We start from the raw sequence: 56,839 nt of genomic DNA, 5'->3' as shown, positions 1-56,839 counted from the left end.
ACGTCTACCCGGCGGGCGCCTCGCTGTACTTCACCGTCGTCGCGGCGCTGACGACCGATCCGGTGACGCAGTGGCGGCGGGGGAAGGATGCCGCGTCCCGCGCCATCGCGGCGGCCGGCGGCACGATCACCCATCATCACGCCGTGGGCCGAGACCACCTCCCCTACCTCGAGGAGGAGGTCGGCGGGCTCGGCATGGCGATGCTCCGCGCCGTCAAGAACGCCCTCGACCCGACCGGCATCATGAATCCCGGCGTGCTCGTCCCGACCGGCGAGGACCGCCCATGAGGGTGACCGTCCTGGTGAACCCCGCTGCCCGCTCGGGCGCGCACACCGACGACGCCGCGCGCGTCGCCGATCGGCTGCGCGCCAACGGCGCGGACACGACGATCGCACGCGGAGGCAGCGCCGCCGAGTCGAGCGCGCTCATCCGCGCCGCTGTCGAGGAAGGCGCCGATGCGCTCGTCGTGGCGGGGGGCGACGGCACCGTGCGCCTCGCGGTGCAGGAGCTCGCCGGCACGGAAGTCCCCCTCGGGATCATCCCGGCAGGCACCGGCAACGGCTTCGCCGAAGCGCTGGGACTCGAGGGGCACGGGGGCGAAGAGGTCGCCGACCTCGTCGCGGCGGGCACCACGCGCGTGGTCGATCTGGCCCGCGTCACGAACACCGACGGGTCGACGACGCACTACGCCTCGGTGCTGGCGAGCGGGTTCGATTCGCGGGTCAACGACAGGGCGAACGCGATGAGGTGGCCGCGCGGCGCCTCGAAGTACACGCTCGCGATCCTCGTCGAGTTCCTCACGCTGCGCGGCATCCCGTTCGAGGTCGACCTGACCCTCGCCGACGGATCCGTCGAGCGCATCGACGGCGAGCTCGTGATGGCCACGATCGGCAACACGAGCACGTACGGCGACGGCATCAGGATCTGCCCGGATGCCGACCCCGCGGACGGCCTCCTCGACGTGACGCTCGTCCGCCCGGCGGGGCGCCTCCGGCTGCTGCGGCTGATGCCGCGCGCCTACAAGGGCACGCACACCACGTCGCCCGAGGTGACGACGCGTCGCGTGACATCGGTGCGCCTCGCCTCGCCGGGGGTCACGGCCTACGCCGACGGCGACCCGATCGGCGTCCTGCCCCTCACGATCGAGGTCGCCCCGCGGGCGCTCACGGTGTTCGCTCCGACGCCGTAGCCGCGGGCGGTCGCTGCGCGGGTGCGAGGCCCAGCGGCGCCGCGAGCGCAGGAACCCCCAGGGCGAGGCCGTCCGTGAGCGCGGCCCCCACGTGCGTCGCGCCGGGCACCGCGTCGAAGACCGTCGTGAACCCGGCGGCTCCCGCCGCGGCGGCGTTCGCCCGCTGCCCCGGGCCGTACGTCGTGTCGAGGGTGCCGGCGGTGAACACGGCGGTGTGACCGGCGTACTCTCCCGGGTGCGCGGCCATGACGGCCGTCGGCTTGGCGGCGGCGAAGGCGGCCCCGTCTCCCGCGAAGACCTTCGCGATCGTCTGCGCGTCGTTTCCGGAGCCGGGGTACTCGTTGCCCGAGACGTCGAGGATGTTCCCCCAGATCTCGGGGTGCTGGCTCCCCCACAGCACAGCGCACGAGCCGCCGTTCGAGTATCCGCCGATCGCCCAGTAGGCGGGATCGGCGATGACGTTCAGATGGGCTCGCGCGTAGGCCGGGATGCTGACGTTGAAGTAGCTCGAGACGGCGCCGTACGTCGTCGAGTCGTGACACGCGGGGTCGAGCTGGGGAGCCGTGAGCTGGTCGGCGACGATCGCGATGGGAGCGAGTCCGCTGTGCGCGGCGGCGAACGCGTCCAGCGCCGCCGCCAGCGTCGTCGGGTCGGGCGAGCCCGGCTGGCCCATCATGAAGACGAGGAGCGGAAGCTTCGGCGGGTGGGCCACGAGGGCGGCCGGCGGCAGGTAGATCGCGGCATCCCGGGGCGCATAGCCCGGAGACGGGATGCGGGTGTCGCCGGAGAGCGCGCCGACTTCGCCCTTCGCGGGCATGCCGGGCGGCGGTGTCCAGCTGCTGTACACCGGACCCGGTCCTGGGGGCGTCGGAGTCCGGGCGGGCAGCGCGACGGGTGCGAGTGCCTGCACGCCGAGGATCGACGCCAGCGTGTGCGTGATGCCGAACTCGCGATTGACTCCCAGTGCGCCGAGCACGAGCGACGTCAGCACGAGCAGTGCGGCCACCGAGCCGCGCCCCCAGGAGGCCTGCAGGAGCGCGGCCACGCCGAGACCCGCCAGCCCGAGGCCGACCGCGACCCAGACCGCCGAATACGGGGGCAGCTCGACATCGAAGATGCGCGACACGTCGCAGAACAGCACGAGTGCGACGCCGAGCGCGATGCCGATCGCGGCTCCTGACGCGAGCCGGCGCGGCCGACGACGACCTCGCGCGGCGACCAGCACGACGAGCGCCGTCGTGAGCACGCCGAAAGCCGGGATCATCCCCCCGTCGATCAGCTCCGCGTCCAGGAGCCAGCTCATCGCCGCCTCCCCTCGGCTTGCGCGCCGGCCGCCCCGGCGAAGATGCTCCGCATGGCGGCGAGGTACTCGCGGGGCGAGGCGTCGGGCAGATACGCGCGCATGACCGCCGATCCGACCGCGGGCAGGGTCACGGGGTCGGCGTAGGCGAGGTAGAGCGTGCGGTACTCCGGGTGGAACTTGCTCTTGAACCGGAAGAGCGAGGCGAATCCGTAGACGGGCTCCATCGCGGTCGCGAGCCAGCCGAGGAACCGCGCGAGCGTGGGCACCTCCGCCGGACCCTCGGGCACCGGCCGCGGGCGTCCGGCCAGCGGAGCACCCGAGAGGCTCAGCGCGGCCGCCCCGCGGGCCTTCATCAGAAGGGCGGCCTTGGCGATGAGGAACTCCATGACGCCGTTGGGGGCGTCCTCGCGCCGCCGCATGAAGTCGAGGGTCCAGCCGGTGACGGCCCCGCGCTCCCACCACGGCATCCAGCTCGTCACGGCCTGAAGGCGCCCCTGCGCGTCCACCGCCAGCAGCAGCACGACGTCGGGGTCGTTGAGCTCGTCCACCCCGCCGATCGTGAAGCCCATCTCGGGCAGGCCCCGGTCGGCGACCCACTGCTCGCTGATCTCGACGATCTGCGCCGCCATCGAGGCGGAAAGGTCCTGCCACCGGGTCCAGTGCGCCGTCATCCCCTCGCGCTCCGCACGATTGAGCGGCTGACGCACCTTCTGCCATTGGCTGCCGGTCAGCTCGAGGTCGCCGAGGCGCATGACGGTCTCCTCCCCGACCGACACCGTGTGCCACCCCATGGCGTGCAGATCGGGCAGGTAGTCCTCGTGGATGCTGTAGAACACCGGCGTCCACCCGCGTCCGTAGGCGAAGTCGGCGAACTCGCGGAGGGTTCTGGCCGCTCGCGCGGACGTGCAGAGCGGGTCCGCGACTGCCAGCGCGACGCCGTTGACCACCCGATAGGCGACGGATGCCTCCAGGTCGGCGCTGATCCAGTGCGCGTTCCCCGGCCAGGTGCCCAGGAACGAGAGGGTGCCCGCGCCGCGGCGGAGCAGCGAGCGGTACACGGTCGCCGAGTGCGGCTCCACGTCGTCGGGGTGGCGCGTCGCGCGGTAGACGTGCAGCATCGCCACGATGACGACCGCCCAGAACGCGACGCCGATCCACTGGTAGACGGCGAGCCCCGCGCCCATGTGCGGATACGGCAGCTCCCCTACGCCCTGCAGGAACGCGGGCGGGACGAACCGGCGCACGGCCTCGTCCAGGAGATCCATCGCCGTGGGCCGCACTCGGAACGCCTTCGGGAAGAGCGACTCGACGAGGAAGAACACCAGAACGCACGCGACGAAGGCGGCGGAGACGATGCCGAGCATCGCCCGCACCGCGCGCCGAGGCGCCGCCACGGCGAATCGCCGACGCGTGATGATCAGGAGCGCAAGCACCCCGGCGGGGACGCCGATCGACGAGACGGCCCACAGCCCCCACTCGAAGGCGGCGCCGTTGTCGGGGTCGACGAAGACGACGCCGCCGAAGGCGATCGAGAGCACCGCGAGCCCCGCGATCGCCGCGTTGACCACGACCCCCAGCATCCACGCCGCGCGGCGGCCGGACCGCAGCCCCCACGCGGTGAGCAGCAGCAGCACGAGAGGCACGACGGCCAGGATCGCCGGACCCGCTCCGCGCGTCACGAGCAGCGCGGCCTGGTGATCGCACAAGCGCGTGTAGTCGGCGTTGCAGCGATCGACGAGGTGCTGATCGAACTGCGCGAACGACATCGCCGCCATCGAGAGCGGGCCCCGCCCGCCACCTGAGATGAGCGCGGCGATGGGCCCGGCCGCCGTCACCGCGACGATCGCGGCGATGAGCGAGCGCGTCTCCCTCGTGGAGCTGCGGTGCCACGGCCGGTGGGGGGCTCGCCGTGCGAACAGCATCCCGATCCCGAGACCGCACAGCGCGCCGATGAGCCGGAACCACGAATCGACATCGCCGGCATAGAGCGCGAACATGCCCAGCACGGCGAAGGCGACGACCCGGATCCGCCGCCGCCACAGCGCCGACGCGAGGGCCGACGCCGCCAGCACGGCGCCCGAGATCGCGATGGCGGGGTCGAGCACCGTCTCCCGGGTCGCGATCTCGCTCACTTCCGGCAGCCCGGTGAGGATGCTCTGCACCGCGGCGCCGACGACGAGGGCGGTGACGCCCGCGACGGCCATCGACACCAGGGTGCGGGCGGATCCGAGGAGCCTCTCGGCGATGGGGAGCACCGTGAGGGCGAGGGCGATGGAGAGGATCGCATCGACGGCGGAGTCGGGCACCGTCAGGGAGGTCGCCGCCGCCCACCACGCCGACGGCGTCTGCAGCGTGGATCGGCCCCAGCCGAGCGCCCCCTGCACTTCGAGGCCGCGGGCCGCGCCCGTCGCGAGCGCCGTGCTCAGGACGACGAACGCGAAGGCGAACGCGACGGGGGTGCGCCGGAGCTGCGCGACGAACGCCGCAGGCCTGCCCGCGCGGACGGATCCGATCCGCTCCGGCGAGAGCCCGCTCTCACCACCCGCAGTCGCAACGCGCATCCCGCCCTCGTTCCTCGAACGAGGCGATGCTAGGAGCGCTCCGCTGAGATGCGGCTAAGAGTTCGCCGAGGCAGTCACGTACGCCCGGGGACGCCGCGCGTCAGTGCGTCGCCTGCACCTCGCGCAGCCGGGCGAGCACCTGATCGCGCAGCTCCTCCGGAGCGCTCTCCTTGCACGCCCGCGCGACCACTTCGGTCAGCGTGCGGGCCACGAGCGCCTCGTCGCGGCATCCATCGCAGTGCTCGAGATGCTCGGCGATGTCGGAGTGCTGGGTCTTGCAGACCTCGTCGCGCAGGTACTCCTCAAGGTCGCGCCGCGCCTTCTCACAGCCGCAGTCGGTCATCTCGTGCTCCTCGATGCGGCAGCCTTCGCGCCGCGCTCCTTGGCGGGCGCGGTGTCGATGCCGCGCTCCTTCGCGTAGTCGGCCAGCAGTTCGCGAAGCATTCGCCTGCCACGATGCAGACGGCTCATGACCGTGCCGATGGGGGTTTTCATGATGTCGGCGATCTCCTGGTAGGCGAAGCCCTCGACGTCGGCGAGGTACACCGCCAGCCGGAAATCCTCCGGGATCGACTGCAGCGCGTCTTTCACGACGGATGCCGGCATCCGATCGATCGCCTCGGCTTCGGCCGAGCGGGTGCTCGTCGCCGTCGTCGACTCGGCGCCGCCCAGCTGCCAGTCCTCGAGGTCGTCGATCGTGCCCTGGTACGGCTCGCGCTGCTTCTTGCGGTAGGTGTTGATGTACGCGTTCGTGAGAATGCGGTACAGCCACGCCTTGAGGTTGGTCCCCTGGGTGAAGGTCCTCCACGACGCGAACGCCTTGACGAACGTCTCCTGCACGAGGTCGGCGGCATCGGCCGGGTTGCGCGTCATGCGCATCGCGGCCGCATAGAGCTGGTCCATGTAGGGCAGCGCCTGCTCTTCGAACTGCGCGCGGGCGTCGGTCTCAGCCGGGGCCTGGTCGTTCATCACGCGCCAGTCTACGTCGGGGGCGTCCCAGGCCTCCTGGGCGTCCACGACGTCACGATCGAGCGTTGCGATCATGGTCTCCTCTGCGGGGTTTCGAACACTGCGTTCGTTAGGGTAGGAACCGATGACAGCCGACGGGTATTCCCCTGCTCCTCCGCGCGGTGCGCGCGGTCCTTGGCGTGCGCCGGTGGCTGAAGGGCCGCTGAGCTCGTCCGTCACGGTTCCCGGGTCCAAATCGCTCACGAATCGCGAGCTCATCCTCGCGTCGCTCGCGGATGCGCCGAGCCGTCTGACGGCGCCGCTGCACTCCGAGGATTCGGCGCGCATGATCGACGCACTGCGCCTTCTGGGCGTAACGATCGAGACCGAGCCCGGCACCGGCTCGTTCGGGCCGGACCTTCTCATCGACCCCGTGTGGCCCCTGCGCGCCGGCGTCGTCATCGACTCCGGTCAGGCCGGCACCGTGATGCGCTTCGTGGCGGCGCTCGCCGGCTTCGCGCAGGGCGAGATCACCCTCACGGCGCACGAGACGGCGCTGCACCGCCCGATGGGCGCCATGATCAAGGCGCTCCGCGACGTCGGCGTCGACATCGACGACGGCGGGCACTGGGCGCTCCCCTTCGCCGTGCGCGGCCACGGGCACATCCGGGGCGGCGAGGTCGTCATCGACGCGAGCGCGTCGAGCCAGTTCGTCTCGGGGCTGCTCCTCGCAGCGCCGCGATTCGATGTCGGCCTGCACCTCATCCATCAGGGCGAGCGACTGCCGAGCATCCCGCACATCGACATGACGGTCGAGTCCCTCGCGCACCGCGGCGTGCACGTCGAGCGCCCCGCCGTCGGCGAGTGGGTCGTTCCCGCTGGTCCGATCCGGGGCAAGGACATCGCGATCGAGCCCGACCTCTCCAATGCCGCGCCCTTCCTCGCCGCCGCGATGATCGCGGGCGGCTCCGTGTCGGTCACGGGCTGGCCGGCGCACTCGACGCAGCCGGGGCACATGCTCGGCGACATCCTCTCGCTCATGGGCGCGCGCGTCGTCCGCCGTGGGGGTTCGCTGACGGTCACGGCGGGTGCGAACGGCATCCAGGGCGTCGACCTCGACCTCTCCGCCGCCGGCGAGCTCACGCCGACGATCGTCGGCCTCGCCGCGTTCGCCGACTCCCCCACGACCCTCTACGGCATCGGCCACATCCGCGGCCACGAGACCGACCGCATCGCGGCGCTCGTCGGCGAGCTGCGCGCCCTCGGCGGCGAGGCCGACGAGCTGCCCGACGGCATCCGCATCGTGCCGCGGCCCCTCCACGGCGGACGCTGGCGCGCCCACCACGACCACCGCCTCGCCACGACGGGGGCGCTCGTCGGGCTCGCCGTGCCGGGCGTCGAGATCGACGACATCGGCACGACCGCCAAGACGATGCCCGAGTTCCCCGAGCTGTGGCAGCGCATGCTCGAAGGCGGCTCGGACGACGCGGCTCCGCGCTCGGAGGCCCTGCAGGCATCGTGAGCTGGCTGGACGACACCGACGACGACGACGAACCGGAGTTCGACGAAGCCGACGTCCGGGTCCGTCCCAATCCGAAGGCCAACCGCCCCCGCACGAAGCGCCGGCCCGCGCACAGCGACGCCGAGATCGCCCGAGTCCTCGGCGTCGACCGCGGACGCTACGCCGTGCTGATCGACGAGGATGCCGACGACGAGCACGAGGCCGTCGCGATGCGGGCGCGCGAGCTGCGCAAGCAGCCCATCGTGACGGGCGACCTCGCCCGCGTCGTGGGCGACACCTCGGGCGACGAGGGCACCCTCGGACGCATCGTCGGCATCGAGCCGCGCACGTCGCTCCTGCGGCGCAGCGCCGACGACACCGACCAGGTCGAGCGCGTCGTCGTGGCCAACGCCGACCAGATGCTCGTCGTCGTCGCCGCCGCCGATCCCGAGCCGCGACCCCGGCTCGTCGACCGCTACCTCGTCGCGGCGCTGGATGCCGGCATCCGTCCGCTCCTCGTCGTGACCAAGACCGATCTCACCGACCCCGCCGCGTTCCTGGCCCACTTCGACGGCCTCGACCTGGAGGTCTTCACGAGCGCCCTCGACGAGATGCCGGTCGAGCGCATCGGCGCGGCCCTCGTCGGCCACTCGACGGTGTTCGTGGGGCACTCGGGCGTCGGCAAGTCGACGCTCGTCAACGCGCTGGTGCCGAGTGCGCAGCGCGCGACGGGGCACGTCAACGTCGTGACCGGGCGCGGCCGGCACACCTCGAGCTCGACCGTGTCGCTGCGGTATCGCGGCGAGGGAGGCAGCGGCTGGGTCATCGACACGCCGGGCGTGCGATCGTTCGGTCTCGGGCATGTGGATCCGGCCAACATCCTGAAGGCGTTCACCGACCTCGCCGAGATCGCCGAGGAGTGTCCGCGGGGCTGCACGCACCTGCCCGACGCCCCCGACTGCGCGATCGTCGAGGCCGTCGAGGGGGGTCGGCTCGGCGATCGCGGCGCGGCGCGGCTCGACTCGCTGCAGCGTCTGCTCGAGACGTTCGCCGACAAGCCCTGACGCACGACGGCCGGGATGACCGTCCGCCCGGAAGCCCTGCGCCGCGTTCGGCCTACGCTGGAGGGATGACCGCTCGCCTCGAACCCGGCCGCCTCGCCCCCGCCTTCACGCTGCTCGACCAGGACGAGAACCCGGTCGCACTGAAGGACCTGCGCGGCCGGCGCGTCATCCTCTTCTTCTATCCCGAGGCCATGACGCCGGGCTGCACGAAGGAGGCGTGCGACTTCCGCGACAGCCTCGCGCCGCTCCAGGCGGCGGGCTACACGATCCTCGGGATCTCGCGCGACCTCCCCGAGAAGCTCGAGCGCTTCCGCGAGCGCGACGGCCTCACGTACGACCTCCTGAGCGACCCCGACCACAAAGTGCATCTCAAGTACGGCGTCTGGGGCGACAAGATGAACTACGGCAAGCTCATCAAGGGCGTCATCCGCTCCACGTTCGTCGTGAACGAGAAGGGGCGCGTCGAACACGCCCTCTACAACGTGCGCGCAACCGGGCACGTCGCCCGGCTCAGGAAGCTGCTGGGCGTCGGATAGCCGCTATCGGGATGCCTCGTCGCCGGCGTCCCGATCGGGACGCGCGCGCCGCGCCGCGAGGATGAGCAGCACGAGCACGACCACCGCCGGCACGGCCAGCGCGAGCCCTGTGAGGGGATGCGCGTACGCGCCGGTCACGGCGCCGAGGGCGATCGCGAGGATGAGGACCTGCGCGACGATGCCGCCGGAACGGCCCCACGACTGGCCCCGCCATACCGCCACGCCGAACGCGGCGAGGGCGACGGCGCCGATGGCGGTCAGCACGATGAGGGCGACCGAGCTGTCGATCGAAGCGGCGTCGCCGCCCGACAGCGCGGCGATCTGCAAGGCCACGACGACGAAGAGGCCCGCGGCCTCCAGGCCCAGCAGAACGCCTGCGGCGCGCGCGACGGCACTTGTGTGCATTGCCCGTGTTCTCCTCGATCCAGCCGCTGCGGCTTGTGCGATAGCTCTATGCCGTTGAGGGAATACTCAGGCACTCCTACAGAATCCACACATTCGACCCTTGATCTGCCCTGTGCGACATGGAATCATAGTCGGAGCCGTGTGCTCCCACAGCGACGTGGGGCGAGCCAGATGCTCGCATCTCCCACAGGGTATCGGACCCGAATCCGGGCTCTGGAACACACCCGACCTCATCCGTCACAAGGAGCACCACCATGGATTGGCGCGACAAAGCCGCCTGCCTGACCGTCGACCCCGAACTGTTCTTCCCCGTGGGGAACACCGGGCCCGCCGTCGACCAGATCGAGAAGGCGAAGGCCGTCTGCGCCCGCTGCACCGTCACCGAGATCTGCCTCCAGTACGCACTCGAGACCGGTCAGGACTCGGGCGTGTGGGGCGGCCTCTCCGAGGACGAGCGTCGCGCCCTCAAGCGCCGCGCCGCCCGCGCCCGCCGCGCCTCCTGACTTCACGGATCGGGATGCCTCGCCTCGAGGCATCCCGATCGGCACGTCCGGGCACCCCTTGTCGTGCGAGGGTTTCGCGCCCCTTCTGCCCGTAGCCCGTGCTCTCGCCGAGAGCCCCCGCTCCGACCTGTGCAGAGCATGGGCTTTCGGCGAGAGCACGGGCTATGGACATGAAGCCGGAATGGGAGCGTGGATGCCGCGGCCGCGGCATCCACGCTCCCATTCCGGCTTCATGTCCATAGCCCGTGCTCTCGCCGAGAGCCCCCGCTCCGACCTGTGCAGAGTATGGGCTTTCGGCGAGAGCACGGGCTATGGACATGAAGCCGGAATGGGAGCGTGGATGCCGCGGCCGCGGCATCCGGGATGCTCAGCTCGCGGCGCGCTCGATGTACCGCAGCGGGATGTCGATCGTGACCTCCGTGCCGCTGCCCATGATCGTGTGCCAGTCGATCGTGCCGCCCAGTTCTCCCTGGATGAGCGTGCGCACGATCTGGGTGCCCAGGCCCCGCCCGACCTGACCCTCGGGCAGGCCCGAGCCGGTGTCGCGGACACGCACCTCGAGGCTCTCGCCGACGCGCTCGGCGACGATCTCGACGTCACCCTCCTGCCCAGCGAGCCCGTGCTCGACGGCGTTGGTCACGAGCTCGGTGAGGGCGAGGGCGAGCGGAGTCGCATACTCGCTCGGGAGCGTGCCGAACCGGCCCGTCGTGCGCGTGCGCGCGCGCGTGTTGGGTGCGGCGGCGACCTCGGCGACGAGCTTGAGGACGCGCGCGAAGACGTCGTCGAAGTCGACGTTCTGCGCGAGGCCTTCCGACAGGGTGTCGTGCACGACGGCGATCGCCGAGACCCGGCGCATCGCCTGCGTGAGCGCCTCACGGGCCTCGTCGGTGTGCGAGCGGCGCGCCTGGATGCGCAGGAGCGATGCGACGGTCTGGAGATTGTTCTTGACGCGGTGGTGGATCTCGCGGATCGTCGCGTCCTTCGTGATGAGCTCCTGCTCCTGATGGCGGATCTCGGTCACGTCGCGGCACAGCACGATCGCGCCGATGCGCGTGCCGTGGTCGCGGAGCGGAATGGTGCGCAGGCTCACGGTGACGCCGCGCGACTCCAGATCGGCGCGCCACGGGGCGCGGCCCGTCACGACGACGGGGAGCGACTCGTCGAACTGCCGCTTGGTCGGCAGGATGCTCGTCACGACCTCGACGAGCGACTCCCCCTCGAGCTCGTCGTCGAATCCGAGGCGGTTGAACGCCGACAGCGCATTGGGGCTCGCGAACGTCGTGATGCCGTCGACGTCGAGACGCACGAGGCCGTCCGACGCGCGCGGAGCGCCGCGGCGCGGCGACGTCGGGGCCGAGAGGTCGGGGAACTCACCGGAGGCGACCATGCCGAACAGCTCGTCGGCGCAGTCGTTGAACGTGATCTGCTGACGCGAGGGCGTGCGGGTCTCGCCGAGATTGGTGTGGCGCGTGAGCACGCCGATCGCCTGCGGCTCGGCGCCCGGCTTGCCCGATCGCACGATCGGCACGGCGCGCACGCGGGTCGGGGTCTCCTCGAACCAGTCCGGCGACGCGGAGTCGATGATGCGCTTGGTCTGGAACGCGTCGCGCACCTGCGTGCGCCACTGCGGGCGGACGCGGTCCGACACGATGTCGCGGTAGAACAGCGTCGCCGCACCGCTGGGGCGCGTGTGCGCGACGGCGATGAACGAGTCGTCGGCCGTCGGCACCCAGATCACGATGTCGGCGAAGGCGAGGTCTGCCAGCAGCTGTCCGTCGCCGGCCAGCCGATGCAGCCACTCGACGTCGGCCTCGCTGGACCGGCCTTGCGCATAAACGAGATCGCTGAGGGTCGACACGCCCCTCAGCCTACGGCCCCGCCCGCGGTGCGCCCGCCGCGCCCGATCCCGTGGTAGGGCCCCAGCCACTGTCCGGAGGTCGGCTCGGTCGCGCCGTGCACAACCGCGGAAGAAGCGACCGACGCGCCGGGCCGCGCCCTGCGCGCCGCGCAGAATCCCCGCAGCTGTGCCCGCCGGCCCGCGGGCGGCGAGGCCGGGTCGGGGTCAGGCCGCGCGACGCGAGGAGCGGAGGAGGCCGCGACGCGGCGCAGCCGCGGCGGCCACGGGTGTCGGTGCGGGGGCGACGGCTTCGCCGACGAACCGGCGCACGGCGAGAGTCAGCGGTGAGCGCGGAGCGACCTCGGCGACGGGACGCGACGCGAGGATCGCGGCATCCGCCGACCGCGGGTCGGTCGGCAGGAACCAGAGGTCATGGACACCGCCGAACCGGTCGAGCGTGCGGCGCACCTGGCCGCGCGCGTCGACGCCGAGCGTGCCCGGCCGGAGGCGGTTCGCGACGACGGCGACGGGCGTCGCGCCGATCGTCGCGCGCAGCTCGGCATGCGCGCGGAGGAATCGCGAGATGCCGACGGGGTCGGCCGACGCGACCGCCACGACGAGATCGACGGCGCGCAGCGCCGCGAGGGTCGCCGCGTTGCGCCGCGGCCCGTCGAGATCCGACACGATCTCCTCGTCACGCTCGAGGGGCGCCGCGACGTCGACGACGGTGTAATCGACCCAATCGCGGCAGGTCGCCAGTGCGGCCGCGACGCGCGCGTCGGAGAGCTCGGGCCACCGCGACGGGCGATTCAGGCCCGTCAGGACGTCGACGCCCGTGCGCCCCAGCGGCGTCGAGATGCGCTGCAGCTCGCGCACGTCGAGCCCGCCGAGCTCGGCCTGCCGGCAGGCGGCGGGGAAGCCGGGCCCTTCGTCGGCGAGCCCCAGCTGGAGCGCGATCGAGGGGGCGTGCGTGTCGGCATCCACCAGCGCGACGTGACGCCCGCCGCGTGCGAGCTCGACGGCGAGCTCGATCGCGATCGTCGTGCGACCGGGCGCTCCGGCGGGACCCCAGACGGCGATGACGCGCGGATGCCGCGGGGCGGCTTCGGGCGCCGCGGCCACGGCCGCAGGGGTCGACAGGGCGTCGGCGAGCCGCCACGGCTCGATCTCGAGGGGCAGCGCATCGCCGAGCCCGAAGGACCCGACGACGCGCCGGTCGGCGTCGTCGGCGACGAGAGAGACGATCCGGATGCCACGCCGGTCGCACAGCCCCACGACGGCGGGGGTGAGCGACCCGCGGTCGGCCTGGAGCACGAGGGTGTCGGCCTCGGCGAGCCCCGTGGCGACGCGCTCGCCGTCGACACCACGCACGTCGTCCGCGACGACGGCGGCGATCGACGTCGCGGGAAGAACTCCCGCGACCCGCACACCCTCGCGTTCGAGGCCTTCTCCGAGCGCGCCGCCCCACGGCTCGTCGACGGCGACCAGGACGGTCATCGCGCGCCCGTCGTGGGGACGACCGACAACGCGGACTCGTCGGCCATGGCCGCGAGCACCCCCGCGACGTCGGCGCGCGGGATCACGACCTCGAGCGCCGCGGCGCCGCCGCCCATCATCGAATCGTCGCGCGTGACCGACACGACCGTGGCATCGGCCACGAGGATGCGCGGCACGTCGTACGACCCGCGCTCGATCAGCGGCGCCTCCCACACCTCGACGACGGTGCCGGCGTCCACGGACGCGGGGACGTCGACGGTGCTCCGCAGCACGACGGTCGTGGTCGCCGCGGCCGCGGCCGCGCCGACGGCGCTGGAGGGGACGAGCTCCCCCGCCTCGACCGTCCTCGTCGCGACGAGACCCTCGTCGAGCGCCTCCGAGGTGAGATAGGAGCCTTCGAGCGTCCCGAGCGCGACGTCGACGAGCCGGAGGTCGCCCTTCGACACGCTCTCACCGGGCACGATCGTGCGGTTCGCCGCGAAGACGGGGACCGTCTGCCGCGAGGCCGAGACGACGAACCACACTCCGGCGACGGAGGCGACGACGAGGAGGATGCCGAGGAAGAACCGTGCGTCGCCCCAGAAGGCGCGAGGGCGAGGCCGCGCTGCGTCGAGTGCCGTCATGCCGACCATCGTCGCTCAGCGCCGGAGAAGGGCACTGTCTTTATCCACAGAGCGGGACCGGCCGGAGCCCCTTCCCCCGGGCGCGGCCATAATGAATGGCATGCCCGATAACCCGACATCGGACGTGCGGATGCTCGCACCGGCCCAGGCGGCCGAGGTGCTCGGTGTGTCCGTCGACGAGGTCATGGAGCTTGTGCACTCGGCGCAGCTCCGCGGCATCCGCGTCGGCTCGCCCGCGCGCTGGCGCATCGAAGAGGCGAGCCTCGCCCAGTACATCGACGATCGGGCCGAAGAGGCACGCCTCACGGCGCTGTGGCGCCAGTCGCAGGAGGCGAGCTTCCCCGAGCTGTGGGGGAAGGGCGTCATCCGCCACGGCGACTGACACCGCACGACGTGCGACCGGCTCAGCGCGGCAGTGCCGCCCCTTCGAGGCGGATCCAGGCGATCGCGGCGAACGGCACCAGTCGATGCCCGCTCACCTCCTCGGCGCGCCGCACGGCGCCGGGCTCGTGCAGCGCGAGGTCGAGATGGTCGGCGCCTGCACGGTCGATCGTGCCCGACAGGGCACGGCCATGCGCGAGATGCAGCGTCACGCCGATCCTGCGGCGCACGAGGTCGCGCAGCGCGAACCCGAGGGTCATGCGGTCGGACAGCGTCGAGGATGCTGCGCGCGGACGCGCGCTGCGAAGGAGATCGGGATGTGGCATCCCGATGCTCATGATGGCCCCGAGCGGCGCGATGACGGCGCCGGTCCGGGCCGTCGCCGGCTGCAGTGCCGCCCAGTCGGCGCCCACGCCGCTCACCTCGGCCGTCACGACCGTTCCGTCGGAGAACTCGAACGACGGCGCGGGCGTCGTCTGGTCTCGGTCGACGAGCGCCGTCAATCGGTCGCGCAGCGGCACACGGGACAGTCTCAGCCGCTCAGCCTCGCTGTCGAGCGCCGCGCGCTCGGCCTCCCACTCCGAGGCGAGCTGATCTTCGAGATCGTCGAAGAACCGGTCCCAGCGCACCCGCCGAGGCTATGGCACATCCGCGGCAACCGGACAGAGTTATCCACACCTTCCCATCTGGGATTTTCTCATCCGGCGTTAATGTGTTGTAATTTCCGCCAGATCGTTCCACCCGACACGATAAGGCCACACATGGCAACGATGCCTGCGGTCCACCCCCGCCACTGCTCCGATCCCTACGAGCTCTCCGAGTTCTTCGCGCCACAGCGCACTTCGGCGACTCAGCTGCCCGATCCCGAGCCCTTCCTGCGCAACCTCACGCGCGGTGTGCTCGAGGTGTTCTCGGGGGTGCGCGAAGTCGAACAACTCGCGCGCTGGGTCACCGAAGACGCCTTCCGCAAGCTCGTCGTGCGCTCCAACCTGGCTGCGCGTGCGCGCAGCGCACGCGGCGTGCCGGCCAAGCGCCCCGTGCACTCGATCCTCTCCGTGCACCATTCCGCGCCGGCGGACGGCGTCGTGGAAGCCGTGATCGTCGTGGCGAGCCCGGCGCGCACGCGCGCGGTCGCCGTGCGGCTCGAGGGCATGGACGGGCGCTGGCGCGCCACGTCGCTCGCGCTGCTCTGACGCCGGTCCGGCGGGTCGGCCCGGCGTCGTGGCCGGCTCCCTCGATTCCCGTCGGCAGGCGGCCGGCTCGCTCAGCTCTCGTCTTCGTCGATGAGCTCGAGCAGGTTCTTCAGCGCATCACGGATCTCGTCGTGGTCGTACTGGCCCGCTCTGCTCTCGCCCGCGATGACGCCGCCGCGGTGCACCTTGCGGAAGTCGCCGAACGGGAAGGAGTAGGCCGCCTTCGTCTCGCGGTTCTCGCTCTTGTCGATGCCGAGATGCCAGTGCGAATACTCGGTCCAGCCCTCGCGCTCGATGAACGCGTTCTCCTCGTCGGCCGTGGGCGCCGCCTCCGACCAGTCGTCCCGCTCGTCGCGCGTGACCTTGCCGTCGCGCACGAGCTTGCGGGCGTTCTCCAGCGCAGGGTTGTTCAACTCGATGGACATGCCCTCACGCTAGGTCGCGCAGGCCCCGTCCACGAGAGGGGTTGACGGATGTCGCTCCCCTGGTTCAGGGAACGCCGTCGTCGGCGCGGCGGGCCGGCTACTGCCGGTACGACGAGAGGAAGTTGCCGAGTCGCTCGACGGCCTCCGTCAGCACCCGCGCCTCGGGAAGCGTCACGATGCGGAGGTGATCAGGCGTGGGCCAGTTGAAACCCGTTCCCGGCACGAGCAGAACGTGCTCGGCCATGAGGAAGTCGAGCACGAGCTTCTGGTCGTCGCGGATGTCGTAGACCTCGGGGTCGAGGCGCGGGAAGGCGTACAGCGCCCCCTGCGGACGGAAGCACGAGACTCCGGGGATCGCCGCGAGGCCCTCCCACGCGGCATCCCGCTGCTCGTGCAGGCGTCCGGTGGGCGCGATGAGGGCGTCGATCGACTGCACCCCCGAGAGCGCGGCCTGGACGGCGTGCTGCGCGGGGACGTTGGGGCACAGGCGCGTCGACGCGAGGAGCGTGATGCCCTCGAGGAAGCCCGCGGCGTGCTTCTTGGGCCCCGTGATGGCGAGCCAGCCCGAGCGGTAGCCCGCGACGCGGTACGTCTTGGAGAGCCCGTTGAATGTGAGGCACAGCAGGTCGGGAGCGACCGTCGCCATCGGGGTGTGCTGCGCCTCGTCGAACAGGATGCGGTCGTAGATCTCGTCGCTCAGGAGCAGGAGCGAGTTCTCACGGGCGACGTCGGCGATGCCCTCGAGCACTTCGCGGGAGTACACGGCGCCGGTCGGGTTGTTCGGGTTGATGACGACGATCGCCTTCGTGCGGGGCGTGACCTTCGAGCGGATGTCCTCGAGGTCGGGCTGCCAGCCGTTGGACTCGTCGCACACGTAGTGCACGGGCGTGCCGCCGCCGAGGCTCGTCATGGCGGTCCACAGCGGGTAGTCGGGCGCCGGGATGAGGACTTCGTCGCCCTCGTCGAGGAGCGCCTGCATCGTCATCGTGATGAGCTCGGAGACGCCGTTTCCGAGGTAGACGTCGTCGGGGTCGACCTTCGGGAAACCGGGGACCTCTTCGTAGCGGTAGACGACGGCTCGGCGCGCCGATGCGATGCCGCGGCTGTCGCTGTAGCCGTGGGCGCTCGGCATCGCCTCGATCATGTCGCGCACGATCTGGAAGGGAGCCTCGAATCCGAAGACGGCGGGGTTGCCCGTGTTGAGCTTGAGGATCTTGTGACCCTCGGCCTCGAGCCGATCGGCCTCGACGAGTGCCTGGCCGCGGATCTCGTAGAGGACGTTCTTCAGCTTGCTCGACTGGTCGAGCGTTCTCAGGGGCGCGGTCGTGCTCATCGGATCAGAATAGCCGGGCCCCCGTCGAGCCAATGGCCGACGGGTGGCTCGGCATCCTGCAGGACTACTTCTTCTGCTGCTGGCGGCGCTGCGCGCGGTTCTGCGGGGCAGGGGCGGGGGCCGAGCCATCCGTCCGCTGTCCGAAGGATCCGCGAGGAGCCTCGCGCGTCGCGGTCTGCGTCTGCGCGGCGGGGGCCTGCTCGCCCTGCGGCTGCGCGGCAGCAGCCGCCGCGGCGGCCTGCCGCAGGCGGTTGGTCGCCGACTGCTGCACCTGGCCGCGCTCATTGCGCACCTCGACCTCGCCCGCGTCGTTCGCGGCGGAGTATTCCAGACGCTGGCCCTCGACGGGCTGCGCGCCCAGGCCCTTGGCCTCGACCTCGGCCGCCTCGCCGTCGGCGCGCCGCACCTCGACCTCGAGGTTGTAGAGGTAGCCGACCGACTCCTCCTTGATCTGCCCCATCATGGCCTGGAACATCTGGTAGCCCTCGCGCTGGTACTCGATGAGCGGGTCGCGCTGGGCCATGGCCCGCAGGCCGATGCCGTCCTTGAGGTAGTCCATCTCGTAGAGGTGGTCGCGCCAGCGGCGGTCGAGCACCTGGAGCACGACGCGGCGCTCGAGCTCGCGCGTCGCGGCCTCGCCGAGCGTCTCCTGACGCTTGTCGTATGCGATGCGCGCGTCGGAGAGCAGCTCGCGCTTGAGGCCCTCGGGCGTGATGCGTCCCTTCGTGCCGGCCTCGGAGACGACCTCGTCGATCGTCACGGAGACGGGGTAGAGCGTCTTCAGCTCGGTCCAGAGCGCGTCGAAGTCCCAGCTCTCGGTGTGGCCCGTCGAGGTGTGGTCGTCGATGACGGCCTCGATGGCGTCCTCGATGAAGTGCTGCACGCGGTCGGCGATGTCGTCGCCCTGCAGCATGTGCCGGCGGTCGGAGTAGATCGCCTCGCGCTGGCGGTTGAGGACGTCGTCGTACTTGAGCACGTTCTTGCGGATCTCCGCGTTGCGCGCCTCGACCTGGCTCTGCGCGCTCTTGATCGCCCGCGAGACCATTCCCGACTCGATCGCGACGTCGTCGGGGAAGTTCGTGCGCGACAGGATGGCCTCGGCGGCGCCCGACTGGAACAGGCGCATGAGGTCGTCGGTGAGCGACAGGTAGAAGCGGCTCTCGCCGGGGTCGCCCTGACGGCCCGAGCGACCGCGCAGCTGGTTGTCGATGCGGCGCGACTCGTGACGCTCGGTGCCCAGGACGTACAGACCGCCGGCCTCGACGACCGTCGCCGCCTCTTCGGCGACGCGGTCGCGCATCGCCTCGTAGACGCCGTCCCACTCGGCCTCGTACTCGTCGGGCGTCTCGACGGTGTCGAGGCCCTTCGCCTTCATCTCCTGCACGGCGAGGAACTCGGCGTTGCCGCCGAGCATGATGTCGGTGCCGCGGCCGGCCATGTTGGTGGCCACCGTGACGGCGCCCAGGCGCCCCGCGCGGGCCACGATCTCGGCCTCGCGCGCGTGGTTCTTCGCGTTGAGGACCTCGTGCTTGATGCCCTTCTTGGCGAGCAGGCGCGAGAGGTACTCGCTCTTCTCGACGCTCACGGTTCCGACCAGCACGGGCTGGCCCGTGCCGTGACGCTCCGCGATGTCCTCCACGACCTGGGCGAACTTCGCCTGCTCGTTCTTGTAGACGAGGTCGGCCTGGTCCTTGCGGATCATGGGCTTGTTCGTCGGGATGGGCACGACGCCGAGCTTGTACGTCGACATGAACTCGGCGGCCTCGGTCTCGGCGGTACCGGTCATGCCCGCGAGCTTCTCGTACAGGCGGAAGTAGTTCTGCAGCGTGACCGTGGCGAGCGTCTGGTTCTCGGCCTTGACCGGCACGGCCTCCTTGGCTTCGATCGCCTGGTGGATGCCCTCGTTGTAGCGGCGCCCCACGAGGATGCGGCCGGTGTGCTCGTCGACGATCATGACCTCGTCGTTCATGACGACGTAGTCGGTGTCGCGCTTGAACAGGGCGAGCGCCTTGATCGAGTTGTTGAGGAACGAGATCAGCGGGGTGTTGGCCGACTCGTAGAGGTTGTCGATGCCGAGGTAGTCCTCGACCTTCTCGATGCCGGGCTCGAGCACGCCGATCGTGCGCTTCTTCTCGTCGACCTCGTAGTCGACGCCGACCTCGAGGGTCTTGGCGATCTTCGCGAACTCGACGAACCAGCGGTTGGCCTCGCCCGAAGAGGGGCCCGAGATGATGAGCGGCGTGCGGGCCTCGTCGATGAGGATCGAGTCGACCTCGTCGACGATGGCGTAGAAGTGGCCCCGCTGCACGAGGTCTTCCTTGCGCCACGCCATGTTGTCGCGCAGGTAGTCGAACCCGAACTCGTTGTTCGTGCCGTAGGTGATGTCGGCGTTGTACTGCTCGCGGCGCACGGCGGGCGTCTGGCCGGCGACGATCGTCCCGGTCGTCATGCCGAGCGCGCGATAGATGCGGCCCATGAGGTCGGCCTGGTAGCTCGCCAGGAAGTCGTTGACGGTGATGACGTGCACGCCCTCGCCGGCGATGGCGTTGAGGTAGGCAGGAAGCGTCGCGACGAGGGTCTTGCCCTCACCCGTGCGCATCTCCGCGATGTTGCCGAGGTGCAGGGCCGCGCCGCCCATGATCTGCACGTCGTAGTGGCGCTGACCGACGGTGCGTTTCGCCGCCTCGCGCACGGCCGCGAACGCCTCGGGCATGAGCTGGTCGAGCGTCTCACCGGCCTGGTACCGGGCGCGCAGCTCGACGGTCTCGCCGCGAAGCTCCTCGTCGGTCAGGTGCGTGTAGTCCTCTTCGAGGGCGTTCACGGCCTTCACGACCTGCTGCAGCCGCCGGAGCACACGGCCCTCGCCGGCACGGAGCAGTTTCTCGAGAGGGTTGGCCACGGAAGTGTCTCCATCTGTCGGGTCGGCGCCCTCGGCGCCGGTGCCGCCGGGGGCGCACCGCCCCCAGGCATACCTACCCATGTTATCCACCCGTGACCTTAAGGGTGGCTGTGGATGCCCCACCTGGGGACGGCGGCGCACAGCGCGGCGAGGCATCCCTCCCCCGCTCCCGCAGGTGCCTAGTGTCGAAGTGCATACCCGGTATGCAGAAGGAGTTCCCATGTCGGTGCGTCAGAGCCTGCTCGCGATCCTCGATCAGGGGCCGTGCTACGGCTACCAGCTGCGGGCGGAGTTCGATCGGCGCACGGGGTCGACCCGGCCGCTGAATGTGGGCCAGATCTACAACACGCTCGATCGCCTCGAGCGCGACGGGCTGGTCCTCAACAGCGGCGCCGACGAGCAGGGGCACGTCTATTGGGAGATCACGGATGCCGGCCGGGCCGACGTGCGCCGCTGGCTCTGCACGCCTGTGACCCGCGGCACGACGGCCCGCGACGATCTGGCGGTCAAGGTCGCCGTCGCGGCGACACTGCCGGGCGTCGATGTCGGGATCCTCCTGCACGCGCAGCGCGCGGCTTCGCTCGCACAGCTCGAGGAGGCCGCGGGCCACGTCGTGGCGGGACCGGCGGCCGACGCCCACGAGCTCGCCCGCATGCTCGTCGCCGACTCCCGCGTCTTCGCGGCCGAGGCCGAGCTGCGCTGGCTCGACCGCGTCGAGGAGCGGCTCGCGCAGCATCCCCGGCACTCCTTCGCGCTCGCGCTGTCGACGGAGCGCCCCAAGCGCGGGCGGCCCGCGCGGGACGCCTCCGGGCCCACGCGCCCGGAGGCTGCCGCCGCGGCGTCAGCGGCGCCCGGAGCGGGCGTGGGGACCGCGACCGTCGGTTGACCCCGCCGGCGGGCGGACGCCGCCGCGCTCAGCTCGCGGGCGGCGGAGCCGCCGGAGCGGCGGGGCCGGGATAGGCCGCGACCGCCTTGTCGAGGTCGTCGAAGACGTGCTCGGGGCTGATCCGCCCCATGAGCTCGTAGCGATTCAGCGTCTCCAGAAGGCTCGCCTCGGGCCGGGCGAGGATGAGGTGTATGCCGCGCTTATGGAGGTAGTCGGTCATGTCGGCAAGCGCCTGTCCGGCCGAGTAATCGACGTCGGACACACCGCTGCAGTCGAGGATGAACCATTGGACGGGATCGGGCGCGCCCGCGACGACACCCTCGACGCGATCGGTGAAGCCGCTCGCATTCGCGAAGAAGAGGTCGGCGTCGAACCGGAACACCACCAGTCCCGGCGAGCTCTGCGCCCCCGGGACGGCGTCCTCGTACCCGTACCCGCCCTCGGGCTTCGGCTCGAGCACGAGTGCGCGGGCCTTGTACTGGCGCTCGATCACGTCGATGAGCGACAGCGCGAGCGCGAGCACGATGCCGGCGCCGACGCCGACGAGGAACACCGTGAGCGCGGTCACGACAGCGATGAGGAGCTCGCGCGGGCGGCGACGCGAGACCCGCGCGAGTCCCTTGATGTCGATGAGCTCGACGCCGATGACGAACACGACACCCGCGAGCACGGCCTTCGGGAGGTCGGTGAGGAGCCCCGTGAGGAACAGCAGGACGATGAGCGTGACCACAACGACGACGAGGTTCGCCACCTGCGTGCGGCCCTTCACGCCGTCGAGGATCTGGGTCTTGGTCGGCGATCCGTTCACGACGAACGTGCCGCTGAGCCCCGCCGCGAGGTTGGCGGCGGACAGGCCCACGATGTCGCGGTTGACGTCGGCGCGGTCGCCGTGCTTGAGCGCGAAGCTGCGCGACGTCGCCGCGCTCTGCGCGATCACGATGAAGAAGCAGGCGAAGGCCGTCGGGATGACGGCGGGGACATCGCTCCACTCGAGTCCCTGCGGAAGGCCGAGCGGCGGGAGTCCGCCCTTGATCGCACCGATGACGGCCACTCCATAGGTCGTGGCATCCGTCACGGTCGCGACCGTCAGGAGGCCGACCACCGCGACGATGGCGCCGGGGATCTTGGGGATGAACAGTTTGAAGATGTAGATGATCGCGATCGTGCCGAGGCCGTAGGCCAGCGTCGGCCATGACACCTGGCCCAGCGAGGAGATCCACGACCACTGCTGCTGGAACCAGTTGCCGCTCCCCTTCGGCACGCCCAGGATGTCGGGGATCTGACCGGTCGCGACCTGGATCCCGACGCCCGTCAGGAAGCCGATCAGGACGGATGCCGAGAGGAAGTCGCCGATGAAGCCCAGGCGCAGCAGCCGCGCGATGAGCAGGATCACACCGGTCATGAGAGCCGTGAGCCCGCACAGCGCGACCCATTGCGACGACCCCGGCTGCAGACCCGCGATGCCCGCGCCGGCCAGTCCCGCCGCGAGGATCGCCGCCGTCGCGGAGTCGCCGCCGACGACGAGGAGCTTCGACGAGCCCAGCAGCGCGAAGGCGAGGAGCGGGAGCAGGATCGTGTAGAGGCCCGTCACGACGGGCGTCTGCGCGATCGAGGTGTACCCCATCACCTCCGGGATCGCGACGGCGGCGAGCGTGACGCCGGCCAGGAGGTCGCGGCCGAGCCAGGCGCGCTGATATCCGCGCAGCGAGACGGGGGTGAGTGCTTTCGGGAACGGCATCAGAGCGCATCCGATTCGGCGAGGGGCGGTGCGAGCGCCCGGCGAGGTCCTCGAGCCCGAGGATCGAGACCGATCCGCCGGCCGCTCGGTACGAACGGCGGATGAACTCTGCGCGACATTCTTTTGCACTCGGGTGCCGGGCGCCAGAGGCGACACGCGCCTTCTCACCCGCCGCGGGTGTGCGCCGGCTCCCGGCATCCCCTCGGCGGCGCGACCTTAGGCTGGACGCATGGCCGGATTCTGGGGAAAGCGCAAGCGTGATCGTGAGGAGCTCGAAGCTCAGGATGCCGACCTCGCGCGGCGTGCACAGGCGGCGCTCGTGCAGGCAGACGAGCGCATCCGGGTGACCGGCGACGAGCTCGTGTTCGCCGACGCGGAGCTGGGTGCCGACGCGACGAAGGACCTCCGCGATGCGCTCGAGTCGGTGAAGCAGCACCTCGGCGAGGCGTTCCATCTCCACCAGCTCAACCACGACGAGATCCCCGACACCGCGGAGGAGCTGCGCACGCGCAATGCGCGCATCGTGCAGCTGTGCGACTGGGCCGAAGAGCTCCTCGACGACCGGACCGAGGCGCTCGCCGAGCGCATCGCCCGCGTGCGGCGGGCTCCCGAGATCATCGCGGGGGTGCGGGCGGATGCCGCGCGGCTGCGTGGGCTGCTCCCGCAGACCCGGGAGACCCTGACGCGCCTGGCCGCCCGCTACTCGACCGAGGCGCTCGCGAGCATCGCGGCGAATCCCGCCGAGGCCGATCAGCTCCTCGGCTTCGCGGAGCACAGCGCCGGGGTTTCGGAGCGGCGTCGCGAAGCCGGCCAGCGCGAGCAGGCCAATCTCGCCCTCGAGGCCTCCACCGAGGCCGTCCGCCGCGCCGGCACGCTCGTGGAAGCCGTCGAGACCTTCGAGGTCGAGGCGCTGCGGGCCGAGTCGACGCTCGCCGCGGTGGTGGAGGATTCGCGTGGCGACCTGGTCGTCGCCCGTCAGGCTCCGCAGGTGCCCGCAGTCCTCGAGGCGATGCGCGAGCTCGAGGCGGCGCTGGCCGCGCTCCCCGCCGCGGGCGTCAACACCGATCCGTTCACGCTGCTCACGCAGCTGCGCGAGGCGAACGCGGGGCTGGATGCCGCGATCGCGGCCGCGCGACAGCGCGAAGCGCACCCTGTGCCCGACTTCGCCCATGTCCGCAACGCCGTCGACGACGCCGACCGGCAGCTCGCCGTCGCGCGGGACGTCATCGCGGGCCACCGCGGCTGGATCGGCGCCGACGCCCGCACGCGCCTCGCCGAGGCCGAGCGGGTGCGCGTCGACCTCGATCGCTTCCTCGGCACGTCGGCTGCCGCGGCCACGAGCATCCCGGAGGAGCAGCGCGAGCAGGCCCTGGCCATCGCGCGCCGGTCGGCCTTCCTCGCGAGCGAGGGCCTCCAGCTCGCGCAGCGCGACATCGAGGCCTACCGCCCGCAGGGCTGGGGCGAGCCGGGGAACGGCGCCTGGGGCCAGCCGCAAGCCGGCTGGGGCTCCCGCGGCGGACGCGGCGGTGCGAGCGACATCATGGGCGGCGTCCTCGGCGGCCTCGTCATCGGCAGCCTGCTGGACGGCATGTTCGACTGAGGGCCCGGCTGGCGCCCCCCAACCCGTGAGCCTCCATCTGAGTGCCGAGAACGCGGGTGGCCCCCACGCTCTCGGCAGTCAGATGGAGGCTCACGGTCTCCGGGGGGACCGCACCAGAAGAAGGGATGCCGCGAGCCGCGGCATCCCTTCTTCTGGTGCGGTCCCCCCGGAGACCGTGAGCCTCCATCTGAGTGCTGAGAACGCGGGTGGCCCCCACGCTCTCGGCAGTCAGATGGAGGCTCACGGTCTCCGGGGGGACCGCACAAGAAGAAGGGATGCCGCGAGCCGCGGCATCCCTTCTTGTTCGTCGAAGACTATGAGGCTAACTCGGTGGGCGCCGCGAGCGTCGACAGCGAGATGACGCCGTAGTCCCAGCCCTTGCGGCGGTAGACGACGCTCGGGTGGTCGCTGCGGGCGTCGATGAACAGGAAGAAGTCGTGGCCGACGAGCTCCATGCGGTCGACGGCGTCTTCCACCGTCATCCACTCGGCGTCGAAGTGCTTCATCCGGATGACGACGGGGGTGTAGTCCGCTTCCTCCTCGTTGCCGGTGATGATCGGGATCTCGCCGGTCGCGACGGCGCGGATGACGTCCACCGACGCGGGCTGGAGATCGATGCCCTCGAGCGCGCCGCTGCCCTTCTCGAATTTCGCGCCCCGGGGGTGGTTGCGGGAATCCACCCGCTTGTCCTTCGCGCGGCGCAGCTGCTCGCACAACTTGTCGACCGCGAGGTCTAGGGCGGCGAACTTGTCGCCGTCCGTCGCCTCGGCACGGACCAGGGGTCCCTTGCCGGTGAGTGTCAGCTCGACGGTGTCGTCTTCGACTCGTCCGTTGTGGTACGCGCGATGCGTGACCTTGACGTCGACGCGCTGAGCGCGCGGAGCGAGGTGCTCGATTCGGGCGGCCTTCTCTTCGACGACCGAGCGGAAGCGATCTGTGATCCCCACTCCCACGCCGACGATGCTGGTTTCCATCCCTGACCTCCTTGTTCCGGTCCACCCGGTCAAGGGCGGACCTTCAGTCGCCTTGTCACCCCCACGGTAGACGAGCGTCCCGTGCCTGTCACCTATCAGTTTCCGAAGATTTCCCGATCACTGATAGGCGCGGCGTCGCGGCCACGACGGCGGCACCGACGACCTCCACGCCCGCCGCGCGCAGGGCGCGCGCGGCCTCGGCGAGGGTCGCACCGGTCGTCACGACATCGTCGATCACGACAGCGCGCACGGGCCGGGGCGGTTGTGTCGCGACGAGCGAACGGGCGACGTTCCGCCGCCGTGCGTCGCGGTCGAGCCCACGCTGGTCGGCCGTGCGGCGGCCTGGGGCGAGCAGGTTCGCGACCTCGAGGCCCGCTCGCCGCGCGACGAGATCGGGCACGCGGTAGCCGCGCCGCCGGAAGGCCGCACGCGACGTGGGCACCGGGACGACGACGAGGGGCGCGTCGTGAGGAACGGTCATGCCGCTCGCCGCGGCCACGGCGGCGAGCAGCGCCGGCGCGAGGGCGTGGGCGAGACCCGTGCGTCCCTCCTCCTTGAGGGCGCGGATGACGCGGGCCGTGACCCCCTCGAAAGCCAGCCCGCTCCACACCCCGAGCCCGGGCTCGATCGCCCGTCGTCGGGGCGTCGGCTCGAGGGCTGCCCCGCAGGCCTCGCACAGGGGCGTGTCGGGCGCGTCGCATCCCGCGCAGTCGACGGGGAGAAGGAGCGTCAGCGCGTCGGCGAGGGCACCGCGGGCGGCGAGGAAGGCGGAGGGCATGCCTCATCGTGGCGCGCGCCACGAGGTCGGCCCGCCCGCGCGGCCGCTGCGGTGGATGACTGCGGCGCGCACGCGTCCCGGGGAGGAGAGCGCGGCATCCCTCCCCCTCCCGACGGAGGCGGTCCGTCAGCGCGGCGAGCCTTGCTGTGTCGCGAGCACGAAGATGCCGACGGCGGTCTGCGGCCACGTCGACCCGCGCTTCGAGTACAGCTCGCCCGACACGCCTTTGACGCGCATGTTGCCGTTGTTGATGCCCGCGAGCTGCGCCGCACCCGCGGGCGCCGGGGTCGTCGCGGAGGGGCCGCCGACCGTGAGGTCGACGACCTCCGCGTCGTCGCCTGCGCTCGCCAGCACCGCGATCGTGGAGTCGTCCAGCCACGACACGGCGATTCCCGAACCCGACAGCAGCTGCAGCAGCAGCGGCTCGCCGAGCGCCGACGGCACGCCCTTCGTGTCTCGCACGACGCCCGAGACCCAGACCGACGGGCGGCCGCCCGAGGTCACGACGGCCGCGAGGCGCGTGCCATCTCTGGAGAGTGACATCGCGCTCACCTGCGTCGCCTCGGGCCACGCCTCGGCGATGTGGATGGGGTCGTGTCCCGGCGCGAAGGCGGTGAGCTGCGACGGCGCGTCGCCCGGCACGCTCCACGTGTAGCCCGACGGGTCGACGGTCGGATCGATGAGGCCGGGACGCTGGTCGTACACGACGAGGCCGTCGTCGGCCGACACGCGCGCGACGGCTCCGCCGTCCAGCCGCGCGGCCGCGAAGTCGCGATCGGGCGACAACTGGATCGAGACGGGGTCGACCTGGGTCATCGCCGGCGTCAGCCCGGGGATCGGCTGGAGCTGGTTGCCCGTCAGGAACCCGAAGCCGTCCTGCGTCAGCACCGCGGCCTGGTTGCTCACCCGCGTCGAGCGGACCGGGGCGGGCTCGACCTCGAGCGGTGTCGTGCCCGCCGCCATCTGCACGTCGGACACCCCGCTCGCCGTCTGCAGGCTCTCGGCGAGCTGCGCCTGCATGCGCGAGAGCGTGTCGGTGCCGAGCTGGATCGCCGCCGTGCTCAGCTCCACCTGGGCGACGCCGCTGTCGACCGGCACCGAGGGGCTCGCCGACACGTCTTCGGGGAACGCCGTCGCGACGGATGCCGCGAGCCACGGGGCGGGCGGGCCGTTGACCAGGGCGTCGGCGATGTAGGTCGGCGCGTTCGTCGCAGGGAACCACCGCACGTCGGGCACGAGGAACTGCCACGTCGGGTCGAAGTACATCAGGGCGTAGCGGTGGAACACGTTGGAGAACTGCGACGTGTCGAGCAGGAGCCCGTCGGGCGCCTTGGAGATGCGCCATTCGCCGTCGCTCTGCTTCGCGAGCTGGAACGGCAGCGTCGTCGGCCCTTCGACGGACGGCGAGTACGCGCCGATCTCGTCGATCGTGGCGACGGGGGTCGTCGTCACCGACACCTGGTCCTCGGCCGACGACGAGAACCCCCGAAGCCCCGGCTCGTCGATCGTGACGTTGGCGGTCGGATCCCAGCGACGGGCCTCGGCAGGCGTGAGGTACTCCTTCGCGACCGCCCACGAGCCGTCGGGGCCCGGACCGGTCCCTGCCCGGACGAAGCCGTCGACGATCTCCTGCGGCGACGCTCCGGGCTGCGGGCTGTCGGGGAGAAGCGCGAAGTCGGGGCTGCCCGCGTCGGCGTCGGCGGGAAGACCCGGCTGCACGCTGCCGGACGTCGGCAGTCCGGCGCATCCGGCGAGCGCGAGCGTCACGGCCGCGACGACGGCGGCCAGGCCCGAGCGAAGGCGCCTCACGGCTTGCCTCCCCGGGCCGAGGTCGCGCCCCCGCGCCCGGAGGCTCGCTCCGGCGCGTCTGCGACGGAGCGAGGGGGCGTGGAGGCCGTCGTGACCTCGATCGGCTGTGTGCGGCCGAACTCGTCCTGCGTCTCGTCGGCAGGCTCCAGCCGGATGGGCGAGGAGCCCGTCAGCGGCGCGGTGCCGCGCGGCAGCGTCAGGACGAAGTTGGATCCGCGGCCGGGCTCCGACCACACGGCCAGCTCGCCGCCGTGCAGCCGCGCGTCGCCGAGTGCGATGGAAAGGCCCAGGCCCGTGCCGCCGATCGTGCGCGTGCGCGAGGGGTCGGCACGCCAGAACCGGTCGAAGACATGCTCGGTCTCGGCGGGGCGCATCCCGAGGCCGAAGTCGCGCACGCCGAGTGCGACGGCCTGCTGGTCGCTGTCGACCGTCACGACGATAGGACGCCGCTCGCCGTGCTCGATCGCGTTGCCCAGGAGGTTGCGCACGATGCGGCGGATGCGGCGCGGGTCCATGTCGACGGGCGAGTACCCGCCGGGCGCCACGAGCCGCACATCGGTGCCGTGCTGCTCGGCCAGCTGGTGCATCGACGCGATGACGTCCTCCGCGAGGTGGGCCAGACTCGTGGGCTCGAGCTCGAGCTGCACGGAGCCGGCGTCGTAGCGGCTGATCTCGAGCAGGTCGGTCAGGAGCGTCTCGAAGCGCTGCACCTGGGCGTTGAGGAGCTCCGCGGCGCGCGCCGTCGCGGGATCGAAGTCGTCGCGCTGGTCGTTGATCATGTCGGCGGCGAGCCGGATCGTCGTCAGCGGAGTGCGAAGCTCGTGCGACACGTCGGAGACGAAGCGCTGCTGCACGAGCGACAGATCGGCGAGCTCCTTGATCTGCGACTCGATGCTGTCGGCCATGGCGTTGAACGACCGGCCGAGCGTCGCGAGCTCGTCCTCGCCGTGCACGGGGAGCCGCACGGTCAGCTCTCCCGCGGCCAGGCGCGCGCTCGTCTCGGCGGCCTCGCCGATCGGCGTCGTGACCGAGCGCAGCACGAACCACGCGATGGCGCCGATGAGTACGACGAGCCCGATGCCGACGACCCACAGGATGCCCTGGATGAAGCCGAGGGTCTGATCGGCGCTCGCGAGGTCGTAGGCGAAGTACAGCTCGTACGCGCCGACGTCGGGAAGCACCAGCTGCTGCCCCACGACGATGCCCGGGATCGTGCCGCCGTCGGGACCGGCCAGGCCCACCGACTGCCACCACTGCGGCTCGGAGTTGGTGCGCACGGCGGCCCGCATACCGGCCGTGATGAGCGACTCGTCGAAGCCGCCCACCGCGAAGTCCTGCGGCGCCTGCGTCGCGGTGCGGTCGACGCGGAAGGCCGCGATCATATCGGTGGACGACTGCTGGATGAGGATGGCCCGCACGCTGTTCATGAGGCTCTGCAGCTGCACCGTGTCGCCGCCCTGCACCGCGGCGTTGTCGAGCGTCTCCTGCGCGGCGACCGTCGCGCGGCGGGCATCGGTGAGCACCTGCGTCTGACGGGAGTCGAAGAGGTCGCGCTGGATCACGAGCGCCATCCACACGCACGCGACGAGCACGGCGGCGGCCGTCAGCGCGAGGGTCACCAGGACGATCCGGAACCGCAGAGACCGGCGCCAGAGCCGCGCGAGGTCGTCGGGCCAGTGCCGCCATTCGCGCCATCCGGTCGCTTTGCCGCGGGGAGCGGCGATCGCGCCCGTCTGCGCCGCCGTCACGCCGACCTCACACGACCGCGCCGGCCCGGTAGCCCACGCCGCGGACCGTCGTGACGATCTTCGGGTTGTCGGGGTCGACCTCGACCTTGGCGCGCAGCCGCTGCACGTGCACGTTCACGAGGCGCGTGTCGGCCTTGTAGTGGTAGCCCCAGACCTGCTCGAGCAGCATCTCGCGCGAGAACACCTGCTGCGGCTTGGAGGCGAGGGCGACGAGCAGCTCGAACTCGAGCGGCGTGAGCGAGATCGCACCGTCGCCGCGACGCACCTCGTGCGCCGCGACGTCGACCGTGAGGTCGCCGATGCGCAGCGTGTCGCCGACGGGCTGCGCTGCGGGGCGCAGGCGCGTGCGGATGCGCGCCACGAGCTCCTTCGGGTTGAACGGCTTGACGATGTAGTCGTCGGCGCCCGACTCCAGCCCCTTCACGAGGTCGGCGGTGTCGGTGCGCGCGGTGAGCATGATGATCGGGATGCCGCTCTCGGCTCGCACGCGCGTGCAGATCTCGATGCCGTCCATTCCGGGCAGCATGAGGTCGAGGAGCATGAGATCGGGTCGCTCCGTCCGCCAGGCCTCGACCGCCTGCGCACCGTCGGCGCAGAAGACCGTGTCGAAGCCTTCCGTGCGCAGCACGATGCCGATCATCTCGGCCAGGGCGGTGTCGTCGTCGACCACCAGGATGCGTGAACTCATCGCGCGCGTTCGTCCTTATCGTCCGGCCCCGGCACAGCGCGGGCGCAGCCCGCTTGCCTCCCCAGGGCGCACTGATCCAAAGATTAGTCGACACTGCCTGAACCACGGCCCGACGCGGCCTGGGGAGCCGCCGAACGCGTCGGAGCGGTGTGACACGATAGGGGTCTGCCCGACCCCGCCGCGGGCCGCATGCCGGCCTCCCGGGCGCGGGCTCATGAGGAGGAGCTGTGACCGCCTACCCGGCTTGGACGCCGGCTTCCCGGCCGGGGATCATCCCCCTGCACCCGCTGACGTTCGGCACGATCCTCGGGCGCTCGTTCACGGCTCTGAGGCAGAACCCGCGCGTGCTCCTCGGCTTCGCGCTCTGCGTGCAGGCGGTCGCCTACGTCGTGGTCATCGTGCTCGTGGGTGTCGTCGGGTGGGCGTCGTTCTCCCGTCTCGAGACCCTGCAGCCGGGAACCGACGACTACCAGGCCGTGCTCGCGGGCTCGATCGCGCTCACGGTGATCGTCGGCGTCGTGCTGGGCCTGGCCGCGGGCGCCCTGAGTGTCATCGTGCAGGGCGTCGTCGTCACCGAGGTGGCGCACGCGGCGCTTGCCGAGAAGCTGACCCTCGGCGCCCTGTGGCGGCAGGTCAAGCCCGTCGTGTGGCGGCTCATCGGCTACGCGGCCCTCCTGCTCGTCGCGACGATCGCGGGCTTCGCGGTCGTCGGGCTCGGCATCTTCGCCCTCGCCTTCGTCGCCGCGCCTCTCGCCGCCGCGCTCGGCGTGCTCGCGGTGTTCGCGTCGATCCCCGTCATCCTCTGGCTCTCGGTCAAGCTCCTGCTCGCTCCGTCGGCGATCATCCTCGAACGGGCGACCGTCGGCGGCGCCATCGCCCGCTCGTGGCGTCTCACCCGCCGGCGCTTCTGGCCCGCGCTCGGGGTTGTGGTGCTCGTCAGCCTCATCTTCGGCGGGATCGCCCAGGTCGTCAGCATCCCGTTCTCCTTCATCGGCGCGGGACTTTCGACGATCATCGCGCCGACCGGCGACGCGACGGCGACCGAGATCATCTCGATCATCGCGACGAGCCTGCTCGCGCAGGCGGTGACCCTGCTCATCCAGTCCGTCGCCACCGTCGTGCAGTCCACGGCCGCGGCGCTCATCTACATCGACTGCCGGATGCGCCACGAGGGGCTCGACCTCGATCTGCTCGCCTACGTCGAGAGACGGGATGCCGGGGCGCAAGGTCTTCCCGACCCGTATCGCGCAGGCATCGGCCGCACCGTCGGGCCGCGGTGGGCCGCGCTGGCGTACGCGCCGGCGGGGTACGCGCCGTATGGTGCGGGATATCCGGCTCCGGGCTATCCGCAGGGGTACCCGGGCTATCCGCAGGGGTACCCGGGCTATCCGCAGGCGCAGGGGTACCCGCAGGCGCAGGGGTACCCGCAGGCGCAGGGGTACCCGCAGGCGCAGGCCCACCCGCAGGCGCAGGCCTACTCGCAGGCGCAGGCCTACCCGCAGTCGCCGGCCCACCCGCAGACGCAGGGGTACCCGCAGCAGCCTCAGCAGTGGGGACATGCGCAACAGCTGCAGGCACCGGGGTACCCGCAGGCGCAGCCGCAGGCTCAGGCGTACCCGCAGGCGCAGCCGCAGCCGCAGCCGCAGGCTCAGGCGTACCCGCAGGCGCAGCCGCAGGCCCAGGCCCAGGCCCAGGCCCAGGCCCAGTCGTACCCGCAGGCCCCGCAGCAGCCTCAGTCCGGCCCGCCGGCGCAGGCCGCCCCCGCCGAGCCCGGGTCCGAGCCCACGCGCTGGGCGGCACCGGGCGAACCGGCCGACGGCGTCGACCGCGAGTCGCCGTGGTCGTGACGCCGGCACTGCTCGCGCGCCTCGCCGACTCGGTCCCACCCCTCACGCCCGACGGCGAAGAGGCACGCCGATGGGCCGAGGAGGAGCTCTCCAAGCCCGTCTACGCCGAAGCGCAGCCGACGTTGTTCGACCGCGTCTCGCGCGCCGTCGGCGACTTCTTCGCGCAGCTCTTCTCGACCCAGCTCGACGGCGGGTGGGCCTCGACCTTCGCCGTCGTGGCCGCCGTCGTCGTGGTCCTGCTCATCGTCGCGGCGTTCCTCGTGTGGGGAGTGCCACGGGCCACGCACCGCTCGCGTGTGGCCGTCGCCGAGCTCTTCGGGGAGTCCGATGTCCGGCCCGCTGCCGAGCTGCGCGCGGCGGCCGAGGCGCACGCGGCCCGGGGCGAATGGGACGAGGCGATCGTGCTCCGTTTCCGCGCGCTCGCGCGTGGGCTGGCTGAGCGCGGGGTCGTCGAGACGCCGCCGGGTGCGACGGTGCACGGCTTCGCGCGGCAGGCCGCGCGCGCCTTCCCCGGGTCGGGAGCCGAGCTCGAGGCCGCGGCTGTCGCGTTCGACGACGTGCGCTACCTGCGCCGCCCCGGCACCGCCGAGCTCTACCGTCGCGTGGCCGCCGTCGACGCCGCGGTCGCGGCATCACGTCCGCTCCTGGCGGAGGTGCGATGACATCGGCTGCTCCGTCGGCGGCGGGTGCGGCATCCCCAGCCGCCTCGCCTGAGCGATCGGCCCGCCGCCGCCGACTCGGCGGATGGATCGCGATCGCCGTCGTCGTCCTGCTCGTGGGCGGGGTGGGCGCGGTGCTCGCGAGCGTGTCGCAGTGGGCGGAGCGGGGCGCGCTCGACCCGGAGTCGGCGGGACCCGACGGCGCGATGGCCGTCGTGAACATCCTGCGCGAGCACGGAGTCGAAGTCGTCGTCGCCCGGGACCACACGACGGCGCGGGCCGCGCTGGACGGACAGTCCGCGACGCTCGTCATGCCCGATACGCCGGCGCTCTCGGATGAGGCCGTCGCGGGGCTCGCCGACGGCGCGCGCGACGCCGTGCTTCTCGCCCCGCGGGCGCGGACGCTGCGGCTCCTGCTGCACGGCTCGTCACCGGCGGGCTACGGCACGGCCGCACCGTCCTCCCCCGGCTGCGACGTCGCCGACGCCCGGCGCGCCGGGGCGATCGTCGCGGGGGCCGTCTACCGGCCCGGCGACGGCGTCGCGGCCTGCTACCCCTCGGGCGACGGTCACGCGCTGCTCGTGCACGACACCGGGGCCCATCGTGTGTCGGCCGTCGACGGCCGCGCGCTGTTCGTCAACGAGTCGCTCGCCGACGACGGCAACGCCGCCCTCGCGATCAACCTGATGGGCCGCCACGGGCGCGTCGTCTGGTACATGCCGGGCGTGGGCGACACCGATCTCGCCGGCGGCGCCCCGACGCTCGGCGATCTCACGCCGCCGTGGGTGAGCCCCGCGATCGTGCTCCTGCTCGTCGCCGGCATCGCCGCGGCCGTGTGGCGAGGCCGGCGCTTCGGCCCGCTCGTCGCCGAGCGGCTGCCGGTCACGGTGCGCGCCTCCGAGACGACCGAGGGCCGTGCCCGCCTGTACGCGCGTGCCCGCGACACCGTGCACGCGGCCGACCAGCTGCGCATCGCCGCCCTCGCACGCCTCGCGCGCCTGCTCGGCCTCGGTCCCGCCGCGAGCGCCGCCGAGATCGCGGATGCCGCGGCCGATCGGCTCGCGTGGGACCGCCGCGCCGTGCGCGGCATCCTGATCGACGAACTGCCCGCGAACGACGCCGCGCTGGTCGCCCTCCGCGATCGGCTCCGCCATCTCGAGGAGGCGGTCCGCCAGGCCGTCCGCCCGGAAAGGAACACCCCATGACCGACGCTTCCCCCGATCAGCTTCGCGAGGCGATGCACCGCGTGCGACTCGAGGTCGGCAAGGCCGTCGTCGGTCAGGACGGCACCGTGACAGGTCTGCTGATCGCGCTCCTGTCCCGCGGCCACGTGCTGCTGGAAGGCGTGCCCGGTGTCGCCAAGACGCTCCTCGTGCGCGCCTTCTCGACTGCGCTCGGGCTCGACACGAAGCGCATCCAGTTCACGCCCGACCTGATGCCCGGCGACGTGTCGGGCTCGCTCATCTACGACGCGAAGGCGGGCGAGTTCGAATTCCGCGCGGGACCCGTCTTCACGAACATCGTGCTCGCCGACGAGATCAACCGCACCCCGCCCAAGACGCAGGCGGCGCTGCTGGAGGCGATGGAGGAGCGGCAGGTCTCCTCCGACGGCGTGACCAGGGCCCTGCCCGACCCGTTCCTCGTCGCCGCGACGCAGAACCCCATCGAGCACGAGGGCACCTACACGCTGCCCGAGGCGCAGCTCGACCGGTTCCTGCTCAAGCTCATCGTCGACGTGCCGCCCCGCGACGCCGAGCTCGCCGTGCTCCGCCGGCATGCGAGCGGCTTCGACCCGCGCGACCTCGCCGCTGCGGGGCTCGCCCGGGTCGTGTCGGCCGACGAGATCCACGCGGCGCAGCGGGCCGCGGCATCCGTCACGGTCGCCGACGACGTGCTCGGCTACGTCGTCGATCTCGCGCAGGCGACGCGACGCAGCCCCTCCGTGCAGCTCGGCGTGAGCCCGCGTGCGGCGACGGCGCTGCTCGCGGCCTCGAAGGCGTGGGCGTGGCTGGGCGGTTATCCCGCGATCACGCCCGACCATATCCAGACGATGCTCGTGCCGACGTGGCGGCACCGCATCCGCCTGCGTCCCGATGCCGAGCTGGAGGGCGTCTCGGTCGACGCCGTCCTCGCGTCCGTCGTGCAGCAGACGCGCGTGCCGATCTGACCGTCATGCGCGCTCTTCGCCTCATGCACGAGCCGATACGTTCCTCGCGAGCCGATACGCCTCACGCCGCCCGATCCGTATCGGTTCGTCGGGGCTGTATCGGCTCGCGGCTCGGAGGATAGGCATGTACGTCACCGGACGCCTCCCGATCCTCGTCGCCCTGGGCATCGTGCCCGTCGTGCTGCTGTCACTCACCGGCATCGACGCGTGGGCGGTTGCGGGCGGCTGGATCCTCCTCTGCGTGGGGCTCGCGCTGATGGATGCCGCCGCCGCGGCGTCGCCGCGCGCGCTGCGGGTCGAGCGGCGCATCCCCCGGCGGGCGCTCCTCGGCCAGCGGGTCGAGGCCGAGCTCTGGCTCGCGAACGGCGGCCGACGCCGGATCCGCGGCCGCGTGCGCGACGCCTGGCAGCCGACGGCGGGCGCCCCGCCGGCGCGTCTCGCGCTCGACGTGCCGCCCGAGGAGCGGCGTCGGCTCGTCGTCCCGCTGCTCCCGCGACGCCGCGGCGAGCTGCGCTCGGAGTTCGTCGCCGTCCGCTCCGACGGCCCTCTGCGCCTCGCCGGACGCCAGGCCCGTCTCGACGAACCGGGGGCGCTGCGCGTGCTCCCGCCGTTCACAGCGCGGCGGCACCTGCCGTCGAGGCTCGCGCGTCTGCGCGAGCTGGACGGCTCGACGAGCGTTCAGGTGCGCGGGCAGGGGACCGAGTTCGACAGCCTGCGGGAGTACGTGCGCGGCGACGACGTGCGCTCCATCGACTGGCGGGCGACGGCGCGGTCGTCGACGACGATGCTGCGCACGTGGCGGCCCGAGCGCGACCGGCACGTCGTCATCGTCGTCGACACGGGCCGCACCGCCGCCGCCCGGGTGGGCGACGGCGTGCGCCTGGATGCGGCGATGGAGGCCGCGCTGCTCCTCGCCGCCCTCGCCAATCGCGCGGGCGATCACACCCACCTGCTCATGTTCGATCGCGTCATCCGGGCGCGCGTCACGAGAGTCGACGGACCGGGCCTGCTGCCCGCCCTCGTCGACGCCATGGCGCCCGTCGAGCCCCAGCTCATCGACACCGACTGGGACGCGGCCTTCGCCCAGGTGAGAGCCCTCACGTCGCGCCCGTCGCTCGTGGTGCTCCTGACTGCTCAGGATGCCGCCGAGGCCGCCCGCGGGTTCCTCGGGTCGCTTCCCGCGCTCGCGCAGCGCGCTCACGTGCTCGTCGGCACGGTGACCGACAGTGCGCCCGCGGTCGACGCGCGGCCGGACGCCGCGGACGTCTACCGCGAGGCCGCGGGAGCCCGCACCGAGCGGGACGCCGCCGCCGTCGCCGCCGCGATCGGCCGCGCGGGCGCCGAGGCGATCGCCGACACCCCCGACGCGCTCCCGCCGCGGATCGCCGACCGCTACCTCGCGCTGAAGGCCGCCGGCCGGCTGTGACGCCGGGTGGCGGCATCCCGAACATCCTCCCTGGGAGTTCGCTGGGCATGCCCTAGGCTCGCGTCGGGCGGTGGTTCCGCCGTCTCGCACGCGAAGGAGAAGCAATCCCATGAGCGATCCGCGACCTGAGAAGCCGGTGAGGCCGACGCCCCTCGAGCACACGCCCGCATCGGCCGACCCGAAACCCGACGTGCCGGTGCCGCCGACTCCCCTGATCCACACGCCCGTCGCCCCGTCGACGGCCGCCACCCTGACCGCCGAGGCCTTCGGCACCTTCCTGCTGGTGCTCGGCCTCGTCAGCACCGCACTGTTCACGGCCGGCTTCGGCGAGGGAACGGATGCCGCGAACAAGGGCGTCGGCTTCCTCGGCGTCGCACTCGCCATCGGCATCACGGTCGTGGGCGGCGCCTACGCCTTCGGCCCGATCTCGGGCGGCCACTTCAACCCCGCCGTCACGATCGGTCTCGCTGCCGCAGGCCGGTTCCCGTGGCGCAGCGTGCTCGGCTACGTCATCGCGCAGGTCATCGGCGGTCTCGTCGCGACGACGCTCGTCGTGCTCGTCGGCCTCTTCGGACCTGACGGGTGGCTCGCCGGCGCGCAGGACGGGGGCTTCGCGAGCAACGGCTGGGACACGCTCTCGCCCGGCGGCTTCGGAATCGGCAGCGCGATCATCGTCGAGGTTCTGTTCACCGCACTGTTCGTCATCGTGATCCTCGGCGTCACGCACTCGACGCGCGGCAACCCGGCCTTCGCGGGTCTCGTGATCGGCCTCACGCTGACGCTCATCCACCTTGCGACGATCCCGATCGACAACACGTCGGTCAACCCGGCCCGCTCGATCGCCACAGCGGTCTACGGCGGAGGGCTCGCGCTCGCGCAGCTGTGGGTGTTCATCGTGTTCCCGCTCGTCGGCGCGCTCATCGCGGGCTTCGCCTACCGCGCCCTGTTCGACGGCACCAAGAAGGCCTGACCTCATCTCCTCGTGAGGGCCCCGACGCTGCCGCGTCCGGGCCCTCTCGCATGCTCGGGCCGCGGGCATCCCTCTCCCGGCGAGATCGTATGCGCTCGCCCAACGCACACGTTGTTCGCGTGGACTACGGGTGCTCTCGTCGAGATCAGGTGATCTCGACGCGTCGCTCGGGATTCCGCCACCCGGCGCGCAGAAGAGGAATGGATGGCGCGGCGCCCGCGCGACAGAAGCCTCGTGCAACCCCTCCGGCGCCCGTCTCGCCCGAGCGCCGACCGAAGTGTCCCGCATCTCGGCTCGCTGGTCTGCAGCCGCATCCGACGCGCCTCTGGCCGGCGTGTCGTCACACTCGGCCGAGATCCGGCACGATCCCGGTGCGGACGAAACCGGGGCTCAGCCGGCGACAAGGGTCGGCGTGCCCGCCTCGTACTCCGTGAGGTCGCCCGTCTCGCCCAGCCGGTGCGCACGGCGCCCGACGACGAGCATGTAGACGAGGAACGCCGCGAGTGCCGTCGCGCCGATGCCGATCTTGACGGGCCACGGCCAGGGTTGCGCCGTCACGAAGCCCTCGATGGCCCCCGAAACGGCGAGCGCGATGACGAGCCCGATCGCGATCGTGGCGAGCGACCGGCCCGCCGACGCGAGCGACTCGCCGCGCGAGCGCGGACCGGGCGCGACCCACGCCCAGAAGACGTGCAGCCCCGCGGCGCCCGCGACGAAGATGCTCGTCAGCTCGAGCATGCCGTGCGGGAGGATGAAGAGCAGGAAGACGTCGCCACGGCCGTACGCGATCATGACGGCCGCCGCGATGCCGACGCCGACGGCGTTCTGGACGAGCACCATGAGCGGCCAGATGCCGGTGATGCCGAAGAGCACGCACTGCGCCGCGATCCACGCGTTGTTCGTCCACACGGTGCCGGCGAAGACGGCGGCGGGGTTCTCGCTGTAGTAATCGGTGAAACCGTGCTGCGCGTAGTACGACAGCTGCGCGTCGCTGCCGAGCGACGCGACGAGCGCGGGGTCGCCCGACACCCAGAACGCGACCGCCGCGACCACGATGACGAACGACAGCGCGATGACGAGCACCGTCCACCGCACGCGGTAGAGCGCGGCGGGAAGCTGCAGCGCGAAGAACCGGGGGATCTGCCGCAGCGCGTTGTCGGGGCCGCCCGTGAGCCGCAGCCGAGCCCGCGCGAGCATCGTCGACACGTGGTCACCCTGCGTGGTGCGTCCCGCCGACGTCTTGATGTCGGCGAGATCGGCGGATGCCGCGCGGTAGCGCGTCACGAGCTCGTCGACCTGCGCACCCGACAGCGACCGGGAGCGGCTGAGTTCGTCGAGCCGCTCCCACTCCGCGCGGCGCGCGGCGGTGAGGGCGTCGAGGTCCATTTGGTTTACTTTACGCATGGCCGACGCACCTGCTCCGACGGTCGTCGACATCCGTCAGGACGAGATCCTCACTGGTGAGGCGGTCGCCCTCGACGTGCAGCCGATCGGCTTCTTCCTGCGGGCGCTGGGCTGCATCATCGACGTGCTGATCGCGATCGCCCTCTTCGTGCTGTTCGCGCTCGTCGCGTCGTGGCTCATCGGTCAGGGAATGGTGGATGCCGCCGCCCTGCCGATCGTGACGATCGCCGCGCTCGTGACCGTCACGGTGGTGCTGCCGACGGTCGTCGAGACCGCGACGCGGGGCCGCAGCCTCGGCAAGCTCCTCGTCGGGGGGCGGATCGTCCGCGCCGACGGCGGCGCAGCGGGCTTCCGCCAGGCGTTCGTGCGCGCGCTCGTCGGCGTCTTCGAGATCTGGTTCACAGCGGGGGCCGTCGCCGCGATCGTCGGAGCGTTCACGCCGCGATCGCAGCGCCTCGGCGACCTCCTCGCCGGCACCTACTCGGAGCGCACGCGCACGCCCGCGCTCCCCCCGTCGGCTCCCGGGGTGCCTCCGCACCTGCTGCACTGGGCCGCGATCGCCGACGTCGCCCGCCTGCCCGACCGGCTCGCCCGCCGCACCGCCCAGTTCGTGTCCCACGCCGACGGCATGGCACCCGCGGCGCGCGCGCGGAGTGCGGCATCCCTCGCCTCCGAAGTGCGGGAGTTCGTGTCGCCCGTGCCGGCCGTCGATCCCGAGACGATGCTGCGCGCCGTCGTCGCGGTGCGCCGCGACCGCGAGCTGCGCGCGCTCGGCCTCGAGACCCAGCGGGTCGCCGCGCTCACCGCCGGCGCGTCCGGCGCACCGCGGGGCTTCCCCCAGCGCTGACCTCCTCGAAAGCGAGGACCCACGCCGGGCGCCGAGACTACATCGGTCGGACGAGACGGTGGGCATCACCCGCTGTCTCGTCCAACCGAAGTAGTCTCGCGGGTCAGTACCGGTAGTGGTCGAGCTTGTACGGGCCGTCGACGGGGACGCCGAGGTACGCCGACTGCTCGGCCGTGAGGGTCGTCAGCTCGACGCCGAGCGCCGCGAGGTGCAGGCGTGCGACCTTCTCGTCGAGCGTCTTGGGCAGCGTGTACACGCCGACGGGGTACTCCTCGCGCTTCGTGTAGAGCTCGAGCTGCGCGAGCACCTGATTCGAGAACGACGCGCTCATGACGAACGATGGATGCCCCGTGGCGTTGCCGAGGTTCATGAGGCGTCCTTCGCTGAGGACGAGCACGCTGCGACCGTTCGGCAGGCGCCACTCGTGCACCTGGGGCTTGATCTCGATCTTCTCCACGCCGGGGATCGCGGCGAGGCCCGCCATGTCGATCTCGTCGTCGAAGTGCCCGACGTTGCCGACGATCGCGAGGTGCTTGAGGCCGAGAAGGTGCTCGGGCGTCACGACCCGCGTGTTGCCGGTGCCCGTGATGACGATGTCGACCTGGTCGATGACGTCGTCGAGGCGGGCGACCTGGAAGCCGTCCATCGCGGCCTGAAGGGCGCAGATGGGGTCGATCTCGCCGATGATGACACGGGCGCCCTGGCCGCGGAGGGCCTCGGCGGAGCCCTTGCCCACGTCGCCGTAGCCGGCGACGAAGGCGACCTTGCCGCCGATGAGCACGTCGGTCGCGCGGTTGATGCCGTCGGGCAGCGAGTGGCGGATGCCGTACGTGTTGTCGAACTTCGACTTCGTCACGGAGTCGTTGACGTTGATCGCGGGGAAGAGCAGGTCTCCGGATGCCGCGAGCTCGTACAGGCGGTGCACGCCCGTCGTCGTCTCCTCCGTCACGCCGATGAGCTCGGCCGCGATGCGCGTGAAGCGCTGCGGGTCGCGTGCGAGGCTCGCGCGCAGCGTGTCGAGGATGATGCCGTACTCGTGCGAGTCATCCGCCGCCGTCGCAGGGACCGCCCCGGCCTTCTCGAACTCGACGCCCTTGTGCACGAGCAGGGTCGCGTCGCCGCCGTCGTCGAGTATGAGGTTCGGGCCGTCTGCACCCTCGGCCGACCAGTCGAAGATGCGGTCGGTGCAGCGCCAATACTCCTCGAGGGTCTCGCCCTTCCAGGCGAAGACGGGCACGCCGGCCGGCGCGTCGACGGTCCCGGTGGGGCCGACGGCGATCGCCGCGGCGGCTTCGTCCTGCGTCGAGAAGATGTTGCAGCTCGCCCACCGCACCTGCGCGCCGAGGGCTGTGAGCGTCTCGATGAGGACGGCCGTCTGCACCGTCATGTGCAGCGAGCCGGCGATGCGGGCTCCGGCGAGCGGCTGCGTCGGGCCGAACTCCTCGCGGAGGGCCATGAGGCCGGGCATCTCGTTCTCGGCGAGGCGGATCTGGTGCCGGCCGGCCTCGGCGAGGGAGAGGTCGGCGACGTCGAACTCGAGGGGGCGCACGGATGCCTCAGAGGCGGTGGTGGTGGGCATCCGCCCATTCTTCCATGACCGCCTGAGCGGCGACCCTGGTCAGACGCGCAGCGTCTCGTGCCGCACGACCACCCATCCCTTGGGGACCGACAGCCGGTCGGTGTGGATCGCGCAGAGGTCGTGCGCGTGCGGATCGCCGTCGGCGCCGAGAGGCCCCAGGGCCGCCATCTGGTCGCCGTAGTCGTACGTCAGGGTCGACACCGCCTCGCGGGCGCATCCCACCTTGGAGCAGAGTCTCTCGCGCATCGGTCCGACCCTAGCGCCGCCTTCCGACACGGTTCAGGATGCCGCGCCGCCGGCCCCGCGGATCCCCTCCCGACCCGACCCGGTGCGCGCCGGCATCCCGTCCTTCTCGGGTTCGGGGCGAACGACGCGCACGACACGCCGTCGGCGAGGGCGTGTCGCCATCGGCGCGCGCCCCGAACCCGAGACGGCGCGAGCCGCACGCGCCTCGGCCCGGCCGCGCGTCAGGGGCCGCACCTAGGATGGGTGCATGGCGTGGCGGAGGACGAGGGACGCTGCCCGGAGGGCGAGACGCCCTGCGCGGCACGGACGCCACGGACGCGAGGGCCGCAGCCCCGTCGTACGGCCGCCCCTCCCCCCGCTCGACACACGCGCCGATCGCTTCGACCTCGCCGTCGGCACGACGGCGGAGTTCTTGCGCTCCGCGTGGGAGGAGCTGCGCGACGTCAGCTTCGAGATCGCCGACATGCCTCCCGCGACCGACGACGACGGCATCCCGCGGTGGCACGTGCTGTCGGCGGAGAAGCGGATCATCCTCTATCGCCTGCCCATCGAGCGGCTGAGCCACCTGCATCGCAACGACGACGCGCACCGCCGCATGATGATCGAGGGCTCGGTCTTCCGCGCGGCGGCCGAGTATCTCGACCGCGACCCCTGGGATCTCGGACCCGAGCGCTTCCGGTACTTCTGACTCAGGGGTAGACGACGATCGGCTCGGCCGCGGTGTCGGCCGACCACACCGGGAAGCCCGCGAGCGCCCCGACGCCCGTGAGCGAGACGCCCGCGCGCACGCCCACCGCGCCGGCGTCGAGCGAGTACACCGTGCGCGAGCGCAGGCTGAATCGCGTCGAACGCTGGGCGGGGATCGTGACGGTCGTCGAGCTCGAGCCGTCGACGGCGTCCACGGTCACCGCGGCGTCCTGATCGGTCGGGTTCACGACCGTCAGCGCGGGCGACGGGCCCGACGGCGTCGCGAACAGACTCGGCACCGCGACCTCGGGCGCCGGCGTGTACCACGCGAAGTCGGCGCCCTCGCCGAAGCCGGTCGTCTGCCACACGGCCCCGAGGACCGGCGCCTCCGCGTCGACACGCACCGTGTATTCGCGCGCGGCGAGGCCGCCTAGATCCAGATCGAGCGGCTTTCCCGCGGTCAGCGCCACCGAGATCGGGGCGCTTGCATCGGCGAGCCCCGTCTGGGTCACCGTGACCGTCGCCGTCGTGTCGGCGGACGGCGAGAGCAGCCGCAGGGCGGTGGAGGCATCCGATCCCGCTCCCCCCGTCTCGACGACCGACACGCCCGGGATATAGACGTGCGCCTCGGGAGCCTGGATCGCGCCGACCTGATCGACTCCACCGGCGGCGAGCGTGCGCTGGATGCTCGCCTGCAGAACGGCCGTCACGGGAGCGCCGGTCGCCGAGACCCGGATGACGGGGCTGTCCTGGCCGAGCGCGAGGCCCGCGAGCGCGATGACGCGCTGCGACCCCGCGGGCACGACGAGCCGGCCACCGGGCGGGACGACAGGGCCGTCCGTGCCGTAGACCGTCAGCTCGACCGTGGCGGGCACGACGCCGGGGTTGCCGACGATCACGATGTCCGACGAGCCCGTCGCGGTCGATCCACCGACGAGCCACGACTCCATGAGGGGCGGACGGCACGCGGATGCCGCGAACCCGGACAGGTCGGGGTCGCCGATCGACGTGGATCCCGACGCGGCGACGTCGGTGCGCGTGCGGTCCTGAGGGTCGGCGATGAACACGGCTGCGACGGATCCGTCGACCTGCGTCGACAGCTGCGACTCCGACGGCGGGTCGGATCCGTCGCGCACACCCGCGGTGAGCACCTGCTCGCCCGCGGCGGAGACGACATCGGCGGCGGAAGCGTCGCGCCCGAGGGCGAGGAGCGAGCCGGCGCAGGCGAGGACGCTCGCCTCCGGCGCCGGGGTCGCGACGACCTCGACGGGCTCGTGCGCGAGGGTCGGCCACGGCACGGCGACGGCCGTCGCGACGGCGACGACGAAGCCGGCCGCCACGAGCGTGCCCGCGAGGACGCGGGCACCCGTCGTCGCCCAGCGGAAGGTGCGGCGATCGCTCATCGGCCCTCCTGCCAGTAGTGGCCCACGACGCGCGGGGTGCGCTGCGCCGCTCGCCGGGCCCCCGCCGTCGGCAGGGCGAGCAGGAGCGCGACCGCGACGGCGGCGAGCTGTCCGAAGGCGATCCACCGCGTGCGCTGCGGGTCGGCTGCCTCGGCTCGCGGGGCGATCGGCACCGTCACGCGCCACAGCGCGCCCTTCGGCGTGACACCGACGGCATCGAGGTCGTCGCGCTGATCGAGCGCGGTCTGCGCGGACAGGCGGAACGAGCGCGCCGCATCGGACTCCGGGTCGGCGGCGGGCGCGAGGAGCACGAAGCCGATCCCGTCCGCCGCTGCGTCGGTGACGGCATCCCCCGCCGACGCCGTCACGAGGTCGGCGGACAGGTTGGCGAGCCTCCGATCCTGAGCGGAGGCCTCGGTGCGGGTCGAGACGATCGTCGTCTGGCCGCCGAGCGTCTCGCTGCCGCCCCACACGACCTCGGCGGCGACGCCGCCCGCGTTCTGCGGCGTGAGCACCAGCGTGCCGACGTCGGGGTCGTCCCGGCCCTCGGCGGCGACATAGGCGGGAAGCGTGCTCGCCGGGCCGAGCGTCAGGAACGTCGCACCCCGCGCCGACGCCGTGAGCGCGGGCACCGACAGCACTCCGATCGCGACGAGCACGAGGGCGGCCGCCGCGCCGCGCGCGAAGGCCACTCGCGGCGCGAGCCCGGAGTCGAGGGCGACCAGGGCCCCGCCCAGCGCTCCCAGCCACGCGAGGCTCACGCCCGCCCCGGGCCAGACCGAGACGGCGGCGGACTGCGCGAACGAGACGGCGACCGCCGCGGCGGCGAAGGCCGTGGCGATGCCGGCCGCGGCGACGATCAGCAGCACGACGCCGGCGACCCAGCGCTGAGTGAGGGGGGCGATGAGCGCGAGCACGGCGATCGGCGCCGCCAGAAGCGGCACCCACCACGTGGGCGCACCGCCGAGGAAGGCACCCCACCCGCCGGGATCCGCCGTCGGGAAGCCCGCGGCCAGCAGCGCGCGACCGGCCGCGTCGGGTGCGACCTGCGGTCCCGCCCACGGCACGCCGGGGTCGGCGACCAGGCTCCAGGGGTTGCCGATGCGCAGCTGATGCCACACGAGGGGTGCCGCGAGCGCCGCGGCAGGGATCACGACCCACACCAGCTGCGCGACGCCGCGGCCCGCACGACGCGCGATGGTGAGCCCGAGCGCGACGACCCACAGCACGACGAGCGCCGGCGCGAGCGAGGGCGCGCACGCCACGACGCCGGCGAAGAGGAGGGATGCCGCGCCCGCCGCAACCCACGACCGGTGGGCGACCGCGCCCGCGTAGAAGAGCCAGGGAAGAAGGAGGTGCGCGATGACGGCCGGAGGCCGGCCCTCGACGAGCGCCGCGAGGAAGGTCGGGGCCAGCGCCCACACGGCGCCGCCCGTGATGCGCAGGACGGACCGGTCGGTCACGCGGGTCGCGGCGAACCAGCCGCCGAGCGCCGCGAGCGGGATCGCCGCCACCCACAGGATCACGACGACGCGCGACGGCTCGGCGGGCCACAGCGAGCCGACGACCGCCACGACGGCCGCGAACGGATCGGCAGGGCCCGTCGTGTCGAGCCCCAGGGCGCGCGTGCCCCAGGCGGCATCCGCCCACAGCTGTGCGACGGCCGAACGCAGCGGCTGGAGCCCGCCGCCGCCGAGGACGGGCCAGGCCAGCAGCGCGGGGAAAGCGGCGACCGACGCGACGATCGCCGCGAGCACGAGCCACGCGCCGCCGCCCGAGAAGAAGCGCAGCTCGCCCCGACGGGCCTCGCCGAGGGCGTCCGGCCCGCCGTCGAGCCGTTCGCGCAGCTCGGTGCTGGTCACGCGCAGGGGGGCCAGCTGCGCCCACGACGCCTGGCGGGCGTGACGGATGCGAGCGCGCGAGCGCGCGATCGCCCCCACCCGGACGAGGGCCACGGCCGACGCGGCCCACTCGGGTCCGATGAGGCCGGGCTGCTTTCCGACGAGGAGCACGATCGTGCGCCAGGCCGCGAGGGGCAGGAGCGAGAGCCAGAGGAACGGCAGTGCGACCGGATGGGCGTAGGCGAGGCGGCGGTGCAGCTGCGCCGTGCGGGCGGCCAGCGCCGTCTGCAGGCGGCGACCGCGCGAGATCGGGAGGCCGGGTCCTGCGACGCCGTCTCCCGAGACGGCGACGAGCGCACCCGGCACGAGGGTCACGCGGGATCCCGCCAGACGGGCGCGGATGCCGAGATCGAGGCCTTCGTCGGCACCCGCGAGCGCGCGGTCGAGGCCGCCGAGCTGCTCCCACGCCTCCGTGCGCACGAGGATGCCGCGCACATCGGCGCCGAGCACATCCTCTCGGACATCGTGCTGGCCCTGATCGAACTCGCCGTCGGCGAGGCCCACCGTCCGGCCGAGGCGGGTGACGGTCACCCCGAGCGAGACGATCGTCGACCGGTCGTCGGCGCGCACGAGCTTCGGCGCGGCGAACGCGACGGACGGTGCGAGCTCGAGCGCCGCCGTCAGCCGGCTGAGCGCCTCGGGCTCGGGAGCGGTGTCCTGTGCGAGCAGCCACACGGACTCGCCCGATACGCGGCGGCTCGCGATGGCGGTCGCCTCCGCGAACCGCGTGCGCGCGGGGGCGGTGATGACCGATTCGGCGGGAGCGGATGCCGCGACCTCGGCGACGATGGGATCCTCGCCGCACACGACGATCGTGAGCGCATCGACCGGACGCGATTGCGCCTGAAGCGCTGCGAGGGTCCTCCGCAGATGGAAAGCGGCGGGCGTGCGCCCATCGGGGCGCACGACGAGGATCGCGTGTACTCGGCCAGGCATGACGTCGTCAGCCTAGGCGCGGGGCATCCGCGGTTCCGGGCGCACGCGCCGCGTGCCCCGGATCGCGGATGTGCCCTGGATCAGCCGGCGCGGCGCTTGAGCTTGCGCCGTTCGCGCTCGCTCAGGCCGCCCCAGATCCCGAAGCGCTCGTCGTTCTGGAGCGCGTACTCGAGGCATTCGCCGCGCACGTCGCACGAAGAGCAGATGCGCTTCGCGTCACGTGTCGAGCCGCCCTTCTCCGGAAAGAAGGCCTCGGGATCTGTCTGTGCGCACAGCGCATCGGTCTGCCAGGACAGAGGATTGTCGTCTTCGCCTTCGACGGGACGACGCACCCCCGGAACGCCCAGGTTGACCGGATCGACGAACCAATTGTCGGGAACGCCGGAACGGTACTGCGAAACCGTCATCTCGTTCTCCCACCTGCTCAACCCCCCACGCTGGTTCGCGTGTACGAGCAATTACACCCGTGTAATTCGCTCGGGTCAAGTCGCGAACCATAAAGCCTCAGCCCGCGGTTGAGGGTTCACGACGCGCCGACGGCGTGTTGCATTCGGATATCGCACATCGCGCGCCGAGGCGGCACCGAGTGCCCGCTCAGGCGGGACCCGGTTCCGAGCGGACGCCGGCCACCCTCAGCGGCCGGGGACGGCGATGAAGAGATCGCCCTCGCCGGAGACCTGCAGCGCGCCCTCGTCGGGGGTCACGAGGACGCCGACCCCCGGGATGAGCGTCGCGTGGTCACCGGATGCCGCGCCCTCGACGTCGAGCTCGCCGGCGGTCACGATCGCGATCGCGACGCCGTCGAGCGCGATCTGGGCCGGGGTGCCTTCCGAGACGTGCGTGTGCAGCAGCGCGAAGTCGGAGATACCGGGGCCTTCGAAGCGCTCCACGCCCCCGCCGAGGTCGACGGGACGCAGCACGGGCGGCGGACCGGGCGTCGGGTCGAGCACGTCGAGGAGCTCGGCGACGTCGATGTGCTTGGGCGTGAGTCCGCCGCGCAGCACGTTGTCGCTCGCGGCCATGAGCTCCACGCCGAGGCCTGCGACGTAGGCGTGCAGCACGCCGGCCGGCACGAAGACGGCCTCGCCCCGGTTCAGCGTCACGAGGTTCAGGAGCAGCGCGACCACGACGCCGGGATCGCCGGGATAGGCGGCGTTCAGGTGGCGCACGAGATCGAGCTCGGCGCGGAACCCGGGGACGTCGGCGTCGGCGGCCGCCGCGACGATCGCATCGACCTCGGCCTGAGCCGTGCCCGAGAGCAGCCAGGCGATCGTGTCGCGCATCGCGGTCGCCTCGTCGGCCCCGGCCAGGTGCTCGAGGAGCGGCTCGCCCGCCGCGCCGAGCGCGGAGACGAGGCGCTTGGTCGCATCGAGGTCGCGGAGCCCTGCGAGCGCCGTGAACGTGTCGCTGACCGCGACGATGAGCTCGGGCTTGTGGTTGTCGTCGCGATACGTGCGCACGCCGGCATCGCGCGGGATGCCGGCATCCTCCTCCCGGGCGAAGCCCTCTTCGGCCTGACGCTTCGAGGGATGAGCCTGGATCGAGAGCGGGGATGCCGCCGCCAGCACCTTCAGGAGGTACGGAAGCCGCTGCGGCGCACCCGTCGACGCCGCGTCGCTCGCGAGCCACTCCCCGAGCGCACGGCCGTCGGGGACGACCGCAGGGTCGCCGGGGTGATCGCCGTACCAGACCTCTGCTTCCGGGCGGCCGGTCGGGGCGCGGCCCTCCAGCTCGGCGATGAGGGTCGTGGACCCCCAGGCGTAGTCGCGCGGCTCGTTCACGAGAGGGGCCAGCATGTCCTCAGCCTATCGGCGGGCCCGGGGTACCCTGATTCCACCATGGCGCTGCACTCGAAGCATCCGGCCTCGGCGCCGCCGGAGGCCCCGGCGCGCGAGACGACGGCGCACCTCATGCTGCGCGCGTGGTGCATCTTCGTGCTGTTCACGGCGCTCGCGGGCACCTCGCTCGTGAACGCCTTCGGAGAGCTCGCGGCGGCCGTCATCGCGATCGGCAGCGGGCTGCTCTCGCTGGGCTTGTGGATCGGCATCCGGCCGCCCGTGCAGTGGCGTCGGCTCCCCGAGTTCGCGCTCGCGTACGTCGTGTGGGCGGGCCTGTCGTTCTTCTGGTCGGCGTGGCCGCAGACGACGGCGCTGACACTGCTGCTGCTCGCGCTCACGACCCTTCAGGCACTCTTCGTCGGAATCGTGCTGACGTGGCGCGAGCTCGTGCGGGCGATCGCGTCGGCGCTCAAGTGGGTGCTCGCACTCTCGCTCGCCTTCGAGCTGTTCGTGTCGCTGTTCGTCCAGCACGCCGTCATGCCGGGCTTCCAGCCGACGCCCGAGGGCAAGGTCGACCCGATCGTCTTCTGGTCCCGGAACAACCTCATCGACGGCGGCCGCATCCAGGGCATCGTCGGCAACGCCAACCTGCTCGGCCCCCTGTGCCTCCTCGCGATCATCGTGTTCGCGATCCGCCTCGCGGCGGGCGCTCCGCGGCGCGTGCCGCTCTACATCTGGATCGTCGTCGCCGCCTACATGATGGTCCGCGCGGGCTCGGCGACGTCGTACGCCGAAGCGGCGGCCGTCGTCGTCGTGCTCATCACCGTGCTGCTCATGCGTCGCGCCAAGGGGCCCGGACAGCGGACGCCGTATTACATCGGCTACGCCCTGATCGGCATCGGCGGCCTCGCCGCGCTCTGGGCGCTGCGCGAGCAGCTGTTCGCGCTCGTCGGCCGCGACTCCGACTTCACCGGCCGCGAGCAGATCTGGGAGGTCGTGCTCGCGAAGGCGAACGAGCGCCCATGGGTGGGCTGGGGCTTCGCGACGCCGTGGAATCCCAGCGACCCCGCCTTCGACGGCTGGATCATCGACCACGGTCAGACCGTCATGCAGGCGCACAACATGTGGGTCGACGTCTACCTGCAGCTCGGCATCATCGGCGTCGTGCTCATGGCGCTCACCTACCTCGCCTTCGTGTGGCGCGCCTGGTTCTTCGCCGTCGACAGGCCCCGATGGGATCTGCGCGACGACCGCCCGTACTCGGCGCTCTCGCTGCTGCCGACCCTCGTGGGGGCGATCCTGCTCGTCCAGGGGCTGCAGGAGTCGAGCCCGCTGCTGCTCTGGGGCTGGATGTTCGTCGTCATGTTCAGCTTCAAGATCAAGCAGTCGCCGCACATCGGCGTCGGACCCGCCGAGCAGACGCTGGCGATAGAGCGCGGCGAGCTGACGAAGCAGGCCCGGTGACCGGCGAGCCGGCGGCGCGCGGGGTCACCGGCATCCTCGCGTCGGCCGCGCTCGCGCGCGCGTTCACGCTCACCGTCTTCGGCGCCGTCTTCGGCGCGTTCGCGATCGAGCGGATCGCCGGGCGGGTCACGTACGCCACGATCATCGCGGGACTGTGCGTCTTCGCGGTCGGGATGCTGATCGCCCGGCGCCGCGAGATCTCGCTCGTGCGGCTCGTCCCGACGACGCTCGTGCTGTTCGTCGGCTGGACGTTCGCGAGCGTCTTCTGGAGCACCGATGCGACCAGGAGCTTCTGGGGGTGGGTGTCGCTCGCGGCGATCGCCTTCCTCGCCGTGACGATCGGCCACGTCCGCGACACCCTGCAGACGGTGCGCGCACTCGGCGATGTCATGCGGGTGCTGCTGTCGATCTCGCTCGGCCTCGAGGTGCTGTCCGGCATCCTGCTGGACATGCCCCTGCGTTTCATCGGCATCCAGGGCAACATCGCGAAGTTCGGGCCCATCCAGGGCGTCTTCGGAACACGCAACCTGCTCGGCTTCGTCGCCGTCCTCGCGCTCATCACGTTCCTCATCGAGTACCGCACGCAGTCCGTGCGCGCCGGGGTGTCGCTGTTCTCCGTCGTGCTCGGCGGCGTCCTGGCCGTGCTGTCCGACTCCCCCACCGTCGTCGTCCTCGCCGCCGCCGTCGCCGTGGCCGCGGCGGCCCTGGGGCTCGTGCGGCACACGTCACCGGAACGGCGCCAGGCGATGCAATGGGTGTTCGGCGGCGTGCTCATCGTCGCCATCGGCGCCGCGTATCTCGCGCGGCATCCGATCATCGCGTGGCTCGGGGCGGGCAGCGACTTCTCCACTCGCGCGACGCTGTGGGCCAATCTGCTCAACTTCGTGCGCATGCGCCCCGTGCAGGGCTGGGGGTGGTTCGGCCCCTGGGCGCCGAGCGAGATCCCGTTCATCGCGATCAACTTCCAATCCGGCCAGACCCACGCGTCGGCATTGAACGCGTATTTCGACGTGCTTCTGCAGCTGGGCTGGGTGGGGCTCCTCCTCTTCTTCCTTCTGTGCGGCTTCGCCTTCGTGCGGGCGTGGCTCGTCGCGAGCGAGCGGCGCTCGATCATCTACGCCTGGACGCCGCTCACCCTCGTCGCCCTGCTCGTCGACTCGATGTTCGAGAGCTTCACACTGTGGGGCCTCGGGTGGCTGCTGCTCGTGCTGTGCGCCGTGCGGGCGGGGCAATCCCGGTCGTGGCGCGAGCGGATGGATGTGGCGGAGGGGCCCGAGCTGCCCCACGATTCCTGACCGCGCCCAGGGTCTGCCGAGACCGGCACGGTAGGATCCGTTGTCGGCCCCGACGCCACGGCGCCCGCTGCCCCCACTCGGAGAATCCACGTGCCCCACGTCCTCCAGAACGTCGTCTTCCCCCAGGACCGCGATCCGGACCTTCTGCCCCTCTATGCCGACCCCGAGACGTGGTCGGTCATCGACGAGGAGCCCGTCCGCGTGTCGAGCCGCGCTCACCTCGGCAACATCCTCGATCGTCGCCGCGCACGCATCGTCGCAGGTCGTCGCGTCTCGTTCGGCACCTACTTCAACGCGTTCCCCGCCTCGTACTGGCAGCACTGGACGCCCGTGCGCGACGTGCGCCTGACCGTCCGCACGTCGGGGCCCGCGACTGTTCTGGTCTACCGGTCCAACGGCTCGGGAGTCCGCCAGCGGGTGGAGACCCGAGAGGTCGAGGGCTCCGTCACCTCGCATTTCGATCTGGTCCTCGACCAGTACAGCGACGGTGGGTGGATCTGGTTCGACATCGTCGCCGACGAGAAGAGCGCCGTCTTCGAGGGCGCCGAGTGGACCACCGAGACGGCTCCCGTCCGCACCGGCAACGCGTCGATCGGCATCACGACGTACAACAAGCCGGACTACTGCATCTCGACGCTCATGAACCTGGCGTCCGAGCCGGATGTCCTCGAGCTGCTCGATCGCATCTTCATCATCGATCAGGGCGACCGCCGCGTCGACGCGGAACCGGAGTTCGCGGAGGTCGCGGCATCCCTCGGCGAGAAGCTCCAGATCATCACGCAGCCCAACCTGGGCGGCTCCGGAGGATTCGCGCGCGCGATGGCCGAGACTCTCCAGCGCGGCGAGAGCGAGTTCGTCCAGCTGCTCGACGACGACGTGCGTCTGGAGACCGAGTCGGTGCGCCGGTCGATCGTCTTCGGCCGATACGCGTCGGTGCCGACGATCGTCGGCGCGCACATGTTCGATCTGCTCGACCGCCCGAAGCTGCACGCGTGGGCCGAGGTCGTGGACGAAGCGCCCTTCATGTGGCGCACGCTCTTCCAGGAGAAGATGCCGCACGACTTCAGCGCGACGAACCTGCGTCAGAACCCAATGCTCCACATGCGGCTGGACGCCGATTACAACGGCTGGTGGATGTGCCTCATCCCCGTCGACGTCATCCGCGAGGTCGGCCTGTCGCTGCCCGCGTTCATCAAGTGGGATGACGCCGAATTCTGTCTGCGCGCGCGGGAGGCCGGCACGCCGACCGTCTCCATGCCCGGTGTCGCGCTGTGGCACGTGTCATGGGTGGGCAAGGACGACTCGATCGACTGGCAGGCCTACTTCCATGCCCGCAATCGGATCGTCGCGGCGCTCCTGCACTCGACGATCCCGAGCGGCGGAACGCTCCTGCGCCACAGCCGTCGCCTGGACCTCAAGCACCTCATGATGATGCAGTATTACCCCGTCGCGCTCCGGCACCGGGCGCTCCGCGACATCCTGAGCGGCCCCGAGCACATGCGTGCGAACCTCGCCACCGCCATGCCGGAGGCACGGAAGCTCGCGAGTGCCTTCCCCGAGACCGTGGTCCACAAGGACACGGGCGTGCCCCTGCGCTCGCGGCGTGGGCGACAGGTTTTCAAGAAGCGGCGCACGCACGACTTCGACAACCCCACCGGCCTCCGGCTCCGCTGGTTCACGGCGACGGCACTCGTCTCGCACTGGCTCCACGCGCCGCGACCGGAGAACGTGGCGCATCCCGAGGTCGAGTTCGGCAAGGGCGACGCGCATTGGTGGCGCCTGCCGCTGTTCGACAGCGCGCTCGTGAGCGCGGCGGACGGGTCGGGGAAGAACATCTACACGCGGGACCGGGCGAAGTACCGCCGTATGCTCGTGGACTCGGTGCGCCTGCACCGCAGACTCCGGCGGCAGTGGCCAGAACTGTCCCGCCGCTACCGGGCGGCGATGGGCGACCTGACGTCGCTCGAGAGCTGGACCTCGACGTTCGAGGGCCGTCGATGAACGCGGTCGAGGCCGCCTGCCAGGGTGCGCCGAGTCGGGCACGGTAGGATTCACGCGCCATGCCTCTCGCCTCTGACAGCCCTGCGATGACGACGACCACTGAATTCGACCCCGCCTCCGCGACGATCGCCGTCGTCACCTACAACCGTTCCGGCCTCCTGACCCGACTCCTCGAGTCGATAGAGCGCATGGACCCCAAGCCCGGCCACCTGGTCATCGTCGACAACGCTTCGGCCGACGACACCGCGGAGGTCGTCGAGTCGTTCCGCGAGCGCATCGGCACGAAGCTCGTCTACCACCGCCTCGACACCAACACGGGCGGCTCCGGCGGGTTCAGCGAGGGCATGCGCGTCGCGTACGAGCTGGGCTCGTCGTGGATGTGGCTCATGGACGACGACGTCGAGGTGATCCCCGACGGCCTCGCCAAGATGGGCAAGTGGGCGCCGCGCTTCAAGAGCATCCAGGGCCGGCGCTACGACTACGACGGCAGCGAGTTCTACTGGCAGTACCGTGTCGCCGAGCCTCTCGGCATCCCGATCCCCTTCGCTCCCTCGGGCTTCGACGAGTCGGGCTTCAAGGAGATGAACTCGGGATGCTTCGAGGGCATGTTCATCCACCGCGACATCGTGACGCAGATCGGCCTGCCCGACCCGCGCTTCTTCATCTACTGGGATGACCAGCTCTACGGCTGGCTCGCCTCGCGCAAGACGACCTCGGTCATCGTGAACGAATTCGTCCTGCGTCGCACGCGTGAGATCAAGCAGTGGGACATGGGCATCCGCCACATGAACGCGTCGAGCGACGCGTACCGCTACTACATCATGCGCAACCGCGCGCTCATCAAGCAGTACTACCGCTCGCTCGGCGTCTACCGTCGCGTGCCGTTCGCGACGGGCACGGCCCTGACGTTCGGCAAGGAGCTCATCCGCCTCGTCTTCGTCGAGCGCAAGGTGCGCGGCACGTCGAACCTGTTCCGCGGACTCCGCGACGGCGGGAAGATCTCCCGCGACCGGTCGTTCAAGACGATGCCGCCGCTCGTCGCGGCGTCCTAGTCAGCCGCCGCGTCGTCGTCAGCCGACGGGATAGTCGGCGTCAGCCGACGGGATAGTCGGCGTTGTACCGGTCGAGGACATCCTCGATCGGGGCATCCATCGCAAGGCGTCCCTTGTCGAGATATAGCCCGCGCGTGCAGAACCGGCGCAGGTCGCGCTCGCTGTGGCTCACGAAGAAGAGCGTCCGCCCGTCGGCGAGCAGCTCGTCGATGCGCCGATAGCACTTCTCCCGGAAGGCCTTGTCGCCGACGGCGAGCACCTCGTCGACGAGCAGCACGGGCTCGTCGAGCTGCGAGACGACGGAGAACGCGAGGCGCACCTTCATGCCGTTGGAGAGGTGCTTGTAGGGCGTGTCGACGAAGTCGCCGATCTCGGCGAACTCGAGGATCTCGTCGAATTTGCCGGCGACGTGGGAGCGCGGCATCCCGTGCAGTCCTGCCGTGAGGTAGACGTTCTCGCGCACGGTCAGGTCTCCGACGAAGCCGCCCGTGATCTCGATGAGCGGCGCGACGCCGCCGTTGACCGCCACGCTGCCCTCGTCCGAGAGGAGCACCCCGGCGACGAGCTTCAGGAGCGTCGATTTGCCCTGCCCGTTGCGTCCCACGACGCCGATCGACTCGCCCGGGGCGACCGTGAACGTGACGTCCCGCAGCGCCCAGAACTCGCCGGGACGCGCACGGCGCTTCGAGCCCGCGAAGAGGTCCTTGAAGCTGCGGCGACCGCGGCGGTTGCGCCGGAACCGCACGCCGAGGCCTCGAACCTCGATCGCGTGAGCGGATGCCGCCATCACAGCTCCTTCAGGATCGGGCGCTCGAGCCGCCGGAACACCCAGAGGCCGACCGCGAGGATGACGAAGCAGAGGATGGCGCCGACGCCGATGACCCACGGGTCCCATTCCTCGGGGAAGAACCCGACCCGGTAGAGGGCGAAGATCCCGGAGAGGGGGTTGAATGCGGCGAGCGTCTCGAACACGCCGGGGAGGTCCTCCACTCCGTAGATCACGGGCGAGGCATAGAACAGCGCGCGCAGGATGAGGCGCGTCGTGCGCTCGAGGTCGGTGTACATGACGCACAGGGGCGCGACGATCAGTCCGAGTCCGACCAGCAGGACGGTCTGCAGGACCACCGCGACGGGCAGCCAGAGCAGCCCCCAGTTGAGCTGGGCGGGCTTGTCGGAGAACTCCGCGATCACCACGAAGAGCACGATCACGGGCAGCGAGCAGAGGAACTCCACGCCCTTCGTCAGGACGATGCGATTGACCCAGATCGACCGCGGGATCGCCGTCGACCGCACCAGCCGGGCGTCCTTGTTGAAGGCCTTCGTGAAGTCCGACACCGCCGAGTTGAACCACACCCACGGAAGCAGCGCCGTGATGAGGAAGACGATGTACGGCTCGTGCCCCACCGTGCGGTGGAACACCTGGGTGAAAACGAACCAGTAGATCGCGCTCATCACGAGCGGATCGAGCACCGACCACAGGTAGCCCAGCGCGCTGGTGGCGTAGCGGACCCGCAGATCGCGTGCCGACAGCAGCCACAGGGAGTGCAGGTAGCGCTGGGGGGATCCGGGCGCGCCGACGGCGGCAGTGGTCACCTGTAGATCCTAGGCGGCGCGCGCTGAGTCCAAGTACGTCGCGATGACGTATTCCGCGATGGCGATGGAGCTGGTCGCGGCGGGTGAGGGGGCGTTGCGCAGGAGGGTGACCGGGCCGACCTGGTCGACGGCGAAGTCGTCGAGGAGCTCGCCGCCGCGGCCCCATGCCTGCGCGCGCACGCCGGCGCCGTGCTTGTGGGCGAGGTCCGACTGGCGCAGCTCGGGGAGGAAGCGGCGCGCCTTCTGGAAGTACAGAGGCTTGATCAGCGACCCGCTGATCTCATCCACGCCCATGCGCCAGTGCTGCTTCGCGAGCGCCGGAGCGCCGGGCCAGCGCAGCGACTCCCAGGTGTCCTTCACCGACCACTGCAGCCAGTTGTATCCCTCGCGCCGCAGGGCGGGCACGGCGTTGGGGCCGACGTGCACGTTGTCGTACACACCGCGGGTGAAGTGCACGCCCAGGAACGGGAACCGCGGGTCGGGCACCGGATAGATCATGCCCTTGACCAGATCGGTGCGCTCCGGGGCGAGCTCCCAGTACTCGCCGCGGAACGGCAGGATCCTCGGCGACGGGTCGGCGCCCACCAGCCCCGCGACGACGTCGGACTGCAGACCCGCGCAGACGATGAGGCGGTCGAACACGTCCTCCGAGACGGGAGTCACGACGCGCACGCGGCCGTTGTCGAGCCGGATGCCGGTCACCTCGTGGCCCAGCCGGATCCGCCCGCCCGCGGCGCGGACGTCCTGCGCCATCGCCTCCGTGATCGACGCGTAGTCGACCACCGCGGTGTGCGGCGAGTGCACCGCCGCGACGCCGGCGACGTGCGGCTCGATCTCACGCAGCCGCGCGATGTCGTCGATGCGGGCCAGGTCGGGCACGCCGTTCTCGATGGAACGTCGCTCGATCTCCGCCAGCGCCGCCAGCTCCGACTCGTCGACCGCGACCACGAGCTTGCCGACCTCCCGGTACGGCAGGCCCTTCTCCTGGCAGAACTCGCGGATCGACACCCGGCCCGCCGCGCACAGCGTCGCCTTCAGCGACCCCGGCTTGTAGTACAGGCCGGCGTGCACGACGCCCGAGTTGTGCCCGGTCTGGTGCTCGGCGAGGCGATGCTCCTTCTCGAGCACCGTCACCTCGTCGCCCAGCGCCGAGAGGGCCCGTGCG

General features: G+C 71.7%; 50 protein-coding genes (2 of these 50 running past the window's edge). 22 read left to right on the top strand and 28 right to left on the bottom strand.

All coding sequences use genetic code 11. The features are described 5' to 3' along the window. On the top strand, positions 1-287 hold the final stretch of the coding sequence (locus ACH3VR_RS10600; protein WP_396640755.1) for an FAD-binding oxidoreductase. It extends 1,336 nt beyond the left edge of the window; the window shows 287 of its 1,623 coding nt (coding positions 1,337-1,623); its start codon lies off the left edge, out of view; the stop codon is at positions 285-287. Beyond that, the gene (locus ACH3VR_RS10595) at positions 284-1,189 is read left to right on the top strand and encodes a diacylglycerol kinase (protein WP_396640754.1); all 906 of its coding nucleotides are present in this window, start codon (positions 284-286) and stop codon (positions 1,187-1,189) included. Before ACH3VR_RS10600 ends, ACH3VR_RS10595 begins: the two co-directional genes overlap by 4 nt. Here ACH3VR_RS10595 and ACH3VR_RS10590 read toward each other — a convergent pair. From ACH3VR_RS10590 to ACH3VR_RS10575, 4 genes are all read right to left on the bottom strand, one after another. Then, positions 1,164-2,492 (bottom strand): esterase, encoded by a 1,329-nt coding sequence (locus ACH3VR_RS10590; RefSeq protein ID WP_396640753.1) that lies wholly within the window; start codon positions 2,490-2,492, stop codon positions 1,164-1,166. The genes ACH3VR_RS10595 and ACH3VR_RS10590 overlap by 26 nt on opposite strands. Continuing rightward, complete coding sequence (locus ACH3VR_RS10585) at positions 2,489-5,053, bottom strand: bifunctional lysylphosphatidylglycerol flippase/synthetase MprF (protein WP_396640752.1); 2,565 nt, start codon at positions 5,051-5,053, stop codon at positions 2,489-2,491. Before ACH3VR_RS10585 ends, ACH3VR_RS10590 begins: the two co-directional genes overlap by 4 nt. A 100-nt stretch (positions 5,054-5,153) precedes the next feature. After that, the gene (locus ACH3VR_RS10580; RefSeq protein WP_396640751.1) at positions 5,154-5,396 is read right to left on the bottom strand and encodes an alpha-ketoglutarate decarboxylase; all 243 of its coding nucleotides are present in this window, start codon (positions 5,394-5,396) and stop codon (positions 5,154-5,156) included. After that, the gene (locus tag ACH3VR_RS10575) at positions 5,393-6,097 is read right to left on the bottom strand and encodes a sigma-70 family RNA polymerase sigma factor (protein WP_396640750.1); all 705 of its coding nucleotides are present in this window, start codon (positions 6,095-6,097) and stop codon (positions 5,393-5,395) included. The genes ACH3VR_RS10580 and ACH3VR_RS10575 overlap by 4 nt, the downstream gene beginning before the upstream one ends. Before the next feature lie 49 nt (positions 6,098-6,146). Between ACH3VR_RS10575 and aroA the strand changes: the two genes are divergently transcribed. The 3 genes from aroA to bcp all read left to right on the top strand — a co-directional run bounded on the left by aroA (position 6,147) and on the right by bcp (position 9,102). Beyond that, positions 6,147-7,523, top strand: a complete 1,377-nt coding sequence (aroA, locus tag ACH3VR_RS10570; protein ID WP_396640749.1) for a 3-phosphoshikimate 1-carboxyvinyltransferase — start codon at positions 6,147-6,149, stop codon at positions 7,521-7,523. After that, positions 7,520-8,566 (top strand): ribosome small subunit-dependent GTPase A, encoded by a 1,047-nt coding sequence (gene rsgA, locus ACH3VR_RS10565; protein ID WP_396640748.1) that lies wholly within the window; start codon positions 7,520-7,522, stop codon positions 8,564-8,566. The genes aroA and rsgA overlap by 4 nt, the downstream gene beginning before the upstream one ends. 65 nt (positions 8,567-8,631) lie before the next feature. Next, complete coding sequence (gene bcp / locus ACH3VR_RS10560) at positions 8,632-9,102, top strand: thioredoxin-dependent thiol peroxidase (RefSeq protein WP_396640747.1); 471 nt, start codon at positions 8,632-8,634, stop codon at positions 9,100-9,102. Between the two features lie 3 nt (positions 9,103-9,105). Here bcp and ACH3VR_RS10555 read toward each other — a convergent pair whose 3' ends face one another. Next, a complete protein-coding gene (locus ACH3VR_RS10555; RefSeq protein ID WP_396640746.1) occupies positions 9,106-9,507 on the bottom strand; it encodes a histidine kinase in 402 nt (133 codons plus the stop codon). A 254-nt stretch (positions 9,508-9,761) separates the two neighbouring features. Here ACH3VR_RS10555 and ACH3VR_RS10550 point away from each other — a divergent pair, with 254 nt between their 5' ends. Next, positions 9,762-10,010 carry a WhiB family transcriptional regulator gene (locus ACH3VR_RS10550; protein WP_039397845.1) on the top strand — a complete coding sequence of 83 codons (249 nt, stop codon included), beginning with the start codon at positions 9,762-9,764 and terminating at the stop codon, positions 10,008-10,010. A gap of 367 nt (positions 10,011-10,377) precedes the next feature. On the opposite strand, the gene ACH3VR_RS10545 is transcribed toward ACH3VR_RS10550, so the two are convergent. From ACH3VR_RS10545 to ACH3VR_RS10535, 3 genes are all read right to left on the bottom strand, one after another. After that, on the bottom strand, positions 10,378-11,868 hold the full coding sequence (locus tag ACH3VR_RS10545; protein ID WP_396640745.1) for a sensor histidine kinase: 1,491 nt from the start codon (positions 11,866-11,868) through the stop codon (positions 10,378-10,380). 204 nt (positions 11,869-12,072) lie between these two features. Further along, a complete protein-coding gene (locus ACH3VR_RS10540; protein WP_396640744.1) occupies positions 12,073-13,344 on the bottom strand; it encodes an AAA family ATPase in 1,272 nt (423 codons plus the stop codon). Further along, complete coding sequence (locus ACH3VR_RS10535; protein ID WP_396640743.1) at positions 13,341-13,967, bottom strand: SAF domain-containing protein; 627 nt, start codon at positions 13,965-13,967, stop codon at positions 13,341-13,343. The genes ACH3VR_RS10540 and ACH3VR_RS10535 overlap by 4 nt, the downstream gene beginning before the upstream one ends. Positions 13,968-14,067: 100 nt before the next feature. On the opposite strand from ACH3VR_RS10535, the gene ACH3VR_RS10530 reads away from it, so the two are divergent. Further along, positions 14,068-14,349, top strand: coding sequence for a helix-turn-helix domain-containing protein (locus tag ACH3VR_RS10530; RefSeq protein ID WP_396640742.1), 282 nt, complete (start codon positions 14,068-14,070; stop codon positions 14,347-14,349). 22 nt (positions 14,350-14,371) lie between these two features. Here the strand turns inward: ACH3VR_RS10530 and ACH3VR_RS10525 are convergent, their stop codons facing one another. Continuing rightward, positions 14,372-14,977 (bottom strand): hypothetical protein, encoded by a 606-nt coding sequence (locus tag ACH3VR_RS10525; RefSeq protein ID WP_396640741.1) that lies wholly within the window; start codon positions 14,975-14,977, stop codon positions 14,372-14,374. 132 nt (positions 14,978-15,109) lie between these two features. Here ACH3VR_RS10525 and ACH3VR_RS10520 point away from each other — a divergent pair, with 132 nt between their 5' ends. Beyond that, positions 15,110-15,541 carry an Rv3235 family protein gene (locus ACH3VR_RS10520; RefSeq protein ID WP_396640740.1) on the top strand — a complete coding sequence of 144 codons (432 nt, stop codon included), beginning with the start codon at positions 15,110-15,112 and terminating at the stop codon, positions 15,539-15,541. A gap of 71 nt (positions 15,542-15,612) precedes the next feature. Here the strand turns inward: ACH3VR_RS10520 and ACH3VR_RS10515 are convergent, their stop codons facing one another. The 3 genes from ACH3VR_RS10515 to secA form a co-directional block, all read right to left on the bottom strand. Next, positions 15,613-15,966, bottom strand: coding sequence for a hypothetical protein (locus ACH3VR_RS10515; RefSeq protein ID WP_396640739.1), 354 nt, complete (start codon positions 15,964-15,966; stop codon positions 15,613-15,615). Positions 15,967-16,063: 97 nt separating this feature from the next. Further along, positions 16,064-17,299 (bottom strand): pyridoxal phosphate-dependent aminotransferase, encoded by a 1,236-nt coding sequence (locus tag ACH3VR_RS10510; protein WP_396640738.1) that lies wholly within the window; start codon positions 17,297-17,299, stop codon positions 16,064-16,066. A 64-nt stretch (positions 17,300-17,363) separates the two neighbouring features. After that, positions 17,364-20,198: a preprotein translocase subunit SecA gene (gene secA, locus ACH3VR_RS10505; protein WP_396640737.1), complete on the bottom strand. Its 2,835-nt coding sequence runs from the start codon at positions 20,196-20,198 to the stop codon at positions 17,364-17,366. Between the two features lie 220 nt (positions 20,199-20,418). Here secA and ACH3VR_RS10500 point away from each other — a divergent pair, with 220 nt between their 5' ends. Continuing rightward, positions 20,419-21,084, top strand: coding sequence for a PadR family transcriptional regulator (locus tag ACH3VR_RS10500; protein WP_396640736.1), 666 nt, complete (start codon positions 20,419-20,421; stop codon positions 21,082-21,084). A 28-nt stretch (positions 21,085-21,112) separates the two neighbouring features. Here ACH3VR_RS10500 and ACH3VR_RS10495 read toward each other — a convergent pair whose 3' ends face one another. Then, positions 21,113-22,822 carry a SulP family inorganic anion transporter gene (locus ACH3VR_RS10495; RefSeq protein WP_396640735.1) on the bottom strand — a complete coding sequence of 570 codons (1,710 nt, stop codon included), beginning with the start codon at positions 22,820-22,822 and terminating at the stop codon, positions 21,113-21,115. A gap of 229 nt (positions 22,823-23,051) precedes the next feature. Here ACH3VR_RS10495 and ACH3VR_RS10490 point away from each other — a divergent pair, with 229 nt between their 5' ends. Then, positions 23,052-24,422, top strand: coding sequence for a coiled-coil domain-containing protein (locus tag ACH3VR_RS10490; protein ID WP_396640734.1), 1,371 nt, complete (start codon positions 23,052-23,054; stop codon positions 24,420-24,422). Positions 24,423-24,736: 314 nt separating this feature from the next. Here ACH3VR_RS10490 and hpf read toward each other — a convergent pair whose 3' ends face one another. The 5 genes from hpf to mtrA all read right to left on the bottom strand — a co-directional run bounded on the left by hpf (position 24,737) and on the right by mtrA (position 30,419). Beyond that, positions 24,737-25,396, bottom strand: coding sequence for a ribosome hibernation-promoting factor, HPF/YfiA family (hpf, locus tag ACH3VR_RS10485; RefSeq protein WP_396640733.1), 660 nt, complete (start codon positions 25,394-25,396; stop codon positions 24,737-24,739). Between the two features lie 88 nt (positions 25,397-25,484). Continuing rightward, positions 25,485-26,174 (bottom strand): ComF family protein, encoded by a 690-nt coding sequence (locus tag ACH3VR_RS10480; RefSeq protein WP_396640732.1) that lies wholly within the window; start codon positions 26,172-26,174, stop codon positions 25,485-25,487. 126 nt (positions 26,175-26,300) lie between these two features. Next, on the bottom strand, positions 26,301-27,983 hold the full coding sequence (locus ACH3VR_RS10475; RefSeq protein ID WP_396640731.1) for an LpqB family beta-propeller domain-containing protein: 1,683 nt from the start codon (positions 27,981-27,983) through the stop codon (positions 26,301-26,303). After that, positions 27,980-29,731, bottom strand: a complete 1,752-nt coding sequence (mtrB, locus tag ACH3VR_RS10470; protein ID WP_396640730.1) for an MtrAB system histidine kinase MtrB — start codon at positions 29,729-29,731, stop codon at positions 27,980-27,982. The genes ACH3VR_RS10475 and mtrB overlap by 4 nt, the downstream gene beginning before the upstream one ends. 7 nt (positions 29,732-29,738) lie before the next feature. Continuing rightward, positions 29,739-30,419, bottom strand: a complete 681-nt coding sequence (mtrA, locus tag ACH3VR_RS10465) for an MtrAB system response regulator MtrA (RefSeq protein WP_396640729.1) — start codon at positions 30,417-30,419, stop codon at positions 29,739-29,741. Positions 30,420-30,646: 227 nt separating this feature from the next. Here mtrA and ACH3VR_RS10460 point away from each other — a divergent pair, with 227 nt between their 5' ends. From ACH3VR_RS10460 to ACH3VR_RS10435, 6 genes are all read left to right on the top strand, one after another. Further along, positions 30,647-32,266: a glycerophosphoryl diester phosphodiesterase membrane domain-containing protein gene (locus ACH3VR_RS10460; protein WP_396640728.1), complete on the top strand. Its 1,620-nt coding sequence runs from the start codon at positions 30,647-30,649 to the stop codon at positions 32,264-32,266. Next, entirely contained in the window at positions 32,257-32,928 is a 672-nt protein-coding gene (locus tag ACH3VR_RS10455) for a DUF4129 domain-containing protein (RefSeq protein ID WP_396640727.1), read from the top strand. The genes ACH3VR_RS10460 and ACH3VR_RS10455 overlap by 10 nt, the downstream gene beginning before the upstream one ends. Continuing rightward, entirely contained in the window at positions 32,925-34,130 is a 1,206-nt protein-coding gene (locus ACH3VR_RS10450) for a DUF4350 domain-containing protein (protein ID WP_396640726.1), read from the top strand. Before ACH3VR_RS10455 ends, ACH3VR_RS10450 begins: the two co-directional genes overlap by 4 nt. Continuing rightward, positions 34,127-35,092: an AAA family ATPase gene (locus ACH3VR_RS10445; RefSeq protein ID WP_396640725.1), complete on the top strand. Its 966-nt coding sequence runs from the start codon at positions 34,127-34,129 to the stop codon at positions 35,090-35,092. Before ACH3VR_RS10450 ends, ACH3VR_RS10445 begins: the two co-directional genes overlap by 4 nt. A gap of 124 nt (positions 35,093-35,216) precedes the next feature. Then, complete coding sequence (locus ACH3VR_RS10440) at positions 35,217-36,518, top strand: DUF58 domain-containing protein (protein WP_396640724.1); 1,302 nt, start codon at positions 35,217-35,219, stop codon at positions 36,516-36,518. A 109-nt stretch (positions 36,519-36,627) separates the two neighbouring features. After that, the gene (locus tag ACH3VR_RS10435; protein WP_396640723.1) at positions 36,628-37,488 is read left to right on the top strand and encodes an aquaporin; all 861 of its coding nucleotides are present in this window, start codon (positions 36,628-36,630) and stop codon (positions 37,486-37,488) included. A 390-nt stretch (positions 37,489-37,878) separates the two neighbouring features. On the opposite strand, the gene ACH3VR_RS10430 is transcribed toward ACH3VR_RS10435, so the two are convergent. Beyond that, entirely contained in the window at positions 37,879-38,874 is a 996-nt protein-coding gene (locus ACH3VR_RS10430; RefSeq protein ID WP_396640722.1) for a stage II sporulation protein M, read from the bottom strand. Positions 38,875-38,890: 16 nt separating this feature from the next. On the opposite strand from ACH3VR_RS10430, the gene ACH3VR_RS10425 reads away from it, so the two are divergent. After that, the gene (locus ACH3VR_RS10425) at positions 38,891-39,739 is read left to right on the top strand and encodes an RDD family protein (RefSeq protein WP_396640721.1); all 849 of its coding nucleotides are present in this window, start codon (positions 38,891-38,893) and stop codon (positions 39,737-39,739) included. 103 nt (positions 39,740-39,842) lie between these two features. Here ACH3VR_RS10425 and ahcY read toward each other — a convergent pair whose 3' ends face one another. Together ahcY and ACH3VR_RS10415 are read right to left on the bottom strand one after the other, a co-directional pair. Continuing rightward, the gene (ahcY, locus tag ACH3VR_RS10420) at positions 39,843-41,318 is read right to left on the bottom strand and encodes an adenosylhomocysteinase (RefSeq protein WP_396640720.1); all 1,476 of its coding nucleotides are present in this window, start codon (positions 41,316-41,318) and stop codon (positions 39,843-39,845) included. Between the two features lie 39 nt (positions 41,319-41,357). Next, positions 41,358-41,564 carry a DUF3499 family protein gene (locus ACH3VR_RS10415; protein WP_396640719.1) on the bottom strand — a complete coding sequence of 69 codons (207 nt, stop codon included), beginning with the start codon at positions 41,562-41,564 and terminating at the stop codon, positions 41,358-41,360. A gap of 247 nt (positions 41,565-41,811) precedes the next feature. Here ACH3VR_RS10415 and ACH3VR_RS10410 point away from each other — a divergent pair, with 247 nt between their 5' ends. Beyond that, positions 41,812-42,252, top strand: coding sequence for a metallopeptidase family protein (locus tag ACH3VR_RS10410; protein ID WP_396640718.1), 441 nt, complete (start codon positions 41,812-41,814; stop codon positions 42,250-42,252). 1 nt (position 42,253) lies between these two features. Here ACH3VR_RS10410 and ACH3VR_RS10405 read toward each other — a convergent pair whose 3' ends face one another. From ACH3VR_RS10405 to manA, 4 genes are all read right to left on the bottom strand, one after another. Beyond that, positions 42,254-43,654 (bottom strand): DUF5719 family protein, encoded by a 1,401-nt coding sequence (locus ACH3VR_RS10405; RefSeq protein WP_396640717.1) that lies wholly within the window; start codon positions 43,652-43,654, stop codon positions 42,254-42,256. Further along, positions 43,651-46,491: a glycosyltransferase gene (locus ACH3VR_RS10400; RefSeq protein ID WP_396640716.1), complete on the bottom strand. Its 2,841-nt coding sequence runs from the start codon at positions 46,489-46,491 to the stop codon at positions 43,651-43,653. Before ACH3VR_RS10400 ends, ACH3VR_RS10405 begins: the two co-directional genes overlap by 4 nt. An 80-nt stretch (positions 46,492-46,571) precedes the next feature. Next, on the bottom strand, positions 46,572-46,898 hold the full coding sequence (locus ACH3VR_RS10395) for a WhiB family transcriptional regulator (RefSeq protein ID WP_397556503.1): 327 nt from the start codon (positions 46,896-46,898) through the stop codon (positions 46,572-46,574). A 225-nt stretch (positions 46,899-47,123) separates the two neighbouring features. Next, on the bottom strand, positions 47,124-48,287 hold the full coding sequence (manA, locus tag ACH3VR_RS10390; protein WP_396640715.1) for a mannose-6-phosphate isomerase, class I: 1,164 nt from the start codon (positions 48,285-48,287) through the stop codon (positions 47,124-47,126). A 42-nt stretch (positions 48,288-48,329) separates the two neighbouring features. On the opposite strand from manA, the gene ACH3VR_RS10385 reads away from it, so the two are divergent. The 4 genes from ACH3VR_RS10385 (at position 48,330) to ACH3VR_RS10370 (ending at position 54,081) form a co-directional block, all read left to right on the top strand. After that, positions 48,330-49,733, top strand: a complete 1,404-nt coding sequence (locus tag ACH3VR_RS10385) for an O-antigen ligase family protein (protein ID WP_396640714.1) — start codon at positions 48,330-48,332, stop codon at positions 49,731-49,733. Beyond that, entirely contained in the window at positions 49,730-51,028 is a 1,299-nt protein-coding gene (locus tag ACH3VR_RS10380) for an O-antigen ligase family protein (RefSeq protein ID WP_396640713.1), read from the top strand. The genes ACH3VR_RS10385 and ACH3VR_RS10380 overlap by 4 nt, the downstream gene beginning before the upstream one ends. Positions 51,029-51,118: 90 nt before the next feature. Continuing rightward, positions 51,119-53,029, top strand: coding sequence for a glycosyltransferase (locus ACH3VR_RS10375; protein WP_396640712.1), 1,911 nt, complete (start codon positions 51,119-51,121; stop codon positions 53,027-53,029). Between the two features lie 59 nt (positions 53,030-53,088). Beyond that, a complete protein-coding gene (locus ACH3VR_RS10370) occupies positions 53,089-54,081 on the top strand; it encodes a glycosyltransferase family 2 protein (protein ID WP_396640711.1) in 993 nt (330 codons plus the stop codon). Positions 54,082-54,121: 40 nt separating this feature from the next. Here the strand turns inward: ACH3VR_RS10370 and ACH3VR_RS10365 are convergent, their stop codons facing one another. The 3 genes in view from ACH3VR_RS10365 to lhgO are tightly spaced (at most 9 nt apart) and all read right to left on the bottom strand, a layout consistent with a single transcriptional unit that may run on beyond the window. Beyond that, complete coding sequence (locus tag ACH3VR_RS10365; RefSeq protein WP_396640710.1) at positions 54,122-54,868, bottom strand: ABC transporter ATP-binding protein; 747 nt, start codon at positions 54,866-54,868, stop codon at positions 54,122-54,124. Continuing rightward, the gene (locus ACH3VR_RS10360; protein ID WP_396640709.1) at positions 54,868-55,674 is read right to left on the bottom strand and encodes an ABC transporter permease; all 807 of its coding nucleotides are present in this window, start codon (positions 55,672-55,674) and stop codon (positions 54,868-54,870) included. Before ACH3VR_RS10360 ends, ACH3VR_RS10365 begins: the two co-directional genes overlap by 1 nt. Positions 55,675-55,683: 9 nt before the next feature. Next, positions 55,684-56,839, bottom strand: partial view of an L-2-hydroxyglutarate oxidase gene (gene lhgO, locus ACH3VR_RS10355; protein WP_396640708.1) — the 3' portion only. The gene runs 47 nt beyond the window's last position; 1,156 of the gene's 1,203 nt are visible here — the last part of the coding sequence; its start codon lies off the right edge, out of view; it ends in the stop codon at positions 55,684-55,686.

The sequence above is a fragment of the Microbacterium alkaliflavum genome (assembly GCF_044325405.1).
Taxonomy (GTDB): Bacteria; Actinomycetota; Actinomycetes; order Actinomycetales; family Microbacteriaceae; genus Microbacterium; species Microbacterium alkaliflavum.
Note: the sequence above shows the minus strand (reverse complement) of the source record. Positions and strands in the feature narration are given on the sequence as shown.

Coding starts and splice junctions, on each gene's coding strand:
- ACH3VR_RS10385 (WP_396640714.1), top strand. CDS start 48,330: ATGGCGCTGCACTCGAAGCATCCGGCCTCGGCGCCGCCGGAGGCCCCG.
- aroA (WP_396640749.1), top strand. CDS start 6,147: ATGACAGCCGACGGGTATTCCCCTGCTCCTCCGCGCGGTGCGCGCGGT.
- ACH3VR_RS10410 (WP_396640718.1), top strand. CDS start 41,812: ATGGCGTGGCGGAGGACGAGGGACGCTGCCCGGAGGGCGAGACGCCCT.
- hpf (WP_396640733.1), bottom strand. CDS start 25,396: ATGGAAACCAGCATCGTCGGCGTGGGAGTGGGGATCACAGATCGCTTC.
- ACH3VR_RS10370 (WP_396640711.1), top strand. CDS start 53,089: ATGCCTCTCGCCTCTGACAGCCCTGCGATGACGACGACCACTGAATTC.
- ACH3VR_RS10425 (WP_396640721.1), top strand. CDS start 38,891: ATGGCCGACGCACCTGCTCCGACGGTCGTCGACATCCGTCAGGACGAG.
- ACH3VR_RS10495 (WP_396640735.1), bottom strand. CDS start 22,822: ATGCCGTTCCCGAAAGCACTCACCCCCGTCTCGCTGCGCGGATATCAG.
- ACH3VR_RS10590 (WP_396640753.1), bottom strand. CDS start 2,492: ATGAGCTGGCTCCTGGACGCGGAGCTGATCGACGGGGGGATGATCCCG.
- ACH3VR_RS10415 (WP_396640719.1), bottom strand. CDS start 41,564: ATGCGCGAGAGACTCTGCTCCAAGGTGGGATGCGCCCGCGAGGCGGTG.
- ACH3VR_RS10500 (WP_396640736.1), top strand. CDS start 20,419: ATGTCGGTGCGTCAGAGCCTGCTCGCGATCCTCGATCAGGGGCCGTGC.
- ACH3VR_RS10550 (WP_039397845.1), top strand. CDS start 9,762: ATGGATTGGCGCGACAAAGCCGCCTGCCTGACCGTCGACCCCGAACTG.
- ACH3VR_RS10445 (WP_396640725.1), top strand. CDS start 34,127: ATGACCGACGCTTCCCCCGATCAGCTTCGCGAGGCGATGCACCGCGTG.
- ACH3VR_RS10580 (WP_396640751.1), bottom strand. CDS start 5,396: ATGACCGACTGCGGCTGTGAGAAGGCGCGGCGCGACCTTGAGGAGTAC.
- ACH3VR_RS10395 (WP_397556503.1), bottom strand. CDS start 46,898: ATGACGGTTTCGCAGTACCGTTCCGGCGTTCCCGACAATTGGTTCGTC.
- ACH3VR_RS10430 (WP_396640722.1), bottom strand. CDS start 38,874: ATGGACCTCGACGCCCTCACCGCCGCGCGCCGCGCGGAGTGGGAGCGG.
- ACH3VR_RS10585 (WP_396640752.1), bottom strand. CDS start 5,053: ATGCGCGTTGCGACTGCGGGTGGTGAGAGCGGGCTCTCGCCGGAGCGG.
- ACH3VR_RS10555 (WP_396640746.1), bottom strand. CDS start 9,507: ATGCACACAAGTGCCGTCGCGCGCGCCGCAGGCGTTCTGCTGGGCCTG.
- ACH3VR_RS10450 (WP_396640726.1), top strand. CDS start 32,925: ATGACATCGGCTGCTCCGTCGGCGGCGGGTGCGGCATCCCCAGCCGCC.
- ACH3VR_RS10480 (WP_396640732.1), bottom strand. CDS start 26,174: ATGCCCTCCGCCTTCCTCGCCGCCCGCGGTGCCCTCGCCGACGCGCTG.
- ACH3VR_RS10400 (WP_396640716.1), bottom strand. CDS start 46,491: ATGCCTGGCCGAGTACACGCGATCCTCGTCGTGCGCCCCGATGGGCGC.
- ACH3VR_RS10540 (WP_396640744.1), bottom strand. CDS start 13,344: ATGACCGTCCTGGTCGCCGTCGACGAGCCGTGGGGCGGCGCGCTCGGA.
- ACH3VR_RS10435 (WP_396640723.1), top strand. CDS start 36,628: ATGAGCGATCCGCGACCTGAGAAGCCGGTGAGGCCGACGCCCCTCGAG.
- ACH3VR_RS10365 (WP_396640710.1), bottom strand. CDS start 54,868: ATGGCGGCATCCGCTCACGCGATCGAGGTTCGAGGCCTCGGCGTGCGG.
- ACH3VR_RS10490 (WP_396640734.1), top strand. CDS start 23,052: ATGGCCGGATTCTGGGGAAAGCGCAAGCGTGATCGTGAGGAGCTCGAA.
- manA (WP_396640715.1), bottom strand. CDS start 48,287: ATGCTGGCCCCTCTCGTGAACGAGCCGCGCGACTACGCCTGGGGGTCC.
- ACH3VR_RS10520 (WP_396640740.1), top strand. CDS start 15,110: ATGGCAACGATGCCTGCGGTCCACCCCCGCCACTGCTCCGATCCCTAC.
- ACH3VR_RS10515 (WP_396640739.1), bottom strand. CDS start 15,966: ATGTCCATCGAGTTGAACAACCCTGCGCTGGAGAACGCCCGCAAGCTC.
- ACH3VR_RS10510 (WP_396640738.1), bottom strand. CDS start 17,299: ATGAGCACGACCGCGCCCCTGAGAACGCTCGACCAGTCGAGCAAGCTG.
- ahcY (WP_396640720.1), bottom strand. CDS start 41,318: ATGCCCACCACCACCGCCTCTGAGGCATCCGTGCGCCCCCTCGAGTTC.
- ACH3VR_RS10440 (WP_396640724.1), top strand. CDS start 35,217: ATGTACGTCACCGGACGCCTCCCGATCCTCGTCGCCCTGGGCATCGTG.
- ACH3VR_RS10535 (WP_396640743.1), bottom strand. CDS start 13,967: ATGACGGCACTCGACGCAGCGCGGCCTCGCCCTCGCGCCTTCTGGGGC.
- bcp (WP_396640747.1), top strand. CDS start 8,632: ATGACCGCTCGCCTCGAACCCGGCCGCCTCGCCCCCGCCTTCACGCTG.
- ACH3VR_RS10530 (WP_396640742.1), top strand. CDS start 14,068: ATGCCCGATAACCCGACATCGGACGTGCGGATGCTCGCACCGGCCCAG.
- mtrA (WP_396640729.1), bottom strand. CDS start 30,419: ATGAGTTCACGCATCCTGGTGGTCGACGACGACACCGCCCTGGCCGAG.
- ACH3VR_RS10575 (WP_396640750.1), bottom strand. CDS start 6,097: ATGATCGCAACGCTCGATCGTGACGTCGTGGACGCCCAGGAGGCCTGG.
- ACH3VR_RS10595 (WP_396640754.1), top strand. CDS start 284: ATGAGGGTGACCGTCCTGGTGAACCCCGCTGCCCGCTCGGGCGCGCAC.
- ACH3VR_RS10405 (WP_396640717.1), bottom strand. CDS start 43,654: ATGAGCGATCGCCGCACCTTCCGCTGGGCGACGACGGGTGCCCGCGTC.